Origin of the sequence: Waltera intestinalis, assembly GCF_009695995.1 — a bacterium.
GTDB classification, from domain to species: Bacteria; Bacillota; Clostridia; order Lachnospirales; family Lachnospiraceae; genus Acetatifactor; species Acetatifactor intestinalis.
Window position 1 is genome coordinate 1 of the sequence record NZ_VUMU01000015.1, and the last position, 57,671, is coordinate 57,671.

Sequence of the window (57,671 nt, forward strand, 5' to 3'; positions counted from 1 at the left end):
ATCGCAGCTTTTTGGAAGAGTTGCTCCCCTGGTCACCAGCGCTTCCGGAAAACATTCGAAAATAGAATTTACAGCAGGCCGCAAAAGCGGCTTATAGTTGTCAAGGTATTCGCTATGGAGCGTTTACTCCTAAAATGTATGAACAACACTAAACTTCGCAAAAAATCGGCATCAAATCCATTTCTGAATTCAACACCGATTCTCTGCTTTTCCTTTTTTCTGTTGTAAGCCTTTCCACTCGGAACTGATCTTGTAACCGGATTCAGTTCTCCCCATGTTGTTCGCTGCTTAGCATAATATTCCCTCTGCGCTTTCTTACTTCTTTTATCAAGCGTTACATATTGCTTCATTTTCTCATCCTCGCTTTCCTTCAATCATCTTTGCAATTTCACCACAGGCGTCAGGATAACGTAAAAGATAAGACTTCCGCTTCCGATCATGCCACCGATGAGTGCACCAAGTATCAGACTTTATTTCTTTTCATTTTTTACCTGTTCTGCCTTATCTCCATAAACGGTATACTTGTTCCGCAGTATCTGCCAGGTTTCTCTTCGCATTTTCATTCTTCATGGCTTCTTCCAGCGTGGTAATGCCTCGTAAAACCGGGAAGAATGCGTCAATTCCATGCTCGTTACATTCTCTTGCATCCCGTTCTACCGATCCTGCAAATGCGATCACTGTCTTTCCGTATTTTTTAGCCAGCTTTGCTACTCCGATCGGTGCTTTTCCCATCGCCGTCTGTCTGTCCAGTCTTCCTTCTCCCGTAACTACCAGATCCGCATCTTTGATATATTCTTCCAGCTGTGTCTCCTCCAGTACGATCTTGATCCCGGATTCCAGCACTGCATTGGTAAATGTTAAAAATGCGAATCCCAGTCCTCCGGCAGCTCCGGTTCCGGCCTGTTTTGCATTTGCTTTCGGAAATTTTTCTTTTGCCAGTGCCGCATAATATGCCAGCCATTTGTCCATCTGCATGATCATAGATGGCGTTGCTCCTTTCTGCGGTCCGTAAACAGCACTTGCTCCCTGCTCTCCACACAGCGTATTTGTTACATCACACGCAATCCGGAACTCACATTCTTTCAGTTCTGGTATCACATAGGTATCCGTGATCGTCTCCAGTTCTTCCAGACCTCTTGCACCAAATGGTACCGGCTGTCCATTCTTGTTCATGAATCCGAATCCAAGTGCCTGCAGCATCCCGATACCTCCGTCATTCGTTGCACTGCCTCCGATTCCGATGATAAATCTTCTACAGCCTTTTCCAATCGCATCTTTGATTACTTCCCCGACACCGTAAGTCGTTGTGTAAAGTGGATTCTTCTTTTCATCCGGCACCAGTGTAATTCCCGCTGCTCCTGCCATCTCAATTACTGCCGTCTTGCTGCTTTCAATGATTCCATATTCACAGACTACCGGTGTTCCAAGTGGTCCCGTCACCTGAATCTCCTGTTTCATGCCATTCATTCCAGCAACAAGCGCGTCTACCGTTCCTTCGCCTCCGTCTGCCAGCGGTCTGATCTGCACATCCACATCTGAATCTACTCTGTGTATTCCTTCTGTTACTGCAAGTCCTGCTTCCATCGAAGTCATACTTCCTTTAAATGAATCGATTGCTGTTACAATTTTCACAGTTTGCTTCCTCCTCATTTTCACAAATTTTCGTTATTTGTTTTGTGTTATTCACTGACTGTTTCCTGCGGTTTCCTACATCTAGGTCTTTTGGATTTATTCATACTATAACAAACTTTTCCAGTCATTTATATATCCTTTCCTTCAGATTTTTCAGTCTGTCCTTAATTGATTTGTTATGAGATTTGGTTGCCGCATTCTTTGCGTCAGCCTTTTTCTTCATGCCCTTGGCATATTCTGAGTATCTTGATTTTCTACCCATGACTTTTCCTCCATTTTTGTGCAACAAAAAGCAGCCTGTAGATTGATTTCTCAATCCCCCAGACTACTAATAGTTCATTATTTTATTATTTGATGTAAATCTATGTGGTCTAATCGAAACGAATTTCCTCATTTATTTTCTCATGTATTTCTATTCTATTCTGGATGTCTATTGCATTAACAAGCCATCCATTCAGATTACAATTTTTAATAAATTCATCAATTCGATTTATACCATACATTTCCTTAATTGTTACAACTACTCCAAATCTCAATCCAACACCATCTTCAGGATCAAGTCTATTGTTTGTTTTTATTTCCATTCCCCAGTTTTTATTTCTATAGGACTTTTTGGGAACACGTCTATCCTTTACCTTTTCTGCTATATACTTAACATTGTCCCATTTTCTAAATCGTTCCCTTGCATCACCTTCAAGGATATAACTTCTAGATTCTCCTATATCATCTAAGTTCTGCTTATCGTCATTTATTTCATTCAGTTTGCCATCATCTTGAATTCTTCCAAAATGAAGGTTAAGTTCCGTATTTGTATAATCTACTCCTTGTGCTCTATCACATAACGGAAAGTAACACATTGTAGCTCTGGCATAATACGGATAAGTATCAGCTTTCAACGGTATCGGAAAATGATAATTGTAAGTATTCCATTTTTCACTCACATCCGTAACCAAAAATCTGATTTCATCTTCAGGCGTCTGGATAATATCTGTTATCTTAATAGGAACAATTCCATGACCATACAGTGCCACTTCCTCTGGAGTTGGTGCATCGTTCCAGCCTCTGGCAGCATCAATGATCAATGCTTTAGCAATTTCTCTATTTAATCCTAAAACATCAATTAAATATGCCAATTTTCTTGCAATCCAAGGAGCGGCAAAAGAAGTTCCTGCAACAAATGTAGCTCCCAAAGGTTCACACACCTGAATATATTGCTCTTCACTTCCACCATAGTAGCTCACATCAGGTTTTGCAAAGAAAGACAAAGCTAACCCCTTACGTGAATATTTGGTAGACAAACCACTCTTTGTTACAGCATTGACTACCATACTATTTATCGAATCTGCCGGAGAACCTATTTTGTTTACATCCTCACGAGATTTATTTGTACCTGCAACGACAAATATTACATCATTTTCATGCTGAATCTGATCTAACACAGCTGCTTCTGCTGAAATAAAGTTATCATTTATTTCCTGATTACTACCCAAAGAAATGTTCCAAACCTTAATGTCTTTGTTACTCTCAATTATTATTTTAATAAGTTTGATAATAGTAAAAGATGAAAATTGTGCTCCCGCTGCGACACCAAAATGTCGTACCTTAAATCTACCGCATCCATCATCCAACCATGGATTCATTTTAGGTCCGTCTACAATTATCGAGGATACCGCCGTACCATGACGATAATCATTCTGGCCTTTTGGAATATTATCATCAACCATATCATGATATTCCACCCATTTAGAAAAATAGACGCGCTTATCAAACAAAGTATCAATAACACCTATTGTTGGTTCAATTCCTGGATTCGGTATCGAAGTAATATCGCTCTCATACTCCTCAATAAAATCATCCGGCGATAAATCTGACAAATTCTCTGTTGCCATTGCCACCAGATACGGTGCCTTCTCGTACAAAAGATTCATTTGATTTTCATCGAGATAAACGGTTCTATTATCAAGTATTCTAGACGACAGTATATCAATACCTATCTTATTAAAAACAGACTTTACATCAACTCCAATATCAAATAATGTGATAATACTCTCTTTGTCGTGTTTGCGAGCCATTTCAACTTCGAAGTCATCTATATATGAAACATCTGCAACAATTTGCCTAAATAGTGTTTTACTCAAAAAATACTTTTTAAAATCAATTCGATCAAAAAGTATTTTTTGTTCAAATACTTCTTTGGAAATACCATCTGTAAAATATATTGTCAAAACTTTACTCACATTTTCTAATAGCTTAATGCTATCTTCAATATCAACATCTTCTAAAAAATAGGTGATTATGTGCTTTGTCTTCTCTGTGTTAAATTTTGCCCCAACAATCGCATAATTTGATTGATCACCTTTAAATAATCCTGATATTCGATTGGTTTTTGCAACTATTTTATTGTAATGAACACTTATCAATATCCCGGAAAATGGCTTATCTTCATTCATCCAAAATTCTCTCAATGATTGCAGTTTCGACTGAAGCTTTTTGACATGATTATTAGTAACAACAACTTTACTGTTTATTGCTGCTCCCCCACCATTACCCTTCTTGGATTCTTGCACAAAGCGTTTACCTTTCAATTCAAGGACATTATTCATCTTGTACCCCCTCCTTATTTAATTTTCTGGATACACTACTTTTTGACTTCCCCTTCAGCTTTTCAATTTCACGTACAGTAAAACCTTGCGCATATAATGTTTCAATATCGGTTCCGTCAATATTTCCAATAAGATTATTATATAATCTTCTCAGGTAATCAAACTCTGAATTAACATCACTAAATGCCAGTGATGTCTTGATAACATTTTTTAACTCTCCCGGATATGGTAATTTGGGACAGACATTAAGAATTTTCTTAAACAACCTTGTGTCCTTTGATACGCTCTTAAAGTTTTTAACAAAAGAAGCAAAATAGAACTCTGCCACTTCTATTAAATCTTCCTTTTTGTACCTATCAAAATTAATTACTGCATCAAATCTTCTAACCAGTGCTTTATCAAAATTAGAAAACAAATTTGTCGTTGCAATAATTACTATTTCTTTGTTCAAATCCGTTAATCTATCTAATTCTCGTAAAATGGTAGAGGTCGCTCTTCCCATCTCTCTAACATCATTTGAACTGATTCTATCCAATGCAATTACGTCTATCTCGTCAAATAAAACAACAACCTTATTCGAATAAGGAAGACTATTTATTTCATTGAAGACAGTCGCAATATTTTTATTTGTTTGTCCCAATTTGCTATCAATCAAGTTTTCAAAATCAATGCAAAACAAAGTTCTATCTAATAATCTTGCAACCTGTTTTGCAGCCTCAGTCTTTCCACTACCAGGCAATCCTTCAAACAGAAATTTATTTATACCAACATTATGATTTACTGCATTAATTATTCCTTTAACATCTTCGGATATCTCTGTTGGCAGATACAAAGGATCTGCTCCCCTTGTATCTATAGTTTTTAGGAAATCGCTCTCATAATCACTTCCCTGTGGAGCATATAAATTAGATTCTGCGATAAGTCCCATAATGTATTCAGCCAACTGATCATCGCCAATGCTATCAAAGTATCTCGCTATACCTATTGCCTCATTACGAAAGCCATTTTCATTTCTTTCAACATGATATTTTATCAAGTTTAATACATTTTGTTTTTTCATAAAACCCACCTCCAGCTTTCTGAAAACAGAATACAATATAATGGGACAAAAGTCAAGTTTTTGGGACAATTATTATTTTATCTATATAGTATCTTGTAGAATATATCCCACAGATACTATATAGATATCTCAACATCGCAGGTGCCTCTCTCGTAAAGCCTCTGCTTCAGATCCTCTGTCATTTCCTGTTTGAATGTTGTATTGTTCTTTCAGATCGTCATCTGATTTTCGGACATGAAAAAAGCGCCATACCCATCACCTTTCGATGATGAGCTGACGCTTCATTTTTAGTCCGTATTCTTTTGCAAAAGAGAAACAAATGAGCTGCTGCATCTGCGTTGATTCCCTACAAAATCCCTACAAAACAAGATTCCCCCTTTGAAAATGTTTCCATACCTATTAATAGAGTTTCGGAAACAAAATACAACACTCTCTGTAGCCGACAAGAATCCTTCTCCTTCTATAATGGATATGGACCAATCTTTTTTCCACGACAAACTGAAATTTGTACCTCTATTTGCTATATCTTATTTCTTCCATAACCCATGTAAATTGCAGTACTCATAGGCTGCCACAAATTTTTCTCCATCCGCAAGTTTAAACTCTGCTCTTGGTTTATCTGTATATTCTAATTTAACTTTCTGACCACCTCTTGTTGTTTCAATAGCAATCCACTGAATATAATGTGCTTCTACCATTGGATGCTCTACTTCACCAACTTCAACAGTCACCTTGTCTCCATCCACTATTACAACAGGTACATGCTTCTCATGTGCTCCCTCACTGGTTCCCGGTACAATCTCTGTCATCTTCTGACCACAGCACATAACTGGAACACCTGAATCCTTCACATATTCAATGATATTTCCACAATGCTCACAAATATAATATTTCATATAAAAAAACTCCCTATTAATAATTCTCTTTACGTACTTCAAAATATGCCTGCGGATGATTACATACAGGACAAACTTCCGGTGCCTCAAGTCCTACAACTACATGCCCACAGTTTCGGCATTCCCACATAGTTACTCCACTCTTTTTAAATACCTCCATTGCTTCTACATTCTTAAGCAATGCACGGTATCTCTCTTCATGAAGTTTTTCAATTGCTCCAACACCTCTAAACTGTGCTGCTAACTCAGTGAATCCTTCTTCCTCTGCATCCTTAGCCATTCTCTCGTACATGTCTGTCCACTCAGCATTCTCACCCTCAGCTGCATGTAAAAGATTTTCTGCTGTATCCCCCAGCTCTCCTAGCGCCTTAAACCAAAGCTTGGCATGCTCTTTCTCATTCTCAGCTGTCTGTAAGAATAATGCTGCAATCTGCTCATATCCGGCCTTCTTTGCTACAGAAGCAAAGTATGTATATTTATTTCTGGCCTGTGACTCTCCTGCAAATGCTTCCCAGAGATTCTTCTCTGTCTTTGTTCCTGCATATTTGCTCTTTGGTGATACTGCATCCTCTTTCTTAAATGCCGATGCCGGCTGCTTACATACTGGACACTGCTCCGGTGGCTGCTCTCCTTCATGTACATATCCACATACACTACATACCCATTTACCCATTTCTTTATCTCCTTTTCTATTTAATATTTTGCTCTTGTCTTCATATGAAGTGTGTAACATTTTTTCAGCCAGCTCACTTAATGGCTCCCCATAGAATTCTTCATATACTCTTTTAATATCAGGATTCTCATGACTCTTTCTAATAATCATTGCCTCATCCTTCGTGTACAGGCTTTGAATCCTTGCTTTTCTGACTTCATCCTTGTCCTTCATAACATTCTTTGGCTGTCCACCTCCTCCGATACAGCCTCCCGGACACGTCATAACTTCAACAAAATGATACTGTTTATTTCCGTTCTTTATTTCTTCAATTACTTTTCCCGCATTAGCAGTTCCATAAATGACAGCTATACTTACATCCAGCTCTCCAATTTTTACAGTTGCCTCTTTAACACCATCATAACCTCTTACAGGTGTAAAATTCAAAAGCTGTTCTGGAGATTTCTCTTTTGTAATATATTCGTATGCTGTTCTCAGCGCCGCTTCCATAACACCACCGGTATTGCCGAAAATAACAGCAGCTCCAGAAGCTTCGCCCATGAAATCATCATAATCACTATCTAAAAGACTGGCAAAATCAATATTTTCTTCCTTGGCCCATTTTGCCAGTTCTCTTGTAGTGATAACATAATCCATGTCACGCATGTCATCAATTCCAAGATATTTCGCTGCAGCGTTCATTTCATTTCTGCGAATTTCAAACTTCTTTGCCGTACATGGTGTAAGTGCCACATTAACAATATTCTCTGGATTAATTCCCTTCTTCTTAGCAAAAAATGTCTTAATTGTTGGTCCCTGCATTCCAATTGGACTTTTTGCTGTTGAGAGATTAGGAATCATCTCAGGATAGTATGTCTCTACATACTTTATCCAGGCTGGACAACAGCTGGTAAACTGTGGCAAAGGTGCGGTGTTCTTAGTAACTCGCTCTATTAACTCGCTTGCCTCCTCCATAATTGTCAAATCGGCTGCAAAGTTTGTATCAAGAACAAAATTAACTCCAAGCTTTCTGAGTAAAGCCACCATCTTACCCTGTACAAAGCTGCCATCTGGCATACCGAACTCTTCGCCAAGTGCTGCTCTTACTGAAGGGGATGTGCTGACTATTACAACCTTATCCGGGTCTTTGATTGCCTCTTTTACATAATTATATTCATATCTTTCCGTTATACTGTCTACCGGGCACACATTGGCACACTGCCCACAATTGATGCATACTGCCTCCCCACAAGTCTGCTCTAATGTGTATGTTCCGTGCACACCAATCTGGCTGGTACATATATCCTTACACATACCACATTTTATGCACTTTTCTTCCATACGAATAATGCTGGGATTATCTTCCTCGATTGGGACACGAATGTTTAATGGTAAATGCCTCAAGCTACGCTCCTCCTTTTGCTTATATATGTATAAACCTTAACCTAGATTTATTTCAACATTATAGCATATATAGTACAAAAATTCTACGAGAAATTCAGAATGCTTTTTTTAATAAATACAGCTTATCTATTGACCACACTTGTTATCTCATCCCAGTTATCGAGTACATCTATACCCACAATCGGGTCATACATCTTCCCCAGATTCTTCTCTATTTCCTCATAACAGTAATCAAAATTATGTGCTTTACGATAACAGCGGTTAGATGTAATAGCATCAATCGAATCGCATATTGCAATAATTCTTGCACCTATCGGTATATCTGCTCCTGCTTTACCAATCGGATAACCCTTCTGTTTCTTTCAGTCTCTTCGAAAGGCTGATAGTTTTATAAGTAATTTGATGAGCGGTAAGAGCTTTTTTGAGAAGTGGTCCGGAGCAAGCTGGCACTACAGAAGTGCTGCCAGTGAAAGAATCAGCATATGCACTGGATAAAAGGCGTAAAAAGCGGTTTGGATGATTTTGTTGTGCGGTCCCTGTTTCCCCTTGTACAGCCAGATGGGGACGAGTGCCAGACATGCCATTGACTGTTGTACAATGAATATTTCGTGCCCAAAGATTTGTACCGGAACGGAGAGACCTCCGATTAACACCGAGTTAATCCAGCACAGTCCAACAAATTGTCCCAGAAGGCACCACCATTTTCTTCCACGGAACAGGTAGAAAAGCAGTACCATCCATATTCCATATCCAAAATAATCTACCATAGCAAGGAAACCCAGCACATAGCCTGCGGCTGCTGAAAGCAAAAAGACGATAATCGTCAGCAGAGGCTTTCCTTTATGGCGCGTTTTTTCAATACCGGTAATAAACAAAAGTCCCAGCAGGAATGTCCAAAGTACATTTTGATGGAAGGGATAGATCAGGCTGCCTCCGTACATCAGGTTGAAAGGCAACTCAGATAAAATCGCCCAAAAGAGTAGCCGTCCCAGATACTTTTTCAAATTGCGGGTGTGGAAATAGCCCTCCACCAGCATAAAGGCAAAGATGGGGTAAGCAAGCCTGCCTACCCAGGTGAGCCAGGCGTATTGGGAAAGAATAGTCGCCCAAAAATGGTCGCACAGCATAAGAAGCATGGCGATGATATGTAGTGTAAAGGAACTGATGCCCTGAAAAGTTCCATTTTTTTGTTGAGATGATTGGCTTTGGTGAAATATACGAATTAACTTCATGATAGAGATTTTCTCCTTGAACTTTTTGTATTCATCCTCTTTCGGTGAAAAGTTGCCTCACCAAACTGAAAGTGAACAAAATCGCTGCGCGATGGCCTGCCAAGGCTGTGGCGCAGCTTTTTACTTTTTCTAAAAAAGGCAGTGACAGGATTGTCCCAAGATAGTATTGTTAAAGTACCACCAATAACAAATTTCAAACACGGGCTTAGTCCCAACAACTGCCTATGAAAAGAATATCATCTTTAGGCTGCTTACACAAGCAGTTTTATTTTGCAAATGCACCTCCATGATGGGTAGTTACTATTGTTATTACCACATTTATTTCATGGAGGTTATTTTATGTACGAATCATATATGAATAAAATCGAAGATGTTGGCAAGCTTAGAAATCTGAAACCCGGCACCATTCGAACTTATAAAAATAATGTCAGAGGTTTTCTGAAATTTATCAACAAACACCCTGAAGATCTCACTTGTGAAGGCGCAGGAGATCTCCTTCCTGTACTGTTCTCTTAAATACTCTTCAAATACATCTCTTCTGATCCGAACAAATCGTGTTCCCATCTTATATACAGCTCCGGCTTCCTGAGCCAGTCTTATCATTACCTTCTCTGTCAGATCGTAGTAATCACAACCCTCTCGGTATGTTATGAAAGACTTGTGTGCAAACATGATGTCCCAGTCATCCATTCGATCTGAATACATCCATATGGTCCCACTCATTTTTTTCACCTGCTGAAATTGGGTGCAGCCTTGGCCTTCGTCTTCGGTGGCTGACGGAATTGCTCTAAATACTCCTCAAACACCTCTCGATTGATCAGTACGTAGCCATCGATTCTATACAGAGTTCCTGCCGCATCTGCAAGCTCAAGCAACTTCTTATGCTGAATGCTGTACACGATTCCCATTTGCATAGGCATCCACCAGTTTTTGTTCTGTAATGCACATGTTCGCACCTCCATAAAGTTTCTTGGAGGTTAGGCTTGCCGGCTTGCGTCACCTCTTGCTTACATATGTCATTCTACGGAACGCCACGGAATAAATCGTTCGTCAAACGGTCAACTTCTGTTGACCTGTAGTCAACTCAAAAAAGTAAAAAAGAAAAGGCGTATGAAACCAAATGTCTCATACGCCTCATAGGATTTATGATTATAACTTTGTAAATTCATCAAGCTGCTTATCTACATCTCTTCCGGAATACATAACCCGAATCACTGTAACCAATTTCTTTGTCTTATCGGGGATATAGAAAATAACATAATTATCAACAGGCACAACTCGTGTATTTCGACTCTTCCAGGGCTCTCTTTCATATTGCCGGAACTTCTCCGGATACTCTCCCAAAGAAAGGATTTTTTCTTCGATCCGGTCAAGCTGTCCGGCTGCATTCTCAGGCGAAAGAAGATCAAATGCTATATACTCAAAGATACCGCGAAGATCGTTCTCAGCCTGCTCCGTAAAGGTAACATCATATTTCATACATTATAATCCCTTCGGATATCCGCAAAAACCTGAGCTGCAGATTTGGTACGCCCTGCCTGCATATCCGCATATCCTTTCTCAAGTTCCATGTCCAAAGTCTCTACGTTCATTCTCGAAATATCAACAGGTCTCGCAGTTGGAATCTTTACCTCAAACGGAAGCCCCCTATTTAGAATGATCTGCTTATAAAACATATTGATAGCATTAGATGCCGGGATCCCCAAAGTAGCCAGAATTCCCTCAGCCTGTTCTTTAACATCCGGCTCTATTCTTGCATAAAGATTTGCTGATTTAGCTGCCATATCATCACGCCCCTTTCTTTTACCCATATTATAAGTCAATGTACGGACAAAGGCAATACATTTTTTCAAATCAGTGCCATGATCTGCTTCAAAAGAATCTCTCTTACAGACTGATCCTTCACATCTCGCAACAAACCAAGCGCTTCGTCCGCAAATCCATCATTATTATCTGCAAAACCCAGCAGATAATTCGGCGTAGTCTGAAGTACTTTGGCTATCTCTGCCAGACCGCTGGCTCTCATCTCCTTCTTATCATTCTCGTAGTAGGAGATTATAGACTTCTCTATCCTCGCCCTACAGATTCAACCAAGAATCCGATCCTGCTTGGTGTCTGTATCCATGAGAATGATATTAAACCAATCACAAATCAGATATACAAATTAAAAGATTCTATTTATGGAAAACAGGACGAAATAAAGTCTACAAAACTTATTCGTGAAGCGACAATTACCAAGAATCGTACAAATAATAAAGCATATGTTGAGGGCATGGTAGACATCATTACCTCTTATGACGCTGCTATTTTCGCTGTAATTATGGACAAGCCAGATGAACCAATTATTGTTCCGGAACATCATCTTCCGAAGCAGTATTACCTTCTTTTAAAAAAGGTTGAATTTTACTGTAACCATCATCACTATGGCAAAGCAATGATGATATTTGATGAGGTACATGAGGATGCTGACCGAAAAATTGCTGAGGCAATTACAGGTTTTCTGTTCAAAACGAAGTTTGGTCGTTCTTTCCATCACATATTAGAAATGCCCTTGTTTGTCAGCTCTGCTGTAACTCCTGCAGTGCAGTTCGCCGATATATTTGCTGGTATCGTGAGGCATTATTACGAAAATGAGCTTGACCAAAAAGAACCAGAAACAGAATTTCAGGAATGGCTTGTAGCGCTTTTCGCCAAACTACATAATCTTACGGAAAACAACTTCATCCCCAAATCACATTATCTGGAATATGGCTTTCAGAAAATGGGCAAAAATTTCTCCTATCCTGTAAGCGAAAAATTTACTACTTCTGATAATGATGAAAGCCTTCTAAGTGAAGAAATTTCTAATGATTTATCTGAATAATTTTTTGTTTGACTTCATACAAATATGGTGTATAATATTATCAGAGTCATATGTTGTTCCGTCCTGGAGCTGCGTAGGACTCGTAATATTAACAAAAGTGTCGCACTTGCAGTTTAGCAGGTGCGATTTTTTGTCTATTTTTCTATAAAATCAATCTGTGTGACTTCGCCACACTCTTCACATTGTAAAAATAGCTTTGAGATGCCTGCATACTGTACTGATAATATGCCGCAGTCCTTTTCTGGCTCAACAGTTTCATATCGTTGATCTGTTTCTGAAACATATTCATGAAATCCATTCGGTCATTTAATCCCATAGCTCCTGTTTCCAATGGAAGGGAAGTAAATCCGCCTAATTTTTTAGCACCCGTATGCGCTTCCAATATGTTACCCGCTTCCCCTGTAAACCTTTAACGGGCAGATATGCTGCCTGCACAGGTATCAAAATACTGTCGGCACAGGCAAAGGCATTTATGGTAATCATTCCAAGTGAAGGCATACAGTCAATTAAGATGTAATCGTAATAATCCCGCACCATGCTTATGTACTCCTGCATGATACGCTCCCGACTCATGACATTCACAAGGGAAACCTCCAGACCGGAAAGCTCAATGTTTCCCGGCATAAGGTCTATTCCTTCCTCATGGTGTAAAATACCCTCCATAGGCTCAACTTCCTCGTCCTTAATCAGACTGCCCATGACCGATGCCAATGTTATCTCGATTGCGTCCGGCTCTGTGTACCCCAAACTTGCGGTAAGACTGCCCTGTGCATCGGCATCAATCAAAAGTACCTTTTTCCCCTGTTTTGCCAGTCCTATTCCTAAATTGCTTGTTGTGGTGGTCTTTCCGACTCCACCTTTCTGATTTGCGATTGCTATAACTCTACACATGATAAATTCTCCTTTGCTTTCTACTGATTTTTTTTACGTTGCTTTTTCTGACTTCCACATAAGCCCTGTGGAATTTCTTTGTTCCCATCAATCGAACTTTTAACATCAATCTGCTCCTCCAAACAGGGCATACAGTTTTAGGTTTACGGTTGCATATTCCGGATACCGGATTTGTATCGCCTGCCAAAAATACGGTGCGTAGGCATAGCAGAACAATTCTTCCACCGTATACTGCCTACACTCATTGATCTGCTCCTCTGCGTCCTTGCAATCGTCAACGCTTGGTGTACCGTTGCAGTACAGATTAAACGCCATTCTGACTACTTTCACGCTTCCGCTGGTCTGCCAGCCTTCATGTAAACATTCTGTCTTTACACAGCCTGTCTTAAAATCATAAATGCGGTTCGCATTTCTTCTGGTATCATCACTAATGCCAAGACAATAGCAAAGTGCCTTGTGGTACACATCCTGATACCTCACCTCTTTCAATTTCTCATAGTAGAATTTCTCATATGCTTCGCTGATAAAAATTATTTCTTGAGCTTTTTCGGCTCCTGCTCCTAACGCTGTACTATTCATGTTTATTTCCTCCACTTCATAATTTTTTGACAATAACGCAAAAAAGGACACTTCTCTAAAATTTCTTTTAGAAAAATGTCCTTATAGTACAAAATATGAACTTGAACTGACTCGATTTTAATTTAAAATCGTTTATTTTAACCCTTTAAGACAGGTTATTTTGTCGTACTCTTGTCGTACCATACAATTTCAAAGTCCGCAAACCCGCATAAATACTAGATTTATTTGTCTAATGACTTCATCGTCGGGAACTCATTGGAAGAATTTCCATTTTGCCTTCGTGATTATCCGTGATAATCATTTTTGCTTGCTGAAATGCTTTTTTAGATATCCGTGATGCTCCATGATGATATAGAATCGATGTGTCCTCATTGTGGCAAACCATTTTCTCCACATCTATCATGGACAATTATAAACGTTTCGCATTGTCCGAAAAAAATACAGACAAAATGCTACATAAACATTATAAGTTCTTCATTGCTGATTTTCAATCAAAATTTTTTCTTTTCACGAAATCTATTTGTCACAATCTATAACCCGGAAATATCTAAGTCAACTATTAACTGATCGATTTTAGGCTCTTTAAGAAGATAACTCATATAAATTGGAAGATAGAGAATCTTACCTTCCTTTTCAGCATTAAAGATTGAATCTTTCTAAACACAAGACTTCACCTCCAGATACATCATATTGCCCCGTTTTTGCAATTGTTTTCATTGTATTCTGCCCTGTTTTTCAGGTTTTAATTCATAGTTTTTGCCCCGTTTTTACAAAAAATCTGCTAATCCACTTCTCCCACATCAATCACATCTTATCTAACAAAAATGCCATATACAACGGCAATGTAAGAATCTGATTCTCATTACCCACATTATAATCACCTAATTTTATCGCACTTTTAACATGATACTTTTCCGGATGATTTAAAATCGTTCTTGTACTCTTGGTATTACCATTTGTTGCTTTTACTTCTACCAACGTACACTCACCCTTATATCTCATAACAAAGTCGATTTCCAAACCGGAATCTTTATGGTAGTAATATAATTTACGTCCCATTTTAGAAAAGATATCTGCTATTAAATTTTCAAAAATAGCCCCCTTATATCCATACAGTTTCCCCTGCAAAATATCATACTGTGTGCCGTCCTCCAGCATACTGATAAACAATCCACAATCTTTCATGTATACCTTAAAAACATCTTCTATTGCATTACCATCCAAAGGTAATTCGGTAATAGATAAATTATAACACCTAGATATAATCCCTGCATCTTCTATCCATTGGAGACTTCCCATGTATTTTGATGCTGTAGAACCTTTTTTAATGACAGCATATTGAAACTTTTTATTCTCCTTACTTAATTGCTTTGGAATAGACTGAAAACATTCTTTGATTCTGGATTTATCTGCTTTTTCAGCATATTTCACCATATCGTCCTCATATGATCGAATAATATCACGCTGAATACTAAGAACATCATTCATTTGCTTCGTATTAACAAAGGTTTGTACAACATCAGGCATACCACCTACAACCGTATATTGCAATAAAAGCTGCCTCATTTTGTTATGAATCGCCTCCTGAACAGGTTTAGCCTCTTCCAGACACTTTCTTAACATATTTATTATTGGTTCTCCAATATCATTTGCCCAAAGAAATTCCTCAAAATCTAATGGATACATATCGATCACTGTCTCATATCCTACCGGAACAGATCTAGGTTCTTTTCCATATCCCTTTACCCCTAACAATGAACCGGTACCTATCACATCAAAGCGACCATCCAATTGAAAAAACTTAAGTGCGGTTCTTGCCTCCGGACACTCCTGGATCTCGTCAAGAATAAGAACGGTTTCTCCCGCTTCAAATACTGCACCTTTTCCTAACAATGCTGAAAGCATCATAATAATGTTGTCAATTTCTAGTGAGCCTGAAAATACTGAAGCATAGTCCGGATTTTCAAAGAAATTTAAATACACAACATTCTTGTAATTATTCTTAGCAAATTCCAATACAGAGAAAGTCTTTCCACATTGTCTGCAACCTTTGATAATCAAGGGTTTATGCTCCTTAGCATTTTTCCAATCTATAAGTTTCTGTTCAATTTTTCTTTTCAACATAACAAAATCAACTCCTTTTATTATAGTATATTTACTTTTAACAACTTTTTCAAGGGAGTTTTTTCGAAAGAATGTATATTTTTTTATCCAGATTTTTTCATACCATGCAACTTATAGTTACATATTTATCCAAAATAAAACAAAAGGCCAGAATCCCATTATGAATTCCAGCCTAACTTTATTTAATCTTCTGTGACCTCTGTAACAGTCATCTTTAACATTACTTAATCATAATCTTTCCATTTAAGGTTGCAAAAACCTCCTGCTTCTTCTCCGCAGTACATTCTGCATAGATATCCATAGTAGTCTGAATATCAGAATGCCCCATTACCGACTGGATTACTTTAAGATTCGATTCATTCTCACAAAGCCTTGTACAGAAAGTATGCCTCAAATGATGACATGAAAAATGTGGAAGCAACAATGGCTCTCTATTTTCCTTCTTGGCAGTTTCCTCTTCTTTCTTATTATAATCTTCATAAATTCTTTTAATGGCTCTGTTCACAGATTCAGGTGTGTAAACATTACCTTCACCGGTGGAGAATACAAACCCACTAAAGCCATCGATTTCATTATTACCAAAGCCCAGGACCTTCTGGATCTGATACTCTTCTAAAAAAGCATCATATACTTCATCAATCATTGGAATCGTTCTTTCACCTGCCTCAGTTTTAGGTGTTGATATATGAACAACACATCCATTATTAGGCTCCGGCCTGTAGATTAAAGTTTTACATACTTTGATAATTCTCTTTTCAAAATCCAAGTCACTCCAACAAAGGCCTAAACATTCACCAATACGCATCCCTGTTCCAAGAAGAACTGTGATTACCGGCTCCCATCCGTGAAACTCATAATTATTACAAAGGTGATTCATAAATGCCTTCTGCTGTGGAGCAGTCAAGGCATGACGCTGACGCTTAAACGCCGCAGAATTCTTTTTAATTTCAGTCATTACACCATCGGATGGATTCTTTCGAATCAAATCATCCCTTACTGCCAGATCAAATGTTGGATGAAGCTGCGTATGAACATTGTCCAGAGTATTCGCCTTCATTCCCTGCTCAAACATGAGCCAATTATAGAATTCCTTTACATCAGAATACTTAATGGTTGCAATACGTCTTTTACCAAAAGTGTCTCTCACAAAATGATCATAACAATAAATGTAATTATTCCTGGTAGATGGTTTTAAGTTATACTTCTGGGCCATGTACTTATCATACATTTCATTCAGAGTAATCTTATCAGCATGCGCAGAATCCAAGCCATCCTCCATATCCCTGCGCACTTCTTTTTCAATATCTCTCAATGCCACTAAAGTCTTTGCATATCTATAGTGACGTTTTCCTCTCTTATCTTGGTACGAAAAACAATAACGACCATCCGCTCTTTGAGTTTCTCCTGTTCTAAGAGCATAACCTTTTGAATCTTTTCTTGATGCCATATCTTCCTCCTGATTCGCCAGAGGAATAGCTTTTTTACGCGTTCACCATAAATATATATGGTGCAAAATGCTTTTTCAAGAGCTATTTTATGCCAAATTTAAGCTATTCCTTCATGATTGTTTATGGTTGTCCATAGAGTTATTCTTCCTCTAAAAAATGTTCTAAATATTCATCAATTTTTTCCACATTATAAAGAGCTGACTTGCCAATCTTGTATTTTGCCTTGGCATCCTTAGCAATTCTTTCAAAGGTGTGGATTCCCATTGAATAGAGTGCAGCTCCCTCAGCTGCTTTATAAAATTTCTTTCCTGCAATCTGCAAGCCTTCTACATTTTCAGGCATCTTTCTATAATATCCCATCTTTATCTCTCCTTATCGTCTACAATTCAGTTCCATACATTCGATTACATCATCTCTGATAAATTCTTTTAGATATTTAATTCTGCGCTTTATCGTGTCGTAGGAGAGATTGAATTCACAAGCCATTTCCTTAATAAACTTTCTCTGTACCAGGAACGCCTTCATAAGCCGGCAATCTTCATCATCCAAATCCTCCACGCATTCTTCAATAAGTTCATAATCATCCTTCATAATACTGATGATTCTAATATCAGCTTCATATTCAGAAGCATTATCAATTCCTCGTAACATTCCTTCATCAACTACTCCTGTAGTAAAGGCTTCCTCCAGCGTTACATTTGCAATAGCTTCATCAGCTGTAGTGTCACTTAGATTAGAAGTCTGAACTCTTACTCCAAGTTCGCCTCTGGCATGACTCCTGATATATTCTCGTTCAGCCTTTATCTTGTACTGTGTCTTCTTCTCCATCTTGCGAATTACCTTAGGGAAAATATGATAATTGGCAAATACAATTTCCAATCTTCCCTGTGGATCTGCAGTTCTGTATGATCCAATTAAATCTCTATCATTTGCTTTAGTTTCCATCGTGTATCTCCTGTAAAACAATATTTCGATGTACTAAAGCCAACCGGTTTGCTTTTTGTATCTCGATTACAAATATTATTCTACGGATAATCACGGAGAAAATCGTTACCCAAAGCTCGTACTTTATGTACGATTTCCTCGTACCTTCACAAAAAAACAAGACAGACTCAACCACTGAGTCTGCCTCTACATCTGAACATGCAATATAAAATTTACTTATTTCCTCTACTCTTTTGATATGCAGGATTATTTGGATTCATTTGATTAGCTCTATTATTTGCCGCAGCTCTAGAAGCCGAGTTATTCGGATTCTTTTGATTAGCATGATTATCCATCTGCTTCTGAGTATGGTTATTACCTGATACCTTGCTCATTTTCTGTCCTCCTTTTTCAGTATAGACAGTATTTACTGCTTCAAGGTAAATATGAAAAGAATCTATTTCCGGATGCTTATTCTTATTCTTTAAGTATAGTGATGCTAATCGGTCCTTACCATTATGGCTAAAAATATAATCTTCCTTCTTAGATGCATCATATAACAAAGCAATCTCTTTAAGTTGATATTCTCCAGATTTCCTATCAACAACCAATCTACAGTACTGACCGTTATTATTTCTTATCAAAATACCTAAATCCAAATTATAGTTTTCTTCCGAATGTTCAAACCTTATAACAGATTTTCTTTCTCTCCCATAGAAAAACAAATCACCTGCAATATCATCAAATGCTTTTCTAACACGCCCTCTTAATCCCTGGAGATTATTTCGAACATCTTGCGGTACCTTTGAAAAACAAATATTATAATCGAGATCAAAATGACCGTCCTCATCAGCAGTTACCAGATTACTCTTTACACTACCAACAGTCATAATAGAGGCCTTCATACCATATTTTTCTTCCATTACATCAACTAGTTCCTCAAGAATGTCCTCTACCTCGGCTTGGGGACCGGAGAGTCTTTTCTTACTTACATATGTGTACATACTGTCTCCTTTCTTTCCCAAGCCTCCCATCTAGCTGTGCACCGCTAAATCATTATAAAATACTCCCAAATACGTAAGTTTGTCAATACCATATTTTAGAAATTCATCTGTGCAGCTAATTTTATTTGGTTAAGTAGCAATTCTTTCACCTTTTCATCTTTTATAGAACTCAATACAGCAATTACACTTTCACTAATCGGATCTGATTCCTTTTCAAATCCCAATAAATAATCCGGAGTTGTAGCAAGGCAATTCGCTAAATCTACAAGAACACTACTCTTAATATCTGATGCATCACGCTCATAAGTCGAAATTGTTGTCTTTGGAACAAACATTTTTTCAGCTAACTGCTCCTGCGTATATCCCATTCTAATTCTCTGTGCCTTAATTCTCTGTCCTAAAGTATTTTCTGCTAATGTAATATTGTTCATTCTCTTCACCTTCCCGGTGCCCGAAAAACGGAAGCAGACCGGATATAAGGTGTTTTGGGCCACACTTTAACAAGGCTCCCTCTGTACTGTACAAAAATAGAGCCCACAAAACGTTCTCCAAATGGCTTTCACTAATAGATACACTTCTACCAGTAAATATGGTCACTTCCGTTTTGTAGGCTCCTAATGTCTCATTTTGTACAAATACAGCTCTTATCACAAACTCTTGACTTCCTGACGAACCACATAGGTCTTACCGCCTTTTGCTGCCTTTGGTCTCACCCAGGAAATCTCATTCTATTCAATTTTTACTATATCTGCGTGTTACGATTCAAGTTATTATTTTGCTTTTCTCATCCTGTTAAGATAGGTCATAGCTCTCACCCTCATCATATATTCTGGATCCTGCTCGCTCTCTCTTCTTGATTCAAATACAATAACCTTGCCATTCTTAATAGATACTACTACGTCCTTACCACAACAAGGACAAATCATCTCTGACTGTGCTATAGCTGCTTTCTGTAAAAAGGTCCCACATCCTGGGCAGAAAGCCAACTGTAATTCTTTGCGTGCTGTTTCACTCACCAATGAATTCCTCCAAACATAAAATATAATTTGCTCGTGCGGATTCAAGGGAATCGAATCCGTTGATGAGTCTTCCCTGCAGCCGAGTTCCGTCGCATGGATAAGCATGCCGACTGCAGGAAATCAAATATGAACTTGTAACAATTACTCCAAGGATTTAATTACCTTAACTGCCACCCCCTGGATCACACATTCCGGAACAATGATATCTTCCATTGTTTTATTCTCCGGATGCAATCTGATGCAATGGTTCTTCTCATCCACAAAGAATCTCTTAAGTGTATTCTGATTATCTACAAGAGCGACAACAATCTGACCATCCTTGGCCACTGACTGCTTACGGATTAATACTAAGTCTCCATCATCAATTCCGGCTTCGATCATGGAAGTACCGTTAGCTCTTAAGAAATAAAATTCACCTTTGCCAAACATGGACACTGGCAGGGTTACAAACTCTTCCGCATATTCCTCCTCAAGCTGAGGCACACCACAGGATATGGATCCGAGTACTGCTACGCTGGTTAATTCCACATTTGCCTTTTCGATCTTATCAGTAAGTACATTCTCACCATCATATCCAATCATGCCCTGATCTCTCATAGCGACTAAATACTTATAGGCTGTACTCTTAACAATACCGAGTGCTTCCGCAATTTCCCTTGTGGACGGTGAGTGGCGATTTGTTAAATAATATTTTTCTACGAAGTCTTTAATCTGCATCATTCGATCATTTGACTTATGTCTCATACGCCGCTCCTTTCTAAAGGAAACTTCCCGTTTCCTATAAGAAAGTATATCCGAATTTATGTTCGACGTCAATCATTTTTTGACCGCAAAATAATAGCTGGGCAAAAATTCGCCCAGCCATTATTTTATTACGCATTTATTCGCTTTGTATAATCTCTAATCCAAGCATTAAAGTTATCAATATCATTTATAACTTCATCTAAATCCATCGTTATCAATCCACTGTCTTCTGGTTGCGAATGTTCACCAAAGGAATACTTTGTCATCATATTGTCAATAATCTGGCAATCAGCTGAAGTAATGCGATCCATTTTTAATAACTTCCCTGTCATTATTCTTCTGCTAAATCTTTTTACCATTTGCTGAAACAATATATCCTCAACCGAGCGTTCTACACAGATACGTAATTGTTGCGAGATTCGACTGCAGCTATCTACATATTCATGTGAATAAGGATCCATCTTCTTGGTTTCTCTTATCCTTCCTTGAATACCCACTAATTGAGTAGCAATCTTACCATGATATGTTTCCTCAAAATCAGAAACACCTTTCCCTGTAGTGGTACCTCTTATATGTCTCTCGCAAAATAGAACACCTTCTTTTTCACACTGCTCACTTATACCTACCAATAATGAAATTCTATGTGTAAACACAATAACCTGTCGATTTTTTGCCAATTCAACTATACGTTTAGTAGCTGATTCTTCATAATTGTAATCTAACGATGAAATAGGATCATCTATTACAATAGGTGTAAGTTCATCTCGGCCTGTTGCATCTGCAAAAAAAGCTGCCAAAGCCACTATTCTTTGCTCACCTTCACTTAATATATCCTGTGGATGCTTTCGAGCCTTATCTTCTGTATCTAATACAACCTTATATGGTGATTTTCCTTTACTAGATTGTCCCTTTTCAAGCTTTACCCTCAAGTGTGGCGCTAATTTTCTCAACTCACTTGAAAACCGTTTTATATATGCTTCTGATATTAATTGTTCCGCTAAAGTATTTGATTCATTAGATATACGATTTGTTTTAAGTAAGGATTTTGCTTCATTTAATAGAGCTTTTTTCTTCTCATTGTTAATCAAACCATTAATGACATCAATTTGAGAATTGACCCACTTCCGATACTGCATATCTTCAAACTCTTTTTGAAGTTCTTTTCTTTTTTCAATATCTAGATTTTCTTTTAGTTCGCTTATCTTTGAAACAAGTCCATTCACAACAGATTCAACTTTATCAATTATTTCAATCGTATCAATCGATTTTATCTTAAAATATACTGAACATGTATCTTCACATGCTATCCATTGCTCAATTAACTTATAAAAATTCACAATTTCTTCTATGAAGTCTTTTTCAAATAATTCTTGAAGCATATTATCTACAATAGCTGAAGACAATGTATGTTCTAATATTCTCTGTAATTTTTTTTCATATGTTTTTTTTGCTTCCTGATAGTCTTTATTACAACTTCCATTGACATATTCGTCCACAGAACTAAATCTTGCTAAAACGTCCCCCTTAACCTCTTGTAGACAAAGCGGGCATATAGAACCTTCTTTTGCAAACGAATTCTTATTTATCTCGTGCAAACAGCTTTCATAGTAACTTTTCCCATACTTCCACAACGAAGTCCACGCTTCAACAGAAACACTTATTTTATCTTGTTCATATGCGTTTTCAGAAAACAATCTCTGAGCAAGTTCAAACTGCTCTTTTTTCGCCATGTAATCATCATAGGCAATTATTAATTCATCGCGTTTATCTCCTAATAATGCTTTCTTCAATTGATTCATATCATCTAAAACACTATTCAATTGATGCTTTTGGTTGCCCAAACTTTTAATTGCATTTTCGACTTGACTAATATCAAGAAGCCTAATCAATTCAGCAATTCTCTTGTCATCTGCTTCCTTCCAAGATAAACACTCTGATGGTATACAAGTCTTATCTGAAATCACATTTAACCAACCAATTTTATCATTACGAGATAAATCCCCAGGAATTTTGATAACAGATTCCGGAATACTTGCAATTCTTTCTTTTATTGTAAATTCAATTCTGCTAGCAATATCAGCCAATTCTTTCAGAACAGAAAATATAAATGGTTCATATGAAACACTATTTGAACTTGTAATATAAGCTCCAGATATTCGGGTATCAAAAACATCACACTGGGATAGATTCGTATTACTACTATTCGAAGATAAGTCACAAGGAATACTCTCATCTTTAGAATCTACAATAATATTAAAAACGCACGATGGATTATTACCGCTACTCTTTTTATAAACATTTTTTTGAATAACCTCTGCATAGGGATTACCTGTAACATGCTTAAATATACGCATAAATCCAGACTTTCCAGCACCATTTAGGCCATACACAACTGAAACGCCTGATTCACCAAAAGAGAGTTCAGCATTATCAGCCAATGCATTTACATTAGACACATTATTAATACTCACTATAGACATCTTTGTTTTATCATTTGATTGTCCCAATTGCTTGTCACCGATGGTTTTATGAACGATGTCCTTTTTTTGAATTTCATCAATACACATCTGAACATATGCACTAATCTGTAAATCATCGACTTTTTGATTATTATATATTCTCCATGTTGCATCTTGAAGCCAACATGGTTGCTTTTTCAACCATTCACCAAATTGAATATATGCGTTAGTTTCCACAAAACTCCTCTTTTCTTAAATGATATATTTTTATCCAATGACACTTCTCGCCATCTCGATGTATGTGTTTTTTACATTTTCCGGACCAACAATCTTCATCTGCTCAGCAAATCTAAAACACCATGCATAAAAAGTCTTACTAGTAGATACATTTACAACAGCCTTGAACTGTTCATCTGAAACACGCTCCGTTTTAATGTTTTCACCAAACTTATCAATAACGCTCTTCATAAGTTCATTATCACACAGGAGCTCCACTTCCTGTGGTTCCCCATCAAACATCTCGATAACAATCTTTGCATAATCAGACATATCAAAGTCTGCTGGTTCCGGAATAATATCATCATCCATTATTTCCAGATCAACAATACGATCCACACGGAAGGTAACAACCTTTTCGCGTTTCTCCGAATATCCAACCAAATAATAGAAATCATCATTCCATAGACAGCCATATGGACTGTTAATGTAAATCTCTCCATCATTTCTCAGAACCTTATGCTTATCAGCATCAAATTCTCCATACTGAAAACGAACCTTTTTCTTATTCTGAATAGCCTGTATAAGCATATCTACAACATAATAAAGATGCGGATTATTAGCTTTGATTCTATCTCCGGTGAATATTCTTGGAGTAATCTGCTCCTTTTCGTATTCGCTGGCCATAGCTGTCAGCTTTCCAATTAATTGCTCGCTTCTAGCAGCACTAATAAATCTTGATGAAGATACTGCATCCACGAGAAGTTTCAACTCCGGTATTTCAAATTCCCTAGAAGCCATATAAAATGAATTTCCTCTAGAAACATTTGTAATAATATCCATACCAAATTTATTAAGGACATCAATGTCATCCTTAATGGTCTTACGATTTCCGGGATAACCCTGACGAGTCATCTCGTCTATAAGTTCCTGCGTTGATACTGGATGTTGCTCATCAGTATACTTATATAGGTAATCTCTAAGCGCTAAAAGGCGACCTTTTTTATCTTGTTTTGTCTTTTCTTCTGCCATAAGCAGTGCCTCCATAAAATCTATCCTCTATTTACTGTTCAGACTATTTACAATTTTGTAATAATTTCAATTAAATTCTTTAGTTCGGAGGAATCCACCCTTCATCATAATGGACAGAACTAATAAATGATTTTCCATTTCCTATTACTAAATATGTTACTCCGTCTCTAATGACAAAAGGCTGATTTTTTTCTTCCTCAGTTAATACTATAGCCGGAGCTTCTATAATTCGCTTATCACAGTAGCGAAGGCCATTTAAGGAGAATCCATTACTTTCCTCATATTGAGTTAAAATAGACTCAGCATCTAAAATCACCAACGAATAATCACAATTATACAAAAGCTTAATTGCATTTATGTAATGCTCCTGCCCATTTGCATCCTTTGTTACAATCGTATCATTACAACCAATCGTGATTTGATAACAGCCAGTGTCAAAATCTTTAAACAAGGATATCGCAATACGATGTTCTAACTGCTTACTTTCCTTATCCAAATACATTCCCTTAGCAACATTTCTATTGTGTTTTAAAAATTCAAGATTACTTATCCTGCAATCCATATGATTATTATTCATATGGTCTACAACATATCCTTTGGCAGTCAGTTTCTCAAGCACATCTTGTCCATACCATTTAGAAACCATGTATCGATGCAAACCACCTAAAGTTGCATTTGTCGGATATCCCTTATCATTAAGAGACCATGTATACTTTGTCAATTCAGCATAATAATCTTCTCGATATGTTGCAAAGGCTAACGACTCCCATCCATCACGATTAATGGTAATAGTATTCCCATCTAGTGAAAACGTATTTTTTGATGCCACAAGCACACCACACTTTCTTACTGTTTTTCATAAAAATTAATTCTACTATAGATTTCTGGCCTCATATCCTTTAATCGAATCGAAAAACCTTTAACTTTCATTCCTTTATCCAGACAAGCTCTAAACAACTGACAATATCTCCCATAGTCATTATTTAATACTATTGATTTCACTTTTGGATTCAAGGACATAACTATGTAGATGACCTTATATCCTTTGTCTAAAAGCTCTGATAGCTTTTCCAGTTGTTGTTCTGCTCTTACTGACGTCATTGAAGGAAATTTGCCTTCCTCATCAAAGGAAAGCAGTGTCTTTACCTCAATAAGTGTATTGGTATCGTCTATGTATAAATCCGTCTTATAACCTTCTATTACCTTTTCTCTATATATCTTCTTTCGCTTTCCTAAGAAAGAAAAATATCTTCTTTGCAGTTGAGCTTCCAGTACACGATTAGCCTCTGCCAGATTAAGAAGAACGTAATATTTTCCAAGTCTGGCCGCATACACGGAAAACTTGGTTCGAGCATTTATATTCTCTACAGGTTGAAGTACAACCTCTTTACCGGTCAAATCAACCAGCTTACTAATTTTACAAGAAACAGGGATATAGCATTCTACATCTTTGTTATCAACAACAACATCGCACAGAAACCTTGTCTTTTGTTCTCTTAAAAAAGTCCCTTTTATGTACTCCACGCGAATTACTCCTTCAGAGTAAAGGACACTTCGCCACCGAACCCAGTCATAGTATATCGGTCTTCATTCATCAACATCTCTTTACTAACCTGGTACTTAAACGGAAACAGAATATAAAGATTACCAAGTTCTGTATAGGAATAGTAACTGCTTCCATCCAACTTCATTCCCTGAGTAATCACAAAATTAAGCACCGCCTCCGTCTGAACCGGAATCTTATGAAGAATATATCTTGTCTTGGTTTCATTGCGAAGAATATCCATCTCCTTAAGTGTCAATGTGATTCTTCTCGTAGTAGCTTCAAGAGTTCCTCTTTCTCCCCAATCATCATAAAGCTTTTGCTTAAGCGCAGGATTTGTAACTTCTTCCTGGAACTCAAAGAGCTTGCCCATAATCTTACATACATCCGCAAAAACAGGATATGTAAGACACAGCATACAGTACTGAATTGCTGCAGACTGCTCCGGGTATTTATCCAATAAAGTTCTTGCCTCTGTTCTTGTTGCATCAAGCTCCTCTGATGGATAATACCAAACATTCATCAGAATCTCTCTGGTCTTTCTAAGTCTTGTAGGACTATCTATCTCAAAGGAAAGATACTCATTCATTTTTTCTTTATATTCAGCTTCAGGAAGATTTTCCTCCAGCATCTGCACTGCCTTGTTTAACCAAGGTAATCGTATACTGCACGCATATCCAACCATTTTAGCCATTATTATCCACCGCCTTTATCTTGATAAACGGAACAATCACCTCATCGATAGTAATTCCTCCGTGACTCATCACTTCATCACCTTTGGCATCAAAGGATTCTCCAACACCACAAATCAAGTAATCAAATTGTTTATCCAGATAGTATCCTGGATATTCAATCAGATTCTCATATTTTTCTAACAGACCATCCTTATTGGCAAAGTCCTTAAGAACAATCATTCTTCGGCTCTTTGTTTCTGTTTCAACGCCTGTCTTCATCAGCTTACCCATACCGGTACAAGGTGTGTTGCCGTGATCAGCGCTAATATAAACATCAAAGCCCTGGGCAAGCATTCTTCTTACAGTATCTACAAGCTTATGCTGATCAGCCAAGACCTTGATATCGTTATACATCCCGAGTCTGCCTTGCAGCTGTCCGTGAACCATATCATCCACGTCATTGATGATAATAGCTGCACATTTTACAGCTGGACCAAAATCAGCATCATAACCTCTCTCGTAACCAATCTGCGCCTCTGTAAAACCAAGGTTCTTAGCACATTCGATGAATTCCTTCTTTTCTTTGCTCTGGCTCCAAGGATTCTCCAGTTCCTTTGGAAACTTATTCGACAGCAAACACTGTCTTGATATAGAAGTTACCGTAGGAATCATCGCCATTGATTGAGCTTTTTCATAATGAATACCAGAAAATGACTTTGATATAATACGCCAGTCAAACTCAGACATACCGTCCATAACAATAAATACGAATTTCTTGCTATGGTCAGTAATATATTCCATCGCCCGGCTTACGAGCACCGGTGCTGAAGGATTCATCTCAACAGACAGTTTTCCAAAACTCTTTAAAATAAAATCCACGAAAGAGAGATTGGCATCTTCTATATCCACCGGGATTCTGTACTGTTCTGACAGCACATGAATTTCGGATTTCAGCTCTGCAATTGCAAACCAATCCTTATAAGTCTTCGCTTCATTCACGGCAGCTTTTAACTGTTTGCAGAGCAATTTCACATATTCTCTGATATTGCTCTTTCCATAGACTATTTCTTCAAGGAACTCCTTTGTATCCTCAGCGTCCGTCAAGTCAGAAAAATTCTTTTTATACGCCATACAAAGCAAATCATAATTAAGCTCCTGTGTTTTCTTCACAACCGAAGCATTTATCTTCGGAAATAGATTTGCAATGCTAACCTTATAAACTCTAAAGCACTTTTGGACATCATAAGGGATATATGTTCCTGGTGCTGCGATCATAAGTATCTGGGAATCACCAGACTTTACAATGTCCTCATACTTTACTCGATAGACCAAATCATTCTCATAGTGAATAATCTGAAAGCCCTTTCCAGCAAAATAGGCGCAGTATTCTGTTTTATCCTCTAAAGAGTCCTCTTCGATAAGAAGGACATGTTTTTCATAGGCTGCTGAGGATTTTTCATACAGCAGATCTGCAAACATATCTACGCCTCCAATCTAACCAGTAATGCTAATCGGAAATCAGGATATACCTGCTTCCCTTTTTCAAAAGCCCTTTCTATTTCTTCGCGCTCTTTCTCTAAACGAGTCAGACGTGACTTCCTAATATTTTCAATTCCAATATGATCCGCAGCCTCTGTTCTTAACTGCAACGCATATTTATACTTGTTATAGCTTTCCTGGTTCTTCTGTAATTTCTTTTCTTTTAATTCAACAAATGAATCATAAGCAAAATCCATGCTCATCTTCTCAAGTCTCTGATAATCCTCTGATGAAAGATTAGAAACTGTTTTAACAGTAAGTCTGGAATGTGCGTCTAAAAACTGTTCCATAATTCGCTTTCCAGCCATCGGTCTAAGCACAAAGGATTCATTCACAAATACAGGAATAACTCTCTGATTACTTTCATCATCAGAAATGGATAATTCCCAAAGCATAAAATAGCCTGCTTCATTTGGAAAATCTTTGATGCCAACGGATAAAATAGGTGAAAACTTATCCTGAATAATATCCGTCTTAAGATGCCTTGTAATCTCTGCATCAGTCATTCCGATGCGGTCAATCAAAGTAGACTCTACGCCCTGCCAGCCATCATAATAAGCAAGCATAAGACGAAGGGCTGCATCAACATCAAAGTTGGATTCCTGACCAACCAATTCAGTAAGATCCTTCTCTTCTCTGATAACATCCTTATACTCTCTGGAGTACTTTAACTGCTGCCGCATCTCAGTCTCAATTGGCTTGATGCTTTCTTCCATCTTATAAGGCTTCGCAATAGTGTTCATGTAGGCATCAGTAAAGTCGCATTCAGCCACTTCACTATCCAACACATCTGAATATTTATCTACGCCCATCTCCTGTAAGATAACAGACAGCTTTTCTTCCAATACATCACGAACACGATTCTCAACCGTGTCTGTAATAATGAAATTGTAAATATGGACATCTCTCTTCTGACCGATACGATCAGCACGACCACAACGCTGCTCAATCTTCATCGGGTTCCAAGGCAAGTCATAATTGATGATGATATTTGAGAACTGAAGGTTCAAACCTTCTCCACCGGCATCAGTAGAAATAAAGATACTGGTCTTTTCTCTGAATTCTCTGAGAGCCTCATTTCTTTCATCTATGCTCATGCCACCGTTTAAGATGGTGACTGTATAGCCTTTATTTACAAGCAACTTCTGCAAATACTTCTGTGTTGCAACAAACTCAGTAAAGATAATTATCTTCTGGCTAGGATCTTCTGACTGAAGTGCATCTATTGTATTGGTAAGATGTTCCACCTTAACATCTGGATGCTGAAACTCTGCCTGTTTCGCAACAGAAATGATAAGCTCCAATTCCGCAATCTCTGCTTCCATATCAAGCGAAATAGCCTCCAAAGCCTCTTCAACACCGTCCTCAATATCAAGTTCCGCCAAGTCTTCTTCGGTCAAATTACCAAGGTGTGTACTCTGTGTTTTTAAGGCAAGCAAACGGCGTTCCAGGCTCTGTCTAACAGCTGCAGTACTACTAGTAACCATTCTCTGCATGATAATCAGCAAGAAGATTAAGCACATATTCTTCTTGCGATTTCTTAATGCCTTGTTATAGGTCTTCGAAACATAATCTGTAACCAGCTCATATAATTCACGCTGCAAAGTATGTCTCTCATCCCAGTTAAGGGATACCAAATGAGTCACTCTGTTCTTAAACAGCTTGTTACCATTATTATCGATAGCTTCCCTCTTTTCGGTTCTGATAAGATATGGAGCGACCTGCTCCTTAACGATTGACTTTGCATTCGGGAAGGCTTCTTCATCGAGCAGTCTTACCAACCTTAAGAAAGGCTCTGTCTTTCCATTGTGAGGCGTAGCAGATAACAGAAGAAGATACGGACTTGCCTGTGACAGCAAATATCCAAGCTTGTATCTTGCAACCTCTCCGGAAGAACCAGCTACACGATGGGCCTCATCGATAATTATCAAATCCCATCCGCTATTTATAATCGAATAGATTCTTTCTTCGTTATATTTCTCAACCTTTTCCGCCGTCCATCCAGCATGCTTTTCAATAGGCTTGATGGAATCCATCGGAGATATAACCTGATCATACTGTCCATAAACATCTTCATTATCAGTCAGCCTGCGGATAGTATCATAGTCTGAAGGCAAAATGACATTGAACTTCTCATGAAATTTCTCCTGCATTTCTGATGCCCACTGTGTAACCAAGCCTGTAGGACACACAACCAGGACACGTTTCACAAGTCCTCTTGCCTTCAATTCTTTGATAACCATTCCGGCTTCAATAGTCTTTCCAAGACCAACCTCATCAGCCAGAATGTATCTGATATTATTGCTTTCCATTGCACGATTAAGTACATGTAACTGGTGTGGAAGCGGAATTACACCGCTTGCTAAGGAAGACAGTAATCCACCTGCTGTCTCATTTTTTATCTTAGATAACAGCGTTACATACCGCAGATAATTTTCATCATATGTATTCGTGCCGCCATCTTTATTCAGCTGTTCTTCCGTAGCCTTATATACAATCCCTGTTGAAGGATTGAAAACCCGATATGATGTATATCCCCAGGCTTCAATCCTTTCAAGAACTTGTACATTGGCACCGGTAACCGAATCGAACGCAAAATCACCGGTTTCTAACACTGTTATCTCCTCCAAATCTTAAACTCTGCTCAAACTGATATCGTAATACATCAGAATATTAGGATCTTCCTGAACTGTTGCTTCTGGAAGTCTGTCTGCAAGTTCAACGATTGCCTTATAGTTCTTTTCCTTCCAAAGTTTAGAAAATCCAACCCTAATAGCTTCTGAACGGAATAGCTTTAATTTACCTTTAGATGCAAGATATCCCTCAAACTCTTTAAGCAAATTCTTTTCACGCAACTTAGTCACATCACCTTCTTTGGTGATATCCGGGATATACCATCGACCTTTTTCATCCTGCAAGAAGTTTTCTTCTAAAATAGTCTGTAATTCTGGCATATCTTCGTATTTATCAACGGCTTTAACCTCTTGCATAAATAATGGTTGTATTTCAGCATAGGTCTTAGGTCCACCGTAGCTATCACTTAACTGTTGGTACAGCCAAGCAATTGCTGTTTTTTCATTCGTTACAAATAAACTAAATTGAATATTCTCAACTTCAGACTTTATTCTTGCAGTATCATATTCATTGACCTGATCTGCTAAGAAATACATATCATCACGTTTCAAGAAATGTTCATCTAATCCTTTATAAAAGTCTGTCGCATCCACTGGAACCGGAATCCCCTGCATGATATGGTAAGCAACCATTCTGTCCCATAACAAGAAAGACTGTCTCTCGCTTATAACTTCTATCATTTCATTCTTCTGAACTACAACCGGAAGTTTTGATAAATGCTCTCTTACAAAAGCCCATGCAGTATCTTCGCTTCCAGCCTTCGATAACATATCCTCTTTAAGGGATTCTCTTGGCTTATAAGCCGAAATAATCAAATCCTGCTTAATTGTTACACTCGATACTACCTGCTTAAAACTATTATGCTTTTTGTCCAACGTTCTAATATCAGCGATAATGAATCCAGCACGAAGCAAGCTTTCCTGAATAGCGTTCCAAACAGCATTTTTTGAATTATGGAATTCAACAGTCATCCATCTTCCAGGTTTTAAAATCCTATAATATTCAGAAAAACATTTAGTCATTAACCCTTGGTATTCCAAAAGCCCCTTTCCTTGCGAATCATTCATAATGGCTTCAGACACGTTATTTGTTTTTACTTTAAGCCATGATTCCCATATATAGTTCAATTCTGAATACATTAAATTCTGACCAAATGGAGGATCAGTAAAAATATAATCAATACTGTTATTTGGTACCTGCCTCATATCTGTTGTAGATTGAGTAGTTACACAGACAGTTCCCTTTTTGTACTGTCTCTTGTATTGAGTCTTTACTGCTTCCTCAATAAAAGACAACATATTCAATTCCTTAACAAGTGATGGAATATATAATGTTCCTGACATAGGACCGCCACCGGCTCCCCAACACCCATTCATATAGGTAAGTCTGTACTGCTTTGTTATATGTCCAGCAATCTTTGTTAAAGCAAAGCCCATCGGTTCAGCCATCGATATTTTGTCATAAAAACAAGCTAAAGCAATTAGATTTCTCTTAGTATAAAAATGATGAACATGCGTCAGACCATGAGAGTTTTTAGGCTGTTCTGTATTATATCCGGTCGGAAGTGGGTCTGTAGGATACTTATACGGAATTTTAAAGTCAGCGATTTTTCTCATCGTCTCTAAGTCTGTTTCATCGGGTCTCTTTTCGAACCTTTTTGTTCCGACTGAATAATTTATCCTAACCGGCACTTGCTTTGAAAATTCACAAATTTCTTGTAATCCCTCATCAAACTCTCTGATCTTAGCTCTCGAACAATCAGATTTTTTTAACAATGATCCACAAGAGTCACATTTGAATTTATCACGAACTTTACCTGCATCATAATCAACAGCAACATCCCAAAAAACAAGTTCTTTTCCACAATGTGGACAAATAAACACATCTGACCAAATTGTATAATTTATGAAACCCTTCTGTGGAATAAACCCGCTACCCTCATGATTAGTCTCATACATCCAAGAACACTCTGACTTGCACTGTTTCAGGACTTCTTCAGCATAAACAGAGAACTTATTCATATCGCTTATCGGATTACAATAATTTTGCGCAATAAAGGTTGCTGCAGGAGCCAAGTCACTAATAATTGCCCTACGTTCCCCCCATTCCGCGCCTTTCATTTGCGCCATAAGCTCTGCCTTTAAGATTCCATCGTCACTGCCACACAATGCAGCGGCAACGCCTGTCTGTCCTGTGCCACAGAACCCGTCAAATACCAAATCACCTGGCTTTGTATAATGAAGAATATACTTCATGATAGCCTTGTGAGGAACTTTTGTATGATATGGATGTAATTTGTATATTGGATCATATTTTCCTTCGCTTACATCTGATGTAAACGGTTCTCGATCATAATCATCATCCTCTTCTACATATCTTGTTCCATACTCCTCAACAAACTCCTCAATAAATGGATTAGGGCATGGTGTATAAAAAGGAGCCGATGCTAAAGCAATAATGTCTTCATCAGTAGCATCCGGGAAACCTTCGATTCCACGTATTTTATCAAGATCTGCACTAGTTAGTTTTCTTGATTCCATATATTATTCCTCGCTTTCTCTTCTCTTTACAACGATACGAAGTTTGCTTGTATCCTTTCCCTTTGTATACGCAGATACGATTTCATTTACCTTCGCCTTGAAAGAAGCCTCATCCATTGGCGGCATTTCTTCCAGTTTTTTGATGAGATCATCTGTATCAATCACAACCGGCTCAAATCCCTTAAGTAATGCATTGATACTCTTTACAAAGAAATCATCAACCTTCTTTGGCAAGCTTCCAGATGCAACAAACTCATCAATCGCCTGAGCTTCTTGAGCCTTAAGGAACTTCTTCTGATCAAGGACAATTGGATCAGAAATAGTATCCAGGAGCATCTTTGTCCATTCGGATACCATGTCATCAATTCTGATTTCCAGGCTGTCTAACTGACCCATTACATTCTTTGCCTTGTCTTCCAGGCTGTAACGGCAATGAGGGCAGATAGGACTTGTCTTTAACTCTGTAGGCGTTAACTCATAGCATACCTTAAGTCCAGCCATATCTTGTTCTAATTCTCCAAGCTTAGCTGATGACAGAATTTCAATACCACGGAGTTTACGAAGATTGCCAAGAGCTGCGCTTTCCTGGATTTTTCCTCTGCGCTTTGCATCGTCAATTCCGAGTCTCTTTTTCTTATGCTCCTCGAAATAAATATCGATGTATTTATCCTTAATCTTCTCCAGCTTAGCAACTACCTTCTGAGCTGCAGCATCACCAAGAGTACCATCCATGATGCTGTCTCTTATCTCACGAAAAGCAGCCTTTCCATTTTCGATATCGGACTTCATGCTCGCACCAAGCTCGATGAATTCGATATTCGCAATATATGAAACAATATCAGAACAGTCTGTCTTAAAGGTTGTATATTCAGGAATCAGTTTAAGAAGTGCTATCTTCTTTCCTAATTCCTCAACCTCATCATAAGAGAGGCTGAAGTTATTCAGCTTAGCAGGCGTATTGTACTTCGCTGCGTAGTTACTGAATTCATTCTTTACTGCTGTACATGCACCACGCATCATGCTAACCTGCTGTGCATTTGCAAGCGGCTCTCCCCAAAGTTCAAAACCATCAGTCAGTCTTCTCTCAAGGATAACTGCATTGTTGCACATCTCCTGTGCCTTCTTGAGAAGCTCTGCTACACCCTTCTCACGGTCATTAGGATTATCGAGAAGCGCCGGATTGATATCCAATACTTCAAACAATTTCTTAAGTTCTGCCATAGAAATCTGAGCAGGTCTTGAAATATATTTGAATTCATACAAATCAAACACACTCATCTTAGGAACCTTGTCCAGATTTGATGCAGTAAGTGTACTGCCATCCTTCAATGTAATAACAGCATAACCTGCATATACCAATGACAGGAACACAATCGGTGTAAACAGATAATTTATCTTAAACTTCTTGTCCACGAACATATCGTCATTAGCAGGCTCAAAAATATCAGAATAATTGAGTACTCCCTGAGGCTGAAGCTGCTTAATCATATCGATATAATATGAAGCATACTTTGAACCTTCCGGTCTAATCTTATCTCCATCAAGGATTCCAAAGCTTTGGAGCATCTGAGTAGACTGCTGATTTTTACGACCTGCAAAATGGTCAAAAGCAGATCTAACAGCGTCTGCCTGGTTCTTTCTTGTAATCTTTGTTTTCATTACAGGATATCCAGGATAAATTGTTCCAAAGTACTCATCTAAACTGATTGATGCAGCCAGATCAATAGTATCCTTAAAGGTCATATCTCTGTTGTATTTGCCTTTAAGAACCTCAATCAACTGATGCATTACGCACTTATAGGTAACATTAAAGCAAGTGTTTTTATTCTCACTGAGATATTTAACAAGCTTTTTCTTGAGCATCTGTGCTTTTCCGAGATATGCGTCCTTGTCTTTTCCCTCACTAATTTCTGCCTGAGCATTTGCTGCCGCAAACATTCTAAGCATTTCCTTAAACTCATCACTTCCTCTGAAATAGAAGTAAACTTCATCATCCAGGTTATGTGTATCAGCACTAACATCCCCAAACGGAGGCATAATGTGAATATAGAAATCTCTTTCCGGCTGAGCTGTACTTCTCTCTCCAGGAAGTCCCATAAAGAGATATCCTTCACGGAAGATATTGTGAGAATCCCAGTTCAAGTCATACTGATAAATATTAAAGCCATTTACATACTGACGAGCTTCCCACTCTAAACAGCCATACACAACTGTATAGAAATAGCGATTAAGCTCTCCCTCTGCCATCATGGAAGCCTTCTGCTTAATACGTTCATCATAGTCAACAACCTTATCTACATCGATGTAATACTGGTTATTGGCATCATTATGAATAATAAACTGACCGGAAACAGTCTTCATAATTTCCTTTAAGGTTGCATTTACAGCACCAAGAAGGAAGTCTGCATCTTGCTCAGGCATAGGAAGATATAAGCACAGGTCATCCTTAAGATTCTCAGCAGTAAGGCCAAACTGAACATCCAAGCCATTAGTGGTCAATCTATGTACACTCAGGGCATAGATAATCTGTAACGCCATAGGCTTATATGCAGCCTTTGTAAAGGAGCGGCTAACAATCTCCTCCAGCTGCCCGCTGGCACCAACAACACGACTGATAGTAACATCGCTCTTCAGCAGGCCGTTAGACTTGATTGCTGGCCAATAATCGTCAAAGGAAATAACTCCTGGCTTATCCGCCGGAACTTCCTTATTGAAAATTTCCTTAATAGTCAAAGAAATATTCTTCAGGATATGTCTGTTCTCAATCAGATAAATCTTGTTAAACACTTCAATATATGAAGGATGGATTGGGAACAAATCCACAAAATCATCCATCTTAGAAGACATTCCGGCATAGAGTCCGCTGAACTTCTCAAGATGCTGACGAATCATAGCCTTCTGCTCTGGAGTCTTCTTTAAGATACGTTCGGATACAACATAAGCTGTAGCTTCCTTAGTGATGATAATCTGTGTAAAACGATCACCAACCTTCTTTAAGGTTTCACTTACGAAACTGAATCTCGGATTATCAAATACTTTTTCCTGAACACCACAGATAAGTCGAATCTTGGATTTAGAGCACATTTCAGCCATAGACTGAAGGAATGCAAGATCCAGAACAATCTGTCTCTCATCTCTTGATGTAAGATATGAAAGCAACTCGTCGATTACAATCAAATATCCCTTATCAGGATACTTAGACTGGAAGGCCTGCATTACCTCTTTAATAAGACGGGCATTGTCTCTTACGTTATCCAGATTTGGTACCGAATAGTCGATTCCTCTGTTAGCGAAATCGTCCTCAATCTCAGCCAGGATTACTTCACGAAGAGGCATTGTAAGACCATCCACCTTAAGGCGAAGTACTTCAAACTTGCCGGCAACAATCTCCATGTCCTTTCCGAACTTTTTATTCTGAACGAATGCAATATTATCCGCATCTGTTGCAATCGCAGCAATAACAGACATCAGGTGTGATTTACCTGTACCATAGTTACCAACAATCATAACTGCCTTGTTATCGATAACCTCTTCCATCTGCAGCTGATCAATTACAGTTGCCTTTAAATTGTCTGCCATAGTATCAGACATAACATAGGTCTGTACCATATCCTGAGCCACCTTCTTATCAGCTGTCTCCAAGAGCTGAATGGTTGACTCAATCGGCTTAAAGCTAATTAACTCGGAATACTTCATTTGCCATATCCTCCAATCACACACGTAATGTCATAATTTTCTATATCATAGGTCTTATAGTCCGGAAATCCTTCCTCGCCATATATTAATTTTCCTTCTTCACATCTTCCTGGCCAGATTACGCTGTAGCGTTTTCGTTTTCGTGATGCCATAAGTATCTTAAGCACATCTACTTTGTAATCGGGATTGAACATAACATCGATGTCCTTGATCACAGCACCGTCTGGAAGCGTGTCCAGTACATTATTAAATATCTGCTCCAACTTCATGCTTCGTCGATTTGGCTTGCACGCCAACAAAGCCTCAGCCAAAGGCTTGCTAACAGATCTCGGTTCATGCATCTTCTGAATTGCTTTCATATATATCAACAATCTCGAAATCATAGCTGCATCGTCCGGCAACCTGCTTATTTCAATAATTGTTCCCATTAAACAACCTCGCTATTTTTTATATATTTCCCACTTTTAATTCTTTCATCTTTTGGCTTCTCAGCATCTTCCGGAATCAACCAAAATGCACCCGCTTTGCAAGCTCCTTCAATCCTTCCTTCAGCGCAAAGTACTCTTATTCTTCTTTGTTTAATTCCCCATTTTTCAGCCACTTGACTTATTGACAAATATCCCATACAATCCCTTTCTTTCAAGATGAAATATGTGCAATTTCCCTAATTTATATAATAACCCATAATCGGCATAAAATCAATTTGATTCTGCGGTATTTTGTCATCTTTTGATTGTGTTGGTCTTTTTTTTGCCCAAAACGCAAAAAAGAACCAAGCAGGCATAATTACCCACTTGGTCCATAAATTACAACATACTATTCACATATTCTCTTAAATACTTAAATGGAAATGGCAGCACAGTTAACTGCCCATTATGAATAAATGTTACATTCATCATTGGTAGCATTTGTGCAAATTTGACTTCGGCTCCAGCATATCCTTCCACACTTCTTATGACACATGCCCTTTGAATATTTTGACGCATACCCTCTCCGATAGTTCCAACAAAATAATAGCAACGCCCGTCATCTCCATACATCTTTATATCCAGACACGATGACAATAATTCCTCTCTACGCTCTCTTCCTCTAAACTTGTTATCTCCATTATCTAGGAGCTTCGCTATATCACCTATCTCAGGAACTGTAAAAATTCCCGCGTCCTTTATTACATTAATACTACCATCTGCAAATCGTATTACGCCCTTGACCATTTCTGAGTTTGTTCTTACCTGTTCAAATATCTCTACCATCTCAGTATATTCATCCATTTCAAAAAGCGTAAGTTCCTGCTCTTTTATATTAAAATCTCCATCCGGATTCACTGTAATGAAGAAATATCTTTTTATTTCGTCAATCTCTGCTTCTATTCCAAACGATACCGACTCCTCAAATCCCAGCTTGCTCCAATCAAATAAAGAAAGCTTTCTCTCTTGAATATCTTTCTTAATAATAATCTCATGAATCACTGTTGCAATTGCAAACTCACTACTATCTGAAAAATCCTCAAAAGTTATATGTTGAACTGCAGCATCCTTATACGCCTTATCATGTGGATCATTTACACCATTGTAATACTCTGCATTATGAATAATCATGATATTAAGTTTATCTTTACTTACACGCTTTCCAATGGTAGGCCTGATATCATACTTTGATTCCAAAAGAGATTTTATATTATCAGTAAATATAGCTGAATATTCATCTCCAATCTGGTCTATCAGCTGCACTCCCTTTTCTTCCAATACATCCTTTATTCTCTTCGCATTTTCTTTCTGTACAGACTTTGAATAATCCAATCGACTTGAAATCTCTTTGCAAGCAAATTCTATTTTGCACATATCACTGTACTTCTCGTTAAAAGTATTTAGGACACTATTCAAAACACCCATTTTTGTATGTTGAAACTTCGCTATATTTTGCAAATCAAGAAATGGTATTTCTGTTTTCGTACCATCTATTTGCCTCATAATGAAGCAGATCTCATTATCATCCTTTAAGCGACGCCTTAATGTATTGTTTGCAGCAAACACATATTTAGGATAGTCTTCGAATTTCTTTTTTGTAAAAGTAATACGATTCCGGAGCAGTTCTGAAGTAAATGTCCTTACATTAAGATTCAGACACATCTCTTTTGTAACACTTAATTCCAGGCAAGGCACTCTCCATATCACATCAGCATTTTTCTCTTTGCCATGTTTTATCCAATCTGTATGAAAACAATACAGATGTCCGGTCAAATTGTTGAACTTAAGGAATTCTGAATCATAGGAACCCAGTGCATTCAATAATAATTGAACGATAATATCATCTGATAATTCACTTACGTCAACTTTCCCAATTGAATACTTATCTCCATCTTCGATTCCCAGCAATAAGCTTTTCAATTTATCTTTATTGTCCGGGTTCTTTTGCAACAACAAATAAACCCTCTTACCTGATTCAAATTTTATGGATTTAATATCATAATCCAATTCTGCGACATCAAGGATATATGCCCCACGCTTTATATATTTGTCGATAGTTTCCAGATAATATACATCATAGCAATCGGCAAACTGTTTTCTATCAATAAAGCATACAAGCTGATTCGTCTTAATACTTGAACTCATCGACACACCTCCTCAAAATGTCCCAGGCCTCTTTATCAAAACACAGTTTCCCATTTGTATTTTTAACCAAACAAGGGAGTGATATAATACGGATACCATCCACCTGCACATCTGAAATATCCCATTGTCCTTCAGCATAAATATTTGCAATAACAACGCATTTGCATCCGCACTTCTTAGCCTTTTCAGAAACTTTCTTTAAGACCGTATCCTTGTCTTCTGTTACACCCTCATGCCAATTTTTGAAATCAACATAAACCGAACTACCTTCGATTTCATAATCGAACAATTCAAACAAAGACGGATCCTCTATCTCCTTCACTGAAACACCAAGGTTCTTTTCTAACAGATATTTTCCCACCACTTCACCTAGCGCGCCTTTATAAATATTATTCCAAAGCGGCGGTGTCATTATATAATCATTAGGCCCAAAAGAAGTAGCATATCCATTAGCCACAAATAATTCAGTCACTCCCGGAATTCGCAGCATATCTGAAAGCTTCGTCCCCTCTTCTGAAACCTTCATTGTATGATCCTTATCCTGACGAAACGAAACAGAAACATTGTTATAATCTTCCTGCTGATAATAGAAGTATTGATTGCCTGCAGTAGGTAGCTGAACATAAAAATTCTTAATAATAAAGTTTCTTCTGGCCTCTTCTTCTGACACAGTAGGACGTGTAAGTACTAATCTTCTTAATTCCTTCCACTTCTTTATCTTAGCCTCAGTCCAGTCATTATTAAGCATATTCTTAATTTCTTTATTAACACGAACTGCCTTAAGTGATGCACTATCTTCTAAGGACATTACCTCTGGACTCTTGATTCCAACCTGCTTAACTTTATCTACTAATGCAATAAACTCCGGGTTAAATATTCTTCCATTTACAACAGATACATCAAGGCTATCAGCTATACTGTCATCAGCATAAATATAAATATTCTTATTCTTTTGATTTGTTCTACATATACGACCAATCGCCTGAATAATATATCTTGTGCTGAGAAGCATAACGCTTTGCTTCTGATATATATTTGCAAAATCATCATCATTACGATGACCCATCATAAAAGTCTTAAATGCTTTCTTGATATTTAGCATTGTTCCATATGCAGAGACCTCTGATGTTTCCTGAAGAAATTCCATTTGGAACAAATATTTTACAAACTCTGCTTCCTCCATATTATCACTAAGCGGAACAATCAAGTTTGTTGGCTTATCCAAATAAATTGCATCAAAATCCTTTTCATTTCTAAGGCTTCTATCATTGATTTTTACGACATGATCACTCAAAAAATCAGGAACAGGATACTGCAAATTCTGACCGGCTCCAATTGTCTGATATACAGAAATAACAAAAATCTTTTCCCCGCTGGCCAATCGTTCAATCAGATTGCTCTTCTTATCTTCATACTCGGATCCATCAAGAAAGACTATTGTGTTTCTATTATCATATCCATTCCAATGATTTTCTTTGGAAATAAGATTAAAAATCTCAAACAGAACATCTTTATCCAAATCACGATCCTTTGATCTAGGATGCTTATTAAGAACACAAAGGAACGAAAAAATATCATCATGAACAACAAACTCTCTAAATGCCATTGCTACACGAAGGTATCTCTTCTTGCGATAATCATTTTTATCTTCGCCTTCACCAAATAATCTCTGAATTCTTTCATAGACCTTTTTGGCAATCTCATCTGTCTTGAATACATCGCCCCAGGATTGCATAGAGTAGCTGCTCTTATTGCCAAGCAACTCTGTATTAATATTTATATTTTGATATCCAGTTTGCTGAGAACGAAATGATTCTACCAATCTCTGTTTCTCTTCTGCGGAGGTTTCCACATACACTTTCTGCATTTTATTTTTCAGATAATCGATATCATAATTGCCAATAACTGATGGAACCGTAGCTGTCGCAGATATCCCAATTACTTTTGCTTTCTCACAGTATCTTAAAAGAGTTTTCTCCGGAGTTGTCTGGAAAGAATACATCATAATCTGAGATTGCATATCATGCTCTGTATTATTTTCAAAAGCATAATATCTAAAGCCATTCTCATAAAATGACAAATCAAATTCAGCGGGTTCAATCTCTCCTTTAATTTTATGCGAAGCCATCATAATCTGAGTGGTAAGAAAATCAATGCTATCGTCACTTAATCTAAACAGCGCAAGGACAGATCTGATAGATGCTTCCATGGAGAAAACATCCTCTCCTTCCTTTCTTCTCTCCTTCTTACACTGCATATAATTAATGGATAGAATATTTACCGCTCCCTGAAAATATGCAATAAACCCACGAAGCTGACCTAACATAGTCTGAATATTATTGTTTTCTTTTATTGGTTTCTTCTGTGAAAATCCTATAGAATTTATTTTTTGGCCGGCATCACTATGCATCGTGATGTATGAATTATTCGCATTCAGAATCGAATGAAACTGATGATCCTGGAACAAATAATTCTGATATGTATCTGATAATTCCCCCAGTGTTCTATGCTTGAACTGAAGTGAATATGTCGTGTAAATATAATCTGCTTTTTCCTTTATACCTTCCACTACAGACTCCAAAGTTTGCGCACGATACTTTCCTTCCATTCTTTCCTTGGAAGGTGTAGTAAGCACAGTTGGAAATTCATCAGTATGAAGCGCAGCATAAATATCCTTAAACAGTTCAATATAATTCACCTTATCATGCAATCCGTTATCTATAATTCTCTTTAATATAGTATCCTTTGTTGCATCAAACTCATCAATAAAGATAACTGCATTTTTAATAACATCTGAATTGTAAAACATATAAGATGGTTCCACGATAGTTGTATTCCTACTAAGAAATTTATCCATACTAAGTAGCAACACCTGTCTATCCTTCGTAAAAACTGCAGGATATAATTTCCCCAACCATTGCCATCTCTTATCTGTCTTAATTGCATATATTCTCTGCTCGACTGTCGTATATTCTTTTCCAAGATAATCTGATACAAGTCTTCTAAATCTTGGTTCTGTTTTTTCTCTGAGATTTGATTCAATGCTCGATAAGAATTCTCTCATCATTGAAGACTTATCATCTCGCTGCTTCTTAACAAAGCTCAAGTCTCGTTGAAAATCTTTATATTCATCACAGCGTTTTATTTCAAATGGTATAGCTCTCTCAACATCTGCTGACCATCCATCTACAACACTGTCCATATTGGAATCAATGACTAAAACTTTCTCCTGGCATAACTCTTCATTTCCAGATTCAATAAACCTCTTTCGAAGATCTTCGTACGGAAGATTCTTTTTAAGGGTTGTCACAAAAATATATTTTCTATCCTTGTTATCCGGATTCATACAAGAGTTATAAATAAATTCTATTGCTGAATATGTCTTACCTGATCCAGTTGGCATATCAACAAGGAGAAGGCCATTTTCATTTTCGTTTTCAACATATCTCTTAATAATGTCGTACATACCGATTAACCCCTTCTACTTTTCTTCACTCATTTCGTAATAAAAGCAATCTTCCCATTTACATTCAAGAGCAATACAAATCAATCCCGACAAATAAGCTGTAGGTGAATACTGCCCTGTCTCAAGCGAGCTTATAGTATTCTGTGTGGTACCTGCCAATTCCGCTAATTTGGTTTGGGAATATCCTTTTTCCTGTCGTAATTCTTTTATTCTATTTTTTAATTGCAAATGTGAATTCATACCAAAAATGCTCCTACATATAACAAAACGCCGAATACGGCTACTACCAACTCAACAATTCCCTTTATTTTCTTTTTTGTAATTTTACACTTAAGTCCTTCATAAAAATCTGCATATCCGGCAATTGCAAAAATAAGCGCAGGCTTTCCAAAATCAATTTTCTTAAATATTAATAATTCTAACAAGACCATCAACATACATAATCCCACACCAACAGCAGAACCATATGCCAATGATTTTCTAACTACAGTCTTTTCATATTCACCAATATCTTCCTTGCTACTCTGTGCAGCCTTAAGAATCTCTTCTTTTGTCATAATGTTCTCCTTTACCAAGTTTTCCGATATTTTGTATTTACCAAGTTTTCCGATATAAGTCAACTTGTTTATTACTACTAAATGTATTTTTCGCCCTATTGGTCATTTTTTAGACCAACTAACCTGTTTTCTCACAAGTTCGCAAGCAATGCAATCTTATATAAGATTGCACCAAAACGCTTGTTAGAGTGTGCGCCCTAATACCCCTGAACCGATGATTCTCATCGGAGCTACGCATTGCTTTGCAACGCTAAAATAAAAAAAGCGGGGTACCTCACCAGAATAAATCTGATGAAATACCCCATAAGGATTATAGCGACTGCCCGCTTCTATTATGTTGCTTTTCTTTTTCCTTTTGCTCCTCATCCTGCTGATTCAGGAATCGCTCCAGGTTATGCTTAGCCATCTGCAGTTTCTTATTTTCTTCTTTGATGCTCCGGTACTCAGCATAGGCATCCTTCTTTTTTTGTAGAAGTTCCGCATACTCCTGATTAAGATCTTTGAGTTTCGGAACTCCACCCTCAAGCTGTCCAAAGGCTTCCTTGGCAGCTTTATGAAGAAGTATTTCCTCACGATGTGCCTCAAAGAACTGTTTACTATATCCGGCTTTTCTATAAGCTACATATACATCTTTAGTCTTGGAATAATTAATGATGTGCGTTTTAAGAACAGCAATCTCTGCCAATCTTTTTTCAGCATCCTTAATCGTCTGCGACAATTCTGTAAATCTTGCAGAAGACTCTCCTGCTCTTTTTGCAAGTTCATCCATATCTCTAATATCATGATCACGCAAATATATTAATGTTTGCGATATCTGCTTAATATTATGAACCTTAGCCCAGCGCTCATACCCAGGTCCTTTTCCCTTTGCAATGATCTCCTGGATATCAATAAGCATATCGAATTTCTTCTCTGGCTTCTCATATCGATGAGACTGTTTTTCTCTCGGCGGAGGATTAAAGCTTTCCTCTCCACTAAAGATTTTTTCAAAGTCCTTATCGCGATATCCGGTGCCTAACGAGTCAATTCTAATGTATGATTTCTGCTCTTCGCCCTTAACACCGATATGCTTCCCTCTTCTGATTTCGTATCCCATCTCCTCTAGGAATTTCAACAGTTCATTCATATCCTTAGGATTCTTCGTCATTATTAAATCAATGTCCTCACGAATTTTATCCCGGATACTTTTTCGATTTGGATAGACTGTGCGCTTCTCCCTCTCGTCATATCTTCGTGGTTTAATAACAGACAGCCCATGCTCCAAGCATACAAGGTCGCTAACCTTCTGCAGTGCGATACTTGATAAAAAGAAATTATGGAACTTCCGTTTATTATCAAGAGACGTGGAATTGTAAATTATATGATTATGAATATGAGCCTTATCAATGTGAGTAGCAACTATAAAAGCATGATTGCCCTTAGTCCATCGCATTGCTGTTTCATATCCAACCTGATTAGCTTCCTCTGGAGTAATCTCCCCAGGTTTGAATGACTGCCGGATCTGATACGCTATGATATCTCCCCTGCGAGAACTACTAAATAAATCATACTGACTTTTAGATAATTCAAATTCCTTATCAACCGTCTTAGGATCACATTCATAAGAACTTACAAACTCTCCCTGATTTGTTTTTTCATCATTTTTGGCATAATCAGTTCTATCCTTTAGACATTTTCTGATAGAGCAATTTTTCTGAGTATGCATTGGTATCAATCTTGTGGCAGCCATTCTCTCACCTCTTTTCCTACTTTATGCTTGATAATCTTTCAAGGATATCTCGCATTACCTGCCATAGCTCGTCCATAGATTTTTGCAAATCCTTAATGTCCTCAAGATATATACTTCCAGTTTCATTTGCTCTTTTTGCATACTGATTTAAGTTATTGGCATTGATGCGAAGAAGGCGAATTGCCTCCTTCACATCGCTAAGGTCAATCGTTATGATGTAACCATCAATTGCCATTTTCCTAAGATATGCACTTAAGCTTTTGAAACCGGCAGCTTCTTTTCTCTCATGAATTAATTTCACTTCGCCTTTTGTAGCAAAGAATAATATCTGCTGGTCTTTGATTTCACCCATATCAGCACAACTCTCTATCCGGGCACAAACACATCGGCTTCACCTTTTCAGGATCCGGAGCATTCTCTCGAATCTTCTCAAGCACAGATTTCTTTTTCTGCACCTCTTCGATTACATCCTCTGAATCAACCTGAGCTACAGGCTTAGGCTCTGGCAAATTATTGATAACACCATCAAAGTTATTATCATTCTGCTCCACCATATCCTCGATGCCTCTCATCGGATTTTTGCTGATAGCAGAACCAGCACCTGCTTCTTCTGATGCATCTGCAGTTACTTCCTCAATTTCCAATTCAGTAGCTCCACCCACTTCATCCCATTTCTGGATTTTTGATTTTCTCTTCTTCTCCATATTCGTATGTTCCTCCTTTTGAAAAATAAGACGGACTCTCACCAAAATGGCTGAGCAATCTCATTGCTTCCCGCGTAGCTGCATCATGAATGAAAGCATTTATTGCAGTTACATTTACCATCGTGATGGATCCGTCTTCATGTTTTGTTATTCTGATTTCATCGGCCATTATTTCTTACCATGATTGCCGAACTCCAAGTTGAACTGAGCCTGGCCCACATCATTTACAGAAAGTACAACCGTGCAATCATAGGTCTTTCCCGTTTTCACAGAACGACATTTCTTAAGCTTAGCTTTACCATTCTTAAGAAGCTGCTCCGCGATCTGCTTAGTCATCTTCTTACTGAGAGAATCAAATAAGCGATTTTCTTTCCAAAGAGTAAATTTGCAATCCTTATCACTGCAGAAAAATCCTTTACTCTTTTCAATTACATCATTGCCACAATGCGGACACTTACCAAGTGGCATATACACCGGATGCATTAAAACCTCTGCATCTTGAATTATCTCATACGTATCAATTAGATTTGAAACCATCTCATCAATCTCTCTCATGAACTGATTACCAGAATATGTGTCTTTCTCTATTTCCAGTAATCGCTGCTCCCAGTCTGCAGTGAGACTTGCCGACTGAATTGCTTCAGGAACTATGGTAATAAGTGCCTCACCCTTATGTGTTGGAACAAGATATTTTGTCTTCTTATCACCGCGTCTTTCAATGAAACCAATACGAACCAGCTTCTCGATAATGCCTGCTCTCGTAGCAGGAGTACCAAGTCCTTTTCTTTCTGCATCATCTGGAATCTCATCTGCACCTGCCTTCTCCATTGCAGAAAGTAATGTATCTTCGGAAAGATTTTGTCAAGGGTAGTTAAGAAAAATCTTCGCTGTTTATGTCATGTAATATCAATCTGTTAATCTTATCCGTCATGGTTTCCCTGCTCGTTTTGCTGAAATGAATTGCCACGTTGTAGGTGGTTCTTCCGATTTTCTTTTTGATATGCGGACACTGTTCTTTGTCCGTTGTCTGCTTTTCTGTCTGTTCCATAAATCTCCTTTTCCCAACGAAAAAAGGTGCATGAAATCCTTCTGTTTTCCATGCACCTCACGCTGTGGTTAAATTGTATTTTCGTGTTTCTTATCCCGGTTCTGCTCCCTTGCCTGCTCGTCCGCTCTCTGCTGTGCTTCCATTTCCCTGAGATTGCCTTTGAAAACGGAAAGCCTTGCAAGGTCGGTAGCAACCCTACTGCTATTTCTCTGTATCTGCTCCTGCTGTACCAATACCTCCGCTAACTGCTTATCAATGTATGGCTTTGATATTTTCATATTTTCCGGCATGACTGCCTTTACCCTGTCACGATATATCGCATAGTTTTCAAGCTCTGTTTCATGCTTCTTTTTAAAGGAATTTTTCCTCAATCCGTTTAATGCCTGATACTCTTTCATGACTGGCTGATACTGCTTGTAATCGTCATAGTCAGATACCGCCTGTGTCCACTTCTCATAACGCACACTCAACTCTGAAAGTTCTGCCCTGCAATTCTCCAACACCTCTGTCTGCTTTTCCTCAAACGCCCTCACATCTTCCCATGTTTCAAGATGATTTGTGTCAAGCAGCTTTGCAAGCAGTTCCACATTACCCAGAAGCCGCTTGTCTTTAAATCTCTGTACATATGGGAAAATCGGTCTTACAACCATTTCTGACCTTTGTTTTTGCAACATCTCCAATGCAGTCTGAACCTCTGGCTTTTGTTTCGGTACGGAAGGATTGATGGATTGATTACCGTCCTTTTCTGTCCGGTTTTTTCTCTCGAAAACAAATCTGAAAACTCCCTTTTTCAGTTCCTCTTTAAGTTCAGAGATAAATCCATAAATCTTCATTATCATGGCATTGTATTTCTCGATTGTACGATTGATATTGCCCCTTTCTGTCCGGATGCCTTTTCGTTCCAATGCACTTGCTCTTTCCCCTAAATGAATGGTCGGAATAAGAGGTATCCCTCTGTCCTTATAGGAACGTGGATCAACACGCTCGGCTATGCCTGCTTTTTCATTGGTGGCATTGATAACCTCCGCAATGGCATTTCTCCATTCCTTCGCCTTGCCTTTCTCATTCCAGTCAATCACATTTACTTTCCGGCTTTTATAACCTTTTCCGCTGGCATTGGGTATCCGGTTACCGTCTGCGTCAAGGACATACTCTTTTCTCGATTTTGCTCCCCATGTACCATCCTCATTGAGGGGTCTGAGAGTAAGAAGGATATGGATATGCAGATTAGGCTGTCCTTTATCGTTGTACGAACGATGAATACCATAATCTGCACACATTCCCTTATCTACAAACTGCTCTTTGATAAAACGCTCCATGACCTGCCTTGCGGTGGCTTCGTCCCACTCATTGGGCAGGGAATATTTCAGGCTCCTTGCAAGCTGGGCATTCTTCGCTTTCTCGTTCTTTTCTACAGAGTTCCATAATACTGCCCTGTCTGCAAATTCCGGTGGTGCGTGTTCCGGCAGAAGCACACCTGCACCGACTAAATCCTCTTTGGCAGTTCTGTTATAGGTCATGCCATAATAATCACTGTAAAGGGATGTCCTGCTGATATAGGCTGACTGCTCAACCGCCGACTGTCCTTTGCTCCGCTGGACTATGGATGCCCTGCTGCTAATTGTTCCGTTCTTCACTGTCCTCTCCTTTCCCACAACGTAGCGGGTTGCACTGGCAGACTTTGTGGGCAGATGAAAGCACGTCTTTTTGTGATTTCATCTGAACGCAAAGTTCACTAGGGTAGGCGGTTCTTTTTACCGCCGAAGGGAGTGTAGCTCCCTTATAACAAAAGGCTTGCCTTTTGTTCAACAAGGTGCCTGCACCTTGTTATCGGATACGAAGTAGCCGACTGCCCTCTGCAAGAGCCTTCGGAGAACGCACTGCACCGCCCCAAAGGGTGGTGTATCTGTGCGCCCTCAACAAAGTTGAGGGAATTGGCTACAACGCTACACATTCCCTATTCTTCTTCGTTTTCGTCCTCGTCTGCTTCCTCATTTATCGCCGTATCCGGCATTTTCTCCTCCGTCCTTGCAAGCTCCCGTTCAATCTGCTCCATGCAGTTCTTGACCTCTCTTGTGGCAAATGCCACCTGCATAATCCGTCTGGTCTGCTCCTCGCTGTATCTCCTCGGCTCATTAAGGAATGTTTCAAAGTTTGCACCCACCACAATCTTTCTGTGGTTATCTGCTTTCCTCTGCTCCATCTTTGCCTTTTTCATCAGCATATCGAGCTTGTTCTTTTCCAGTTCCATGCGTTTCCGCTGTGCTTCGATTTTGTTTTCTAAATTCATCTTTCATTACCTCTGCTTTCTTTAAATTTGTTGTCTGTAAAATAGAAAAGCGGTGCTTCCGTTTTATTGGATAACACCGCCTAAATGACTGCCCTGATTCGTTTTGATTTCTGCAATGTACTCCTGTCTCCTTTCTGCCTTTATCGCTGTAAATGTTTTTTACAAATAAAAAAGACAACTAAGATTTTGTTTCTTAATTGCCTGTTTCTATGCTATTAAATTTTTATTGAACCGATAGCCGACTCCCCAAACCGTCTGTATGTAGATTGGCTTGCTTGGGTTATCCTCTATCTTCTCCCGGATATTCCGGATATGGCTCATGACGATGTTGTAATCACCGGAATAGGATTCCTTCCACACAATGTCATAAATCTGCTCCTTGCTGAAAACTATTCCCGGATGCTTTGCAAGAAGCTTCAAGATTTCAAACTCGGTATATGTAAGCTCAATCTCCTGACTTTCCCGAATGATCACCCGTTGAACCTCATCAATCATAAGACCTTTGAAATTCAATAGATGATTATTCAAACCTGACATCTGAATGATTTCCTCTCTGGAATTTATCAACGATAATATGTGGCTCATCATATCATCCTCATTATCTTCAAATGTCAGAACTAGCATTTTCCCATACAATCACTTCCAATCTGATAACAAAATTCTACTTAAAAAGCTCATTGAAATTTTCCTATTAATTGTTTTATGCTTTCATATCGAAATTACTTTGCACCACAACATTTTTATTTGTGATTTCCGCATTTGTTCCAGTGTTCAGCGCTTTTCTTGCATCATGGTATGCCTCATAATATGCTAATTTTAACGCTGAATGTACTCCCGTTTCTGCTTTTGTTTCTTTCTCATGCCACCCTACCCCTTGAGTGTATGTAAGAACTTCTTCCCCTTCCTCATTATATATATGGAGCGCAGAACCAGTTCCCTCTCCTTGATATTCAGCCTCATATGGTATTCCAAATAAAATACACAGCCATCTTTTGTCTGCCTCTTGTATTTCTTTCATATCACCCATATTTCCAGAACTCATTGATTGGTTGAACTTACCTATCAGTGCTGCCCGATTTGGTGCCACTTTAGCGACCTCTGCTTTCCGCAAGTTCATAAACTCATTTCCCATATATACATTATTTTCTGCATCTTTCTTAGCCAATTCTGTTATTTTCTCTTTTATTGAATCCGTTAGTTTCCACTTGTTTTTATCATCACTTTTTGAAATACTTTTATTAGAATTGATAGATACTATCACCCTATTAATGCTATTTGATAAATCCATTTCTAGTACCTTACCTTATCCAAAATCTACAACCTATCCCTTAGCTCCGCAAGCATTATTATGCTGCAGTTTTTAAATACTGACGTCTATTGATTTCTTCACAAAACTGCTTCCGCTTTTTTCAAGTGTACTTTCAACAGACTCCCTTGTGATTCCATCTAATGCCCTGGACGGAACTGGCTTCCCAATCTCCCACTTTGGATCAGCTTTTCTTGCGGCATCCAAGAACGCCCGCCGATATGCCCGCTCATACTGCTCCATGGTATATCCTGCCGCCAATCGGTCATTTTTTTGTACCTTGTGATACATATTTGTATACACGTCTGAGCGTTTTGTCGTATCTCCATTCAGGACACCGTTTTCACGCAGAAATTCTTTCTTTGTCTGTTCAAACATCTCATCCTTGCTACTCTCAGGAATGGTGATGATACATTTCCGGCTGCCTGCATTTTCTTCTGTCACCAGAAGTCCCGCCAGTCCTGTCGTCGGATCAATATAATCTCCATCCTTGTCGTAACTTTTCATCAGATTTTTAATACCTTGAATATTTCCATACATTGCCCCATTTGCATTTGACATCATCTGTTTTATTGCCGCCTTATATTGCTTGCTGTTCGTATCAATGCCCGCCGCTCTTAACTGCGCCTGTACAGAATTGCTGTTTAACTGCGACAACTGAAAGCTGCCTATAGCACTTGCACCTTTTGTGCTTTTTGTTCCAAACATACTTTGAAATAAAAAACTGTAATCTGTAATTCTTGACATAACTTCAACCTCCTTGTCAAATTAAATATGAAATCCTTTTCTATTTTTCATTACCTATTTCATGCCAACAAATTTTGCAACCTCCACATCGAAATAGTCGTCCATATTACTACTGAATCCGGCTGCCTTCCATGCCTGTTCAAATGTTATATTTTCAATATTACTTAAAAAAATAAATGTGCTATCTTTTTCTGCATTATCCATTCTTCCGGTAATCTCTAATCGGTATTTATAGGTATAATCATCCGTTTTCCATGTACCATCACTCATTTCATAATGCTTAACCATAATAACCGGCTCAGTATTCTCAAATGCCTCTTCCGAATCCGTTTTTTCATAAGTCTTAACGACAGATGGTTCCTTTTGCGAACATCCACACAGACAAAACATAGTGCAGACTGCTATCATAATTGACAATACTATCTTTCTCTTTTTCATATACCACCCCTCCAAACGAAATGTGGTTCTTATTTCTAATATCGACCAGATTTCTTCTCTTGCAAATCCACCTTGCACCTATCGACTATTTGCTGCACCAAATGACCATAACATTTAAAGCATCATCACCGATAAAACAATACTCGTCCTACAAACTGACCAAAGAATAATTTTGTACTTTACATACCGAAAAACTATTATCCAAGCTTTTTTCCCATAATCTTTTTCTCCAAAAACTATCTTAACATTGTAGTTCTTTTCCACTCCAATTAAAATTCATATGATACTGCGGTATCTCCCCATGCTCCTGCCTATAATTCAAAATACTGTGAATCATCTGCTTATAGTCATAATATTTATCCATACTGTCCGCACCATTAATCAAACTTTCAACAGCAGACGGAAGTCCAATAATCTTTTCACTATTGATATACCATCCGCTAACCTTACGCTCTACAGACAAATCATCCACAGACACCTTTCCCCCAGACGCATTTGATAAGAACCTGTTACACTCTTCCACGTACCCCGCAATACGATATTCCTGATCTGTCATCTCTGTACACTCATCAGAAGATGCTAGGTACACATTCTTAAACTGTTCCCAATGTTCCTCAATATAATCTTCCACTTGCCCCTTCTGTATTTCATCCAGACCGTTTACCATTACTTTTCCACCTGTTTCCAGATGAATAGAAAACTCTTTTCCGGATAGACCAACCGATTCCAAATAAGCAGAAAATTCCTGCTCCAGTTCCTGCTTTCTTTTCTGGCACTCAACATGATAGATGTCATTTTGATTTCCGTAAATGGCAATATACGCCCTCTCTGCCTCTGTTACCGGCTCTCCTCGTAGTTCCTTTTTCAGAAGTTCTTCCACACTGGAATCGCCTTTGTATTTTAATTCCTCTGGCAGGGCATTATACTGTGCCTGATGTAATCCTTCCGTTTCTGCCGTATTGCGGGTATCATTTTTTGCTTTTAGGGCAGCTCCAAGTGCTGCACGTTCCTCTGAATTTCCCTCTTGCAATTTCGCAGTCCCTGTCTGCATCCGCTTCAAAGCCTCTCTTACCTCCTGCGACATTTCGCCCTGGGAAAAGGTAAGTTTATAATCGCCTTGTACACACTCTGCCGAACCATCCTGGCTGACCTTTATGACAAATCTTCGACTGTTAGACCAGTCACAGGGAATGGTAAGTGTTTTTGTTCCGTCCTCATTTTCTATTGCCATACCAACCTGATTTCCATTCTCGTCATAAACCGTCAAGCCATAATCTGCACCTTCCGGCATTTCCATGCTGATAATGACAGGTATACGACTAACCTGAGATGTCGTATCTACATGAAAATAATCCACATCCCTAGCACTGCTAAATTTTCCTGTAAAATAACTGTTTGTGTTACCTCCACCGATAAGCATGGATAAATCAAAGGTTCCCTGACTATACCGTACATCCTCAGCAATCATGGTAGCTTTGGTTACTGCATTTCGATACGCATCATTATCTGCATCATTTTTCTCGACCAATGCCTTTGTTCCACCCCAATCCTTTAGTTTGGACTGCGGTTTTTCGTAGGTAATGGAATAATTGTAGGTTGAATTTCTTGTTATGTTATGTATCATATTAGTTTCCTCACTCAAGCCCTTGCATCAAAATTGCTCTGCATACAATCCGCATCAATAGCTTCTCCGCATGCAAGCGGCACTCCTTTTTTGGCATTGCCCCATGCTTCATTGTATATCATGCACATTTCCGTCTGTCTCGCCACTTCCGCCTTTGTAGGGTACATAGTCCATCCATTGTTCGAATATGTTGCCACCATTTCTCCATTCTTATCATAAAACTCTATGTACTCACTTTTCCCGGAAGGTAACTTCTGATATTTCACTTCTCCCTCCAGTAATGTGGCAATGAAATCAATTGGTTTTATTACATCCTGTCTGTTTCTGGATACTGCTTTTAAACCAGATGTGATGATTCCTTTTCTGTCCGGTGATATTTCTGAAACATATTGTTTCATCAAGCGATTAAAATCTTCTGACTTATTCTGGAACTGCCCCTTTTCGTAATCTTTGTATGCCTGTTCCATAATCTGTCTACGGTATTCTGAATCGCTAATTCCACTCTTTTTCCGTGTATATACATACTTATCATTAAAATCCGGCAAGTGGATTCCGCCAATGATTCCGGTTCCCGAAAAGTAACGTTGTTGTAAGTTTGTTGAGTTAACCTGCATATTCTCACTTCCTTAATTTGTTTACATTTATAGAGTCTTTCCATCTGGATACTGTATCTTCGTATCTGAAAACACATCCTCAGCCGATATCTGAATATGTCCATCCTCATCTATAACACATTCTTTACCGTACACATTGATTACATCCCCTGTCTGATACCCCTGCTTTTTCCAGTCGGTACGGTTCATGAAATCAATTCTCTTGTCTATATCCACTATGACACCATTTTCTAACAGCATATAATGTCTTGTACCTGCTCCGGCATCTATGGTGAAATGCCCCTCAGTAATTCCGAATCCGGCAAGTATCTCCTTTTGCTCCTCGTTTGAAAAGCCATAAGTTCCACTTCCCTTTGCTAATCTTGAAATCAGATTACTTGCCTGATGCATTTCCCATCGATAATTGTAACCTGATCTATTCTCGCCTATAGCTTCTGACATGCTTTCAGAATTTGCCCAACCTACATGTCCATTATTTACAGTCCAAGTATAATTTTCCCCATTTTTTGCTGTGTAGCAATAATATCCTTTATTATTTAACATCAGTTTATTGTTCTTAGCCGAGATATTTGGGAGAGTTCCTGCATTTATCTTCGGAATAGCATAGTTTGGAATATACTGTCTTACTCCCCCTATTTTAAACGACAATACTCCAAGCTCTCTCATTTCCGGATTACAGGAACCCATCACAAAGCCTTCACCAAAGTTTATGGCATCCAGCAGAGCCGGCATATTATTGTAATGATCAAAGTAAAAGGAAAAATCACTGGCAGACAGATTTAAAGCGGTATCAAATAGTGCCACAACCGACTCCTTGGAATAAGTTCTCCCGGAATATGAAATATGTACCATATCCCTTTGTCCTTGTCTTCCAGAATTTGATAATATATTTAACGCTCCCTGCGCTCTTTTTACTTTCTGAGCTTCTATACTATACTGTCCTGACTGATAAATATCTGCTACGTTCCTTACCATACCGTTCTCTCTTTCTATTTCTATGCTTTCACATCAAAATTACTTTGCACCACAACATTTTCATTTGTGATTTCCACATTTGTTCCAGTGTTCAGCGCTTTTCTTGCATCATGGTATGCCTCATAATATGCTAATTTTAACGCTGAATGTACTCCCGTTTCTGCTTTTGTTTCTTTCTCATGCCACCCTACCCCTTGAGTGTATGTAAGAACTTCTTCCCCTTCCTCATTAAATATATGGAGCGCAGAACCAGTTCCCTCTCCTTGATATTCAGCCTCATATGGTATTCCAAATAAAATACACAGCCATCTTTTGTCTGCCTCTTGTATTTTTTTCATATCTCCCATATTTCCAGAATTCATTGATTGGTTGAACTTACCTATCAGTGCTGCCCGATTTGGTGCCACTTTGGCGACCTCGCTTTTCCTCAGGGCGAGGAACTTATTTCCCATATAAACGTTCTGCGCCGCATCCTCTCTGGCATATTCCGTTATCTTCTCCTGAAGGGAATCAGACAGCTTCCAGTCCTTCTTGGATGATGCCTTTCCTGACTTTTGGATGCCCGTCTGATGGCTTTTTGCTATTCCTGTAATATCCATTTCAATCTTCATCTCACTCGTTCTGCCGAAATGCCGGGGATTCCTGCCTTGCCTTGTTCGGGTGTGGTTTATCAGTTATTCAGATACCCCTGCTTTTCTTCTTCATCAGACCATACCCGTTCATAGCGGCTGCCAATGATGTCAAACATATCCTGCCATGTAGCGAACTTCTGCATTTCCTCAATGCTTCCCCTGTTGTTCTGCAACCATTCGAAAACTGCCTTATAGGTATCTCCCGAAAACAGAACGCTCCAGTTGTTCTTATAATCTGCATTGTCATTGTAAGACATCCCATTAAAGCCCATAGAGATAATGCCATTATTCGTATGCTGCGCCAGCCCCTTTATCTCCAAGTCAGCCCATATGTATGCGGCGTTCTTATCATGAATCAGGTTGGGATATTTATTGAAATAAGCCTCCGCCAATGCCTCATACTTCTCTATGTCCGCCTGACTCTGTAAAAGGACTTTTCCGCCCCGCCCTTCCTCACCATCCCGCACCAGATACTGTATGCCCGTACCGGAATACGTCTTTAAGGTAAATCTCTGCAATTCCTCCGTTTCCAGCGTTTCTACGCCCATGACATTCTGCAGGGCATCTTTCAGTTCGCCATCCAATACCACAGCATCATAACTCATGGTTCCATGCTCCGAAATTAAGAACTGCTTGCCTGTTACGCTGTCTTGCCTGACCTTGATGTCGGAATAGTCAAAAGCGCCGATTCTCTCTCCCTGTTTATCATAGATGTCAAAGCAGCCAGCCTCATTGTCCGGCACAATCCTGTAATTCTCAGATTCATATGTTTCATAGGCAGGCTTCACATTGCGTACTGCCGAAGCCGCCGATGCCCGGTATGCATCCAATGCAGATATCCTCACGCTGGTTCTTTGGGATGAACTGCTTTCCGTTGTATCCATATCAGCCATCCGCCCCACGAAGCCTGTTCCCGAATTATTCTTCTGCGTTTTTCTTATTTCGCGCCATTCGGAATAGCCTGCCCCTACTCCGCTTATACTCATTTTTCAAATCCTCCATTGTCATCAATTATTTTAATAGCGGCTCATCTATCGTTCAGAGCCCCCTACACCCTTGCAGTCCACAGAGGCAAAGTTTTATGCGCCTCTGCAGAATTGGGTGTAAAAATTATATCTGTATATCCAGTGAATTACCCGAAGATGGTGCTTTTGTGCCTGCTGCCAGATCAGACTGTATCTGCTGATAAGATACAGTTCCCTTTGCGTTTTCTCCATAGGCACATTACATGAAAATGGCTGATCCATGTTAATGACAAACTCAAGCCCGGTCTTTGCATCTTTTTGAATCACTAACTGATCTTCCCTTATGTATAGTCCTCTTCCCGTTTCCTTATCCATAATCTCATAAGCTGGAACCCCGTCCACATAACTGGCATTTTCTATCTTGTACCGTTCGGTTTCGATTGGAAAATTTAATTCCTGCTCTGCATTTATCTCCTGCCTTGTGTAGATAATCGAATCATAAATATTGAAGCCTGTTCCAACCATAAAACCATCCTGTTCAGAGGTGATATTTGTC

The 57,671-nt window shown here is 38.5% G+C and carries 57 protein-coding genes and 3 pseudogenes (1 of these 60 running past the window's edge); 2 read left to right on the forward strand and 58 right to left on the reverse strand.

Features of this window, described 5'->3' with window-relative positions:
- Nucleotides 1-68: 68 nt before the first annotated feature.
- The 9 genes from FYJ59_RS11040 to FYJ59_RS11075 form a co-directional block, all read right to left on the reverse strand.
- On the reverse strand, nt 69-350 hold the full coding sequence (locus FYJ59_RS11040; RefSeq protein ID WP_154497214.1) for a hypothetical protein: 282 nt from the start codon (nt 348-350) through the stop codon (nt 69-71).
- A gap of 151 nt (nt 351-501) precedes the next feature.
- Complete coding sequence (locus FYJ59_RS11045) at nt 502-1,632, reverse strand: glycerate kinase family protein (RefSeq protein ID WP_117686811.1); 1,131 nt, start codon at nt 1,630-1,632, stop codon at nt 502-504.
- Nucleotides 1,633-1,756: 124 nt separating this feature from the next.
- Nucleotides 1,757-1,894: a hypothetical protein gene (locus FYJ59_RS11050; protein ID WP_154497218.1), complete on the reverse strand. Its 138-nt coding sequence runs from the start codon at nt 1,892-1,894 to the stop codon at nt 1,757-1,759.
- 109 nt (nt 1,895-2,003) lie between these two features.
- Nucleotides 2,004-4,235: a S8 family peptidase gene (locus tag FYJ59_RS11055; RefSeq protein ID WP_154497222.1), complete on the reverse strand. Its 2,232-nt coding sequence runs from the start codon at nt 4,233-4,235 to the stop codon at nt 2,004-2,006.
- Nucleotides 4,228-5,295 carry an AAA family ATPase gene (locus FYJ59_RS11060; protein ID WP_154497224.1) on the reverse strand — a complete coding sequence of 356 codons (1,068 nt, stop codon included), beginning with the start codon at nt 5,293-5,295 and terminating at the stop codon, nt 4,228-4,230. Before FYJ59_RS11060 ends, FYJ59_RS11055 begins: the two co-directional genes overlap by 8 nt.
- Nucleotides 5,296-5,822: 527 nt before the next feature.
- Nucleotides 5,823-6,191 carry a desulfoferrodoxin family protein gene (locus FYJ59_RS11065; RefSeq protein ID WP_154497228.1) on the reverse strand — a complete coding sequence of 123 codons (369 nt, stop codon included), beginning with the start codon at nt 6,189-6,191 and terminating at the stop codon, nt 5,823-5,825.
- Nucleotides 6,192-6,207: 16 nt separating this feature from the next.
- Complete coding sequence (rbr, locus tag FYJ59_RS11070; protein ID WP_331464324.1) at nt 6,208-8,247, reverse strand: rubrerythrin; 2,040 nt, start codon at nt 8,245-8,247, stop codon at nt 6,208-6,210.
- Nucleotides 8,248-8,369: 122 nt separating this feature from the next.
- Entirely contained in the window at nt 8,370-8,588 is a 219-nt protein-coding gene (locus FYJ59_RS14455; protein ID WP_328597239.1) for an HD-GYP domain-containing protein, read from the reverse strand.
- A gap of 108 nt (nt 8,589-8,696) precedes the next feature.
- On the reverse strand, nt 8,697-9,479 hold the full coding sequence (locus FYJ59_RS11075) for a TraX family protein (protein ID WP_154497230.1): 783 nt from the start codon (nt 9,477-9,479) through the stop codon (nt 8,697-8,699).
- A gap of 354 nt (nt 9,480-9,833) precedes the next feature.
- Between FYJ59_RS11075 and FYJ59_RS14460 the strand changes: the two genes are divergently transcribed.
- Nucleotides 9,834-9,995, forward strand: a complete 162-nt coding sequence (locus tag FYJ59_RS14460) for a phage integrase N-terminal SAM-like domain-containing protein (protein WP_235898017.1) — start codon at nt 9,834-9,836, stop codon at nt 9,993-9,995.
- Nucleotides 9,996-9,998: 3 nt separating this feature from the next.
- On the opposite strand, the pseudogene FYJ59_RS14465 reads toward FYJ59_RS14460, so the two are convergent.
- From FYJ59_RS14465 to FYJ59_RS14165, 5 genes and pseudogenes are all read right to left on the reverse strand, one after another.
- Nucleotides 9,999-10,202: pseudogene (locus tag FYJ59_RS14465) on the reverse strand (DUF6462 family protein); the annotation flags it as partial.
- Nucleotides 10,203-10,207: 5 nt separating this feature from the next.
- The gene (locus FYJ59_RS11090) at nt 10,208-10,387 is read right to left on the reverse strand and encodes a DUF6462 family protein (RefSeq protein ID WP_154497234.1); all 180 of its coding nucleotides are present in this window, start codon (nt 10,385-10,387) and stop codon (nt 10,208-10,210) included.
- A gap of 241 nt (nt 10,388-10,628) precedes the next feature.
- Nucleotides 10,629-10,958, reverse strand: coding sequence for a type II toxin-antitoxin system RelE/ParE family toxin (locus tag FYJ59_RS11095; RefSeq protein ID WP_022350368.1), 330 nt, complete (start codon nt 10,956-10,958; stop codon nt 10,629-10,631).
- Nucleotides 10,955-11,263 carry a type II toxin-antitoxin system RelB/DinJ family antitoxin gene (locus FYJ59_RS11100; RefSeq protein ID WP_118537499.1) on the reverse strand — a complete coding sequence of 103 codons (309 nt, stop codon included), beginning with the start codon at nt 11,261-11,263 and terminating at the stop codon, nt 10,955-10,957. The genes FYJ59_RS11095 and FYJ59_RS11100 overlap by 4 nt, the downstream gene beginning before the upstream one ends.
- Nucleotides 11,264-11,328: 65 nt before the next feature.
- Nucleotides 11,329-11,505 carry a hypothetical protein gene (locus tag FYJ59_RS14165; RefSeq protein ID WP_235898025.1) on the reverse strand — a complete coding sequence of 59 codons (177 nt, stop codon included), beginning with the start codon at nt 11,503-11,505 and terminating at the stop codon, nt 11,329-11,331.
- Between the two features lie 78 nt (nt 11,506-11,583).
- Between FYJ59_RS14165 and FYJ59_RS11105 the strand changes: the two genes are divergently transcribed.
- On the forward strand, nt 11,584-12,342 hold the full coding sequence (locus FYJ59_RS11105; protein ID WP_235898019.1) for a DUF3800 domain-containing protein: 759 nt from the start codon (nt 11,584-11,586) through the stop codon (nt 12,340-12,342).
- A 142-nt stretch (nt 12,343-12,484) separates the two neighbouring features.
- On the opposite strand, the gene FYJ59_RS11110 is transcribed toward FYJ59_RS11105, so the two are convergent.
- From FYJ59_RS11110 to FYJ59_RS11320, 44 genes and pseudogenes are all read right to left on the reverse strand, one after another.
- Entirely contained in the window at nt 12,485-12,658 is a 174-nt protein-coding gene (locus FYJ59_RS11110; protein ID WP_331464326.1) for a hypothetical protein, read from the reverse strand.
- 83 nt (nt 12,659-12,741) lie between these two features.
- Nucleotides 12,742-13,233, reverse strand: a pseudogene (locus tag FYJ59_RS11115) (ParA family protein); the annotation flags it as partial.
- Nucleotides 13,234-13,338: 105 nt separating this feature from the next.
- On the reverse strand, nt 13,339-13,812 hold the full coding sequence (locus tag FYJ59_RS11120; RefSeq protein ID WP_154497238.1) for a DUF6075 family protein: 474 nt from the start codon (nt 13,810-13,812) through the stop codon (nt 13,339-13,341).
- A gap of 804 nt (nt 13,813-14,616) precedes the next feature.
- On the reverse strand, nt 14,617-15,936 hold the full coding sequence (locus FYJ59_RS11125) for an ATP-binding protein (protein ID WP_154497240.1): 1,320 nt from the start codon (nt 15,934-15,936) through the stop codon (nt 14,617-14,619).
- A gap of 220 nt (nt 15,937-16,156) precedes the next feature.
- A complete protein-coding gene (locus tag FYJ59_RS11130; RefSeq protein WP_154497242.1) occupies nt 16,157-17,383 on the reverse strand; it encodes a tyrosine-type recombinase/integrase in 1,227 nt (408 codons plus the stop codon).
- Nucleotides 17,384-17,522: 139 nt separating this feature from the next.
- A complete protein-coding gene (locus FYJ59_RS11135; protein ID WP_154497244.1) occupies nt 17,523-17,744 on the reverse strand; it encodes a DUF6462 family protein in 222 nt (73 codons plus the stop codon).
- A gap of 12 nt (nt 17,745-17,756) precedes the next feature.
- Nucleotides 17,757-18,329: a hypothetical protein gene (locus tag FYJ59_RS11140; RefSeq protein WP_154497246.1), complete on the reverse strand. Its 573-nt coding sequence runs from the start codon at nt 18,327-18,329 to the stop codon at nt 17,757-17,759.
- A 212-nt stretch (nt 18,330-18,541) separates the two neighbouring features.
- Nucleotides 18,542-19,333: a hypothetical protein gene (locus tag FYJ59_RS11145; protein WP_154497248.1), complete on the reverse strand. Its 792-nt coding sequence runs from the start codon at nt 19,331-19,333 to the stop codon at nt 18,542-18,544.
- A 74-nt stretch (nt 19,334-19,407) separates the two neighbouring features.
- A complete protein-coding gene (locus FYJ59_RS11150) occupies nt 19,408-19,743 on the reverse strand; it encodes a helix-turn-helix domain-containing protein (protein ID WP_154497250.1) in 336 nt (111 codons plus the stop codon).
- A gap of 339 nt (nt 19,744-20,082) precedes the next feature.
- A complete protein-coding gene (locus tag FYJ59_RS11155; protein ID WP_154497253.1) occupies nt 20,083-20,328 on the reverse strand; it encodes a hypothetical protein in 246 nt (81 codons plus the stop codon).
- 144 nt (nt 20,329-20,472) lie between these two features.
- Entirely contained in the window at nt 20,473-21,075 is a 603-nt protein-coding gene (gene lexA / locus FYJ59_RS11160; protein WP_154497257.1) for a transcriptional repressor LexA, read from the reverse strand.
- A 128-nt stretch (nt 21,076-21,203) separates the two neighbouring features.
- Nucleotides 21,204-23,771: an AAA family ATPase gene (locus tag FYJ59_RS14305; protein ID WP_154497259.1), complete on the reverse strand. Its 2,568-nt coding sequence runs from the start codon at nt 23,769-23,771 to the stop codon at nt 21,204-21,206.
- Nucleotides 23,772-23,801: 30 nt separating this feature from the next.
- Nucleotides 23,802-24,782, reverse strand: coding sequence for a helix-turn-helix transcriptional regulator (locus FYJ59_RS11170; RefSeq protein WP_205839526.1), 981 nt, complete (start codon nt 24,780-24,782; stop codon nt 23,802-23,804).
- 79 nt (nt 24,783-24,861) lie between these two features.
- Entirely contained in the window at nt 24,862-25,611 is a 750-nt protein-coding gene (locus tag FYJ59_RS11175; protein WP_154497263.1) for an HNH endonuclease, read from the reverse strand.
- Nucleotides 25,612-25,628: 17 nt separating this feature from the next.
- Complete coding sequence (locus FYJ59_RS11180; RefSeq protein ID WP_154497265.1) at nt 25,629-26,306, reverse strand: DNA/RNA nuclease SfsA; 678 nt, start codon at nt 26,304-26,306, stop codon at nt 25,629-25,631.
- 5 nt (nt 26,307-26,311) lie between these two features.
- Nucleotides 26,312-26,956 carry a hypothetical protein gene (locus tag FYJ59_RS11185; RefSeq protein ID WP_154497267.1) on the reverse strand — a complete coding sequence of 215 codons (645 nt, stop codon included), beginning with the start codon at nt 26,954-26,956 and terminating at the stop codon, nt 26,312-26,314.
- Nucleotides 26,957-27,011: 55 nt separating this feature from the next.
- Nucleotides 27,012-28,478, reverse strand: a complete 1,467-nt coding sequence (locus FYJ59_RS11190; RefSeq protein WP_154497268.1) for a PglZ domain-containing protein — start codon at nt 28,476-28,478, stop codon at nt 27,012-27,014.
- Nucleotides 28,479-28,480: 2 nt separating this feature from the next.
- The gene (locus FYJ59_RS11195) at nt 28,481-31,153 is read right to left on the reverse strand and encodes a DEAD/DEAH box helicase (protein WP_328597235.1); all 2,673 of its coding nucleotides are present in this window, start codon (nt 31,151-31,153) and stop codon (nt 28,481-28,483) included.
- An 18-nt stretch (nt 31,154-31,171) separates the two neighbouring features.
- Nucleotides 31,172-33,712, reverse strand: coding sequence for a DNA methyltransferase (locus FYJ59_RS11200; RefSeq protein WP_154497271.1), 2,541 nt, complete (start codon nt 33,710-33,712; stop codon nt 31,172-31,174).
- 3 nt (nt 33,713-33,715) lie between these two features.
- Entirely contained in the window at nt 33,716-37,408 is a 3,693-nt protein-coding gene (locus tag FYJ59_RS11205; protein ID WP_205839527.1) for a DUF6079 family protein, read from the reverse strand.
- Nucleotides 37,405-37,836 (reverse strand): BREX-3 system P-loop-containing protein BrxF, encoded by a 432-nt coding sequence (brxF, locus tag FYJ59_RS11210; RefSeq protein WP_154497274.1) that lies wholly within the window; start codon nt 37,834-37,836, stop codon nt 37,405-37,407. Before brxF ends, FYJ59_RS11205 begins: the two co-directional genes overlap by 4 nt.
- On the reverse strand, nt 37,836-38,033 hold the full coding sequence (locus FYJ59_RS11215; protein WP_154497278.1) for a helix-turn-helix domain-containing protein: 198 nt from the start codon (nt 38,031-38,033) through the stop codon (nt 37,836-37,838). The genes brxF and FYJ59_RS11215 overlap by 1 nt, the downstream gene beginning before the upstream one ends.
- Before the next feature lie 181 nt (nt 38,034-38,214).
- Complete coding sequence (locus tag FYJ59_RS11220; protein WP_154497280.1) at nt 38,215-40,020, reverse strand: hypothetical protein; 1,806 nt, start codon at nt 40,018-40,020, stop codon at nt 38,215-38,217.
- Nucleotides 40,004-43,486 carry a hypothetical protein gene (locus tag FYJ59_RS11225; RefSeq protein ID WP_154497282.1) on the reverse strand — a complete coding sequence of 1,161 codons (3,483 nt, stop codon included), beginning with the start codon at nt 43,484-43,486 and terminating at the stop codon, nt 40,004-40,006. Before FYJ59_RS11225 ends, FYJ59_RS11220 begins: the two co-directional genes overlap by 17 nt.
- A 15-nt stretch (nt 43,487-43,501) precedes the next feature.
- Entirely contained in the window at nt 43,502-43,726 is a 225-nt protein-coding gene (locus FYJ59_RS11230) for a helix-turn-helix transcriptional regulator (RefSeq protein ID WP_154497285.1), read from the reverse strand.
- Nucleotides 43,723-44,043 carry a DUF6442 family protein gene (locus FYJ59_RS11235; RefSeq protein ID WP_154497288.1) on the reverse strand — a complete coding sequence of 107 codons (321 nt, stop codon included), beginning with the start codon at nt 44,041-44,043 and terminating at the stop codon, nt 43,723-43,725. The genes FYJ59_RS11230 and FYJ59_RS11235 overlap by 4 nt, the downstream gene beginning before the upstream one ends.
- A 310-nt stretch (nt 44,044-44,353) precedes the next feature.
- Nucleotides 44,354-45,772: a relaxase/mobilization nuclease domain-containing protein gene (locus FYJ59_RS11240; protein ID WP_154497290.1), complete on the reverse strand. Its 1,419-nt coding sequence runs from the start codon at nt 45,770-45,772 to the stop codon at nt 44,354-44,356.
- Nucleotides 45,773-45,788: 16 nt separating this feature from the next.
- Nucleotides 45,789-46,124 (reverse strand): plasmid mobilization protein, encoded by a 336-nt coding sequence (locus FYJ59_RS11245; protein ID WP_154497293.1) that lies wholly within the window; start codon nt 46,122-46,124, stop codon nt 45,789-45,791.
- 1 nt (nt 46,125) lies between these two features.
- Complete coding sequence (locus FYJ59_RS11250; RefSeq protein ID WP_154497296.1) at nt 46,126-46,476, reverse strand: DUF4316 domain-containing protein; 351 nt, start codon at nt 46,474-46,476, stop codon at nt 46,126-46,128.
- The gene (locus tag FYJ59_RS13960; RefSeq protein WP_205839528.1) at nt 46,436-46,645 is read right to left on the reverse strand and encodes a hypothetical protein; all 210 of its coding nucleotides are present in this window, start codon (nt 46,643-46,645) and stop codon (nt 46,436-46,438) included. Before FYJ59_RS13960 ends, FYJ59_RS11250 begins: the two co-directional genes overlap by 41 nt.
- A pseudogene (locus FYJ59_RS11255) lies at nt 46,645-47,322 on the reverse strand (DNA topoisomerase); the annotation flags it as partial. The pseudogene FYJ59_RS11255 and the gene FYJ59_RS13960, both read right to left, overlap by 1 nt.
- Nucleotides 47,323-47,347: 25 nt before the next feature.
- Entirely contained in the window at nt 47,348-47,524 is a 177-nt protein-coding gene (locus tag FYJ59_RS11260) for a transposon-encoded TnpW family protein (protein ID WP_128866627.1), read from the reverse strand.
- A gap of 68 nt (nt 47,525-47,592) precedes the next feature.
- Entirely contained in the window at nt 47,593-49,161 is a 1,569-nt protein-coding gene (gene mobQ, locus FYJ59_RS11265; RefSeq protein WP_205839529.1) for a MobQ family relaxase, read from the reverse strand.
- A 320-nt stretch (nt 49,162-49,481) separates the two neighbouring features.
- Nucleotides 49,482-49,814 carry a DUF3847 domain-containing protein gene (locus FYJ59_RS11270; RefSeq protein ID WP_154497304.1) on the reverse strand — a complete coding sequence of 111 codons (333 nt, stop codon included), beginning with the start codon at nt 49,812-49,814 and terminating at the stop codon, nt 49,482-49,484.
- A gap of 207 nt (nt 49,815-50,021) precedes the next feature.
- Nucleotides 50,022-50,351: a winged helix-turn-helix domain-containing protein gene (locus FYJ59_RS11275; RefSeq protein WP_331464327.1), complete on the reverse strand. Its 330-nt coding sequence runs from the start codon at nt 50,349-50,351 to the stop codon at nt 50,022-50,024.
- Between the two features lie 163 nt (nt 50,352-50,514).
- Complete coding sequence (locus FYJ59_RS11280; RefSeq protein WP_154497308.1) at nt 50,515-51,102, reverse strand: hypothetical protein; 588 nt, start codon at nt 51,100-51,102, stop codon at nt 50,515-50,517.
- 72 nt (nt 51,103-51,174) lie between these two features.
- The gene (locus FYJ59_RS11285; protein WP_154497311.1) at nt 51,175-51,867 is read right to left on the reverse strand and encodes a DUF3879 family protein; all 693 of its coding nucleotides are present in this window, start codon (nt 51,865-51,867) and stop codon (nt 51,175-51,177) included.
- Between the two features lie 54 nt (nt 51,868-51,921).
- The gene (locus FYJ59_RS11290; RefSeq protein ID WP_154497313.1) at nt 51,922-52,305 is read right to left on the reverse strand and encodes an immunogenic protein; all 384 of its coding nucleotides are present in this window, start codon (nt 52,303-52,305) and stop codon (nt 51,922-51,924) included.
- A 241-nt stretch (nt 52,306-52,546) separates the two neighbouring features.
- Nucleotides 52,547-53,929, reverse strand: coding sequence for a hypothetical protein (locus tag FYJ59_RS11295; protein WP_154497315.1), 1,383 nt, complete (start codon nt 53,927-53,929; stop codon nt 52,547-52,549).
- Nucleotides 53,930-53,943: 14 nt separating this feature from the next.
- On the reverse strand, nt 53,944-54,396 hold the full coding sequence (locus FYJ59_RS11300) for a hypothetical protein (RefSeq protein ID WP_235898012.1): 453 nt from the start codon (nt 54,394-54,396) through the stop codon (nt 53,944-53,946).
- Between the two features lie 174 nt (nt 54,397-54,570).
- On the reverse strand, nt 54,571-55,518 hold the full coding sequence (locus FYJ59_RS11305) for a hypothetical protein (RefSeq protein ID WP_154497319.1): 948 nt from the start codon (nt 55,516-55,518) through the stop codon (nt 54,571-54,573).
- Between the two features lie 20 nt (nt 55,519-55,538).
- Entirely contained in the window at nt 55,539-56,129 is a 591-nt protein-coding gene (locus FYJ59_RS11310; RefSeq protein ID WP_331464328.1) for a hypothetical protein, read from the reverse strand.
- A 59-nt stretch (nt 56,130-56,188) separates the two neighbouring features.
- Complete coding sequence (locus tag FYJ59_RS11315; protein ID WP_154497321.1) at nt 56,189-57,136, reverse strand: hypothetical protein; 948 nt, start codon at nt 57,134-57,136, stop codon at nt 56,189-56,191.
- Nucleotides 57,137-57,229: 93 nt separating this feature from the next.
- Nucleotides 57,230-57,671 carry the 3' portion of a hypothetical protein gene (locus tag FYJ59_RS11320; RefSeq protein WP_154497323.1) on the reverse strand. 158 nt of this gene lie beyond the right edge of the window, so 442 of the gene's 600 nt are visible here — the last part of the coding sequence; its start codon lies beyond the right edge, outside the window — the gene reads right to left on this strand; it ends in the stop codon at nt 57,230-57,232.

Excerpts from the sequence above, each read along its gene's own strand:
- FYJ59_RS11260 (WP_128866627.1), bottom strand. The coding sequence starts at position 47,524 with ATGGAACAGACAGAAAAGCAGACAACGGACAAAGAACAGTGTCCGCAT.
- FYJ59_RS11270 (WP_154497304.1), bottom strand. The coding sequence starts at position 49,814 with ATGAATTTAGAAAACAAAATCGAAGCACAGCGGAAACGCATGGAACTG.
- FYJ59_RS11235 (WP_154497288.1), bottom strand. The coding sequence starts at position 44,043 with ATGACAAAAGAAGAGATTCTTAAGGCTGCACAGAGTAGCAAGGAAGAT.
- FYJ59_RS11245 (WP_154497293.1), bottom strand. The coding sequence starts at position 46,124 with ATGGGTGAAATCAAAGACCAGCAGATATTATTCTTTGCTACAAAAGGC.
- FYJ59_RS11290 (WP_154497313.1), bottom strand. The coding sequence starts at position 52,305 with ATGAAAAAGAGAAAGATAGTATTGTCAATTATGATAGCAGTCTGCACT.
- FYJ59_RS11225 (WP_154497282.1), bottom strand. The coding sequence starts at position 43,486 with ATGTACGACATTATTAAGAGATATGTTGAAAACGAAAATGAAAATGGC.
- FYJ59_RS11140 (WP_154497246.1), bottom strand. The coding sequence starts at position 18,329 with ATGGAAACTAAAGCAAATGATAGAGATTTAATTGGATCATACAGAACT.
- FYJ59_RS11200 (WP_154497271.1), bottom strand. The coding sequence starts at position 33,712 with ATGGAATCAAGAAAACTAACTAGTGCAGATCTTGATAAAATACGTGGA.
- FYJ59_RS14165 (WP_235898025.1), bottom strand. The coding sequence starts at position 11,505 with ATGAGAGCCAGCGGTCTGGCAGAGATAGCCAAAGTACTTCAGACTACG.
- FYJ59_RS11310 (WP_331464328.1), bottom strand. The coding sequence starts at position 56,129 with ATGAAGATTGAAATGGATATTACAGGAATAGCAAAAAGCCATCAGACG.
- FYJ59_RS11275 (WP_331464327.1), bottom strand. The coding sequence starts at position 50,351 with ATGTCAGGTTTGAATAATCATCTATTGAATTTCAAAGGTCTTATGATT.
- FYJ59_RS13960 (WP_205839528.1), bottom strand. The coding sequence starts at position 46,645 with ATGGCCGATGAAATCAGAATAACAAAACATGAAGACGGATCCATCACG.
- FYJ59_RS11060 (WP_154497224.1), bottom strand. The coding sequence starts at position 5,295 with ATGAAAAAACAAAATGTATTAAACTTGATAAAATATCATGTTGAAAGA.
- lexA (WP_154497257.1), bottom strand. The coding sequence starts at position 21,075 with ATGAGACATAAGTCAAATGATCGAATGATGCAGATTAAAGACTTCGTA.
- FYJ59_RS14460 (WP_235898017.1), top strand. The coding sequence starts at position 9,834 with ATGAATAAAATCGAAGATGTTGGCAAGCTTAGAAATCTGAAACCCGGC.
- FYJ59_RS11050 (WP_154497218.1), bottom strand. The coding sequence starts at position 1,894 with ATGGGTAGAAAATCAAGATACTCAGAATATGCCAAGGGCATGAAGAAA.
- FYJ59_RS11120 (WP_154497238.1), bottom strand. The coding sequence starts at position 13,812 with ATGAATAGTACAGCGTTAGGAGCAGGAGCCGAAAAAGCTCAAGAAATA.
- FYJ59_RS11100 (WP_118537499.1), bottom strand. The coding sequence starts at position 11,263 with ATGGCAGCTAAATCAGCAAATCTTTATGCAAGAATAGAGCCGGATGTT.
- FYJ59_RS11065 (WP_154497228.1), bottom strand. The coding sequence starts at position 6,191 with ATGAAATATTATATTTGTGAGCATTGTGGAAATATCATTGAATATGTG.
- FYJ59_RS11095 (WP_022350368.1), bottom strand. The coding sequence starts at position 10,958 with ATGAAATATGATGTTACCTTTACGGAGCAGGCTGAGAACGATCTTCGC.
- FYJ59_RS11130 (WP_154497242.1), bottom strand. The coding sequence starts at position 17,383 with ATGGCATCAAGAAAAGATTCAAAAGGTTATGCTCTTAGAACAGGAGAA.
- FYJ59_RS11135 (WP_154497244.1), bottom strand. The coding sequence starts at position 17,744 with ATGGGATATTATAGAAAGATGCCTGAAAATGTAGAAGGCTTGCAGATT.
- FYJ59_RS11305 (WP_154497319.1), bottom strand. The coding sequence starts at position 55,518 with ATGGTAAGGAACGTAGCAGATATTTATCAGTCAGGACAGTATAGTATA.
- FYJ59_RS11280 (WP_154497308.1), bottom strand. The coding sequence starts at position 51,102 with ATGGATTTATCAAATAGCATTAATAGGGTGATAGTATCTATCAATTCT.
- FYJ59_RS11110 (WP_331464326.1), bottom strand. The coding sequence starts at position 12,658 with ATGGGATTAAATGACCGAATGGATTTCATGAATATGTTTCAGAAACAG.
- FYJ59_RS11250 (WP_154497296.1), bottom strand. The coding sequence starts at position 46,476 with ATGGAGAAGAAGAGAAAATCAAAAATCCAGAAATGGGATGAAGTGGGT.
- FYJ59_RS11300 (WP_235898012.1), bottom strand. The coding sequence starts at position 54,396 with ATGGAACAGGCATACAAAGATTACGAAAAGGGGCAGTTCCAGAATAAG.
- FYJ59_RS11315 (WP_154497321.1), bottom strand. The coding sequence starts at position 57,136 with ATGAGTATAAGCGGAGTAGGGGCAGGCTATTCCGAATGGCGCGAAATA.
- FYJ59_RS11230 (WP_154497285.1), bottom strand. The coding sequence starts at position 43,726 with ATGAATTCACATTTGCAATTAAAAAATAGAATAAAAGAATTACGACAG.
- brxF (WP_154497274.1), bottom strand. The coding sequence starts at position 37,836 with ATGGGAACAATTATTGAAATAAGCAGGTTGCCGGACGATGCAGCTATG.
- FYJ59_RS11125 (WP_154497240.1), bottom strand. The coding sequence starts at position 15,936 with ATGTTGAAAAGAAAAATTGAACAGAAACTTATAGATTGGAAAAATGCT.
- FYJ59_RS11215 (WP_154497278.1), bottom strand. The coding sequence starts at position 38,033 with ATGGGATATTTGTCAATAAGTCAAGTGGCTGAAAAATGGGGAATTAAA.
- FYJ59_RS11040 (WP_154497214.1), bottom strand. The coding sequence starts at position 350 with ATGAAGCAATATGTAACGCTTGATAAAAGAAGTAAGAAAGCGCAGAGG.
- FYJ59_RS11075 (WP_154497230.1), bottom strand. The coding sequence starts at position 9,479 with ATGAAGTTAATTCGTATATTTCACCAAAGCCAATCATCTCAACAAAAA.
- FYJ59_RS11205 (WP_205839527.1), bottom strand. The coding sequence starts at position 37,408 with ATGAAGTATTCCGAGTTAATTAGCTTTAAGCCGATTGAGTCAACCATT.
- FYJ59_RS11150 (WP_154497250.1), bottom strand. The coding sequence starts at position 19,743 with ATGAACAATATTACATTAGCAGAAAATACTTTAGGACAGAGAATTAAG.
- FYJ59_RS11240 (WP_154497290.1), bottom strand. The coding sequence starts at position 45,772 with ATGGCTGCCACAAGATTGATACCAATGCATACTCAGAAAAATTGCTCT.
- FYJ59_RS11285 (WP_154497311.1), bottom strand. The coding sequence starts at position 51,867 with ATGTCAAGAATTACAGATTACAGTTTTTTATTTCAAAGTATGTTTGGA.
- FYJ59_RS11295 (WP_154497315.1), bottom strand. The coding sequence starts at position 53,929 with ATGATACATAACATAACAAGAAATTCAACCTACAATTATTCCATTACC.
- FYJ59_RS11170 (WP_205839526.1), bottom strand. The coding sequence starts at position 24,782 with ATGGCAGAAGAAAAGACAAAACAAGATAAAAAAGGTCGCCTTTTAGCG.
- FYJ59_RS11190 (WP_154497268.1), bottom strand. The coding sequence starts at position 28,478 with ATGTTTGCAGATCTGCTGTATGAAAAATCCTCAGCAGCCTATGAAAAA.
- FYJ59_RS11090 (WP_154497234.1), bottom strand. The coding sequence starts at position 10,387 with ATGGGAATCGTGTACAGCATTCAGCATAAGAAGTTGCTTGAGCTTGCA.
- FYJ59_RS11055 (WP_154497222.1), bottom strand. The coding sequence starts at position 4,235 with ATGAATAATGTCCTTGAATTGAAAGGTAAACGCTTTGTGCAAGAATCC.
- FYJ59_RS11185 (WP_154497267.1), bottom strand. The coding sequence starts at position 26,956 with ATGCTGGAGGAAAATCTTCCTGAAGCTGAATATAAAGAAAAAATGAAT.
- FYJ59_RS11220 (WP_154497280.1), bottom strand. The coding sequence starts at position 40,020 with ATGAGTTCAAGTATTAAGACGAATCAGCTTGTATGCTTTATTGATAGA.